Raw genomic sequence first — 57,671 nt, forward strand, 5'->3', positions numbered from 1 at the left:
TCGGATATGTTAATTATGTTTAGCTTAAACATTACCTGTGTTTTCTGAATCAAACTATCACTAATTTGATTCGTGCTGTTGTTTCCATTCTTTCAAAGAACTTTCGATTACTCTCTTGTAATCTTTGCTGATGTCTGAGATCCGATCTCCGTGGCCTTGCGCCGTACATCTTTATTTCAATTTACAACTGATCGCTTTCCGTTTTCGTTGTCCCGTTATCGTTGGGGTTGCAAAGGTAAGCAACTTTTCATTTCTACCAAATCTTTTTTAAAGATTTTTTCATTTTTATTTTTCAATCCGCAATCGCTGCAAACGCAATAGCAACAAGCGTTACCAAGAACTACGTTTCGAATAAAAAGTGGTAAAAATACAGTGGCGTGAAGAGCTTTTTGTTGTGTGCTTTCTATCAAAGCGGGATGCAAAGGTAAGCGGTTTTTTAACTCTACCAACTATTTTTTAAAAACATTTTCGGACAATCCGCTGAAACACTTTACTACAAAGTGTTTCAGCGGATAAACTTTTTTATCTACCAAAAGAAATCTGCTGTAATAACCCCTCCGGATATGCTACTTTCATCAGAAACAAGCCCTGCGGAGGTACTGCAAAATCAGCCTTTGTGCAATCCCTGCTCTCTATCGCCTCCCGGAAACCTGCCAGCGAAAGCTTACCGCGCCCCACTCTCAGCATCGTTCCTACCAGGCCCCGCACCATTCCCCGCAGGAAACGGTTGGCGGTAACGTTATAGACTATACGCTCTTCTTCCACTGTCCAGTAAGACTCGGCAACAGCACATATAAATGTCTTCACCTGCGTATTCCGTTTGGAAAACGTTGTAAAATCCGCATACTCCTTAATAATGCCCGCGGCTTCCTGCAGTGCTGCCATATCCATCTTATAAGGAAAGAAGTAACCACGGTCCTTCATAAACGGATCCTTATGTGTATATAATGTATACTCATAAGACCTGCTCAGTGCAGCAAAACGACTGTTGGCATCCTCCGGAACACGGTAGATACCCCGCAATACCACATCTTCCGGTAAAATAGCATTGATCTTATACAGGAACTGCGGATGCAGCGGCAAGGCCGTATCAAAATGCAGAAAGTTCTGCCTGGCATTCACGCCGGCATCCGTTCTGCTGGAACCGGTGCTAACAATCGTTTCCCGGAATAAGGTACTCAATGCATTATCCACTTCCGCCTGCACCGTATGTGCATTCTCCTGTACCTGGAAACCGCTGTAGGAGGCTCCTTTGTAAGCAACCTCAATAAAGTATCTGTTCATCGGGTGCGAAATTATTAGATAATTACGAATTACGAATTGCGAATTACGAATGAGGAGCGAAGATATAAGCGAAGAAGTAAATTCTTTATCCGCCTATATCTTCGCTCCTCATTCGTAATTCGCAATTCGTAATTCGTAATTACTTTATCATTTATGTAGCATTGCCTTAAACCTCCCTTTAAAATAACTATCTCCCAGCAGGCTTTCCAGGGAACCATACTTTTCGGTATCGTAGGTTTTGGAATATGCCTGGTCCAGGAGGCGGTAGCGGTTATCATCTGTGGTAAGCAGCTGGACCAGGGTTTTGATCTGGCTGGTTTCCAGGCAGTAGTTGCGGGTCTGCCTGCGGAACACGTCTATCATGCCGTCTTCACTTTTGGCGGCCACGAACTTACGCAGGACTTTCCGGAAGGTGGCATCGTCCATGATATTACCACAATCGGAATTGATCAGGCGGGTGTCGGGGCGCTTCTTTTCCACCGCTGCATCTGCCTCAACGGCGGGCGTGGCGGCAGGCATGGCTGTAGTGGCGGCTTCGTCGGCAGCCTCATTTCGTTTCTTTTTCCTTTTGCTGCCGGCAGGCGCAGCTGCTTCAGCAGCAGGCGCTATGCCGTAACCGCTGGAGTCGGTGATAATATTATTAGGATGTTCGGTATCATCGAACAGTTTACGTTTTTTCTTTTTTGAGCGGGCGGGGGCCTCTTCTGCTTCCGCTACCGGCAGGTCTGTTACCGGCGCGGGTGTTACGGCTGCCGGTACAGGCGCAGGCACACTGGTATTGGCGGGATGGGCACTGTCATCCTGGAATTCAATGAAATCAGGCGAGCCTTCCCTTTTCTTTTGTTTCTTCTGTCTTTTGGCTTCCCGCGCGGATTCTTTCACCTCTTCCGTAGCAGCTTCGCTGGCAGCGGTTCTGCTTTCTTCCGCCAGCACTTCATTCAGCAGCGCTTTCTCCTCTTCGGAGAGCGGCGCTTTTTCCACCCGTTGCTTTTTAGCAGGCAGCTGCTTGCCTTCTGTTGCAGCAACAGGCTGTGGCTCATCACGGTCATCGCCGGTAACTACTACTTTATCGAGTGCTGAGGAGAAACTGTTACTGTTTTTAGGGGTGGCAGCTTTGGCCGGACCGGTTACTGTGGCGGCGCTATTACCGGCAAAAGTGGTTTCCAGGTCTTTTTGCAGGTTGCCCATCATTTCCTTCCGGGCGGTATCTTCTGTATTAGCAGCAGGTACTTCCGGCTCCTGGGCGGCGGCCAGCGCAGTACCGTCGCCATTGTCCGCCTTTATTTCGCGGAATGACTGGAGATTGTAGAGTGTATTCTTCTTCAGCAGGAAGCCCTGGTCGCTGTTGGATATCCGGAGATAGAACTTCTGTTCGGGCCCCTCATTTCTGGCGAAGCCTATGGTAACAGGCACGGTACCGGCTTCCAGACGGGGTAATATAATATATCCCTTCTCGCTGGAGCTGAGCACCTGCCCATTGATCTTTACGTAAAAAGGCTGTCCTTTTTCGTTCTGGATATATACAAAGCGCTTGTCATCCTGTGCGAAGAGTCGCCCACAGCAAAGCAAGCATGCAAATAGATATAATACTGTCCTGTATTTAAGCATACTTATTATGGTATAAAAACTGTCCCTGTGCAAATATTATTCCAGCACGATCAATACCTCTCCTTTTTCTACGGCGGTACGTTCTGTTACTTTCACTTCCTTTACCACGGCATCGGCGGTGGCTTTAAATACGTTTTCCATTTTCATGGCTTCCAGTATGAGTACCGGATCTCCTTTACGGATGGCCTGTCCGGGCGTTACCAGCACTTTCAGTACCAGTCCCGGCATCGGCGCCTTGATATCATTGATTTTCTTGGTCAGTGCATCTTTGATGCCCATAGAGGCCAGCAGCTGATCTATCGGTTCTTCAATACTTATCTCGAACTGTTGCTGATTGATCTGCAGTACAACCGTTTTGGTGTCTTTATCTACTTTCAGCACCTGTGCCTGATAGCTGTGCCCATCCATGATGATGCTGTAATCGCCGGTTGGCAGCTGTGCTGAAGACCAGTCTACTTCCTGGTTATTGCAGATAAGCACCGGGTCCTGACTGATCGTATATGCGGACTTACCATTTACTGTTGCTTTGATCATAATCTTAGTTTATTGGCTGTAAGCATAACAAAAATAGCATTTTTAACCACTTACCTCATTATTGTCCCATTTGTTTAAATTTGGCGCTTTATAAAAGCGTAAGCTGTTACATTTGTTTAAACCGACATTTACATGAATCAACATTTGAAGCAAACCTTCATTGGCCTGCTATTGGGTGGTGCTGCAGTACTGGGCACCGCTCCGTCCCTGACGGCGCAGTCCCAGCAGGAGGATCCTGCCCTCAAAATTTACAGAGCCTCGGCCACCAAAGTGAACGACCTGGTGCATACCAAGCTGGACGTGCGTTTTGACTATGCCAAAAGGTATCTGTATGGCAAGGCATGGATCACCCTGAAACCGCATTTTTACAACACCGACTCCCTGGTACTCGATGCCAAAGGCATGGATATTAAAGAGGTGGCTGTAGTGAAGGGAGGCAAGAATGTTCCGCTGAAATATAGTTATACAGATGAGCTGCAGCTGCATATTGGCCTGGATAAAACTTACCGTCCGTCAGAATCATATATTATTTATATCAGCTATACGGCAAAACCCAATGAGCTGAAAGCCCAGGGCAGCGCCGCCATTTCAGATGCCAAAGGTTTATACTTTATTAATCCTGATGGTAAAGAACCCAATAAACCAACACAGATATGGACCCAGGGCGAAACAGAAAGCTCTTCCGCCTGGTTTCCTACCATCGATAAAACCAACCAGAAATGCACCCAGGAGCTTAGCATGACGGTGGAAAAGAAATATGTGACCCTCTCCAACGGCAAGCTGGTCAGCCAGAAAAGTAATGCTGACGGCACCCGTACAGATACCTGGAAGATGGACCTCCCCCATTCTCCCTATCTTTTTATGATGGCGATCGGCGACTATGCCGTTGTAAAAGACTCCTGGCGCGGAAAAGAAGTGAACTACTATCTTGAACGCCCCTACGAAAAATATGCTAAGGCTATCTTCGGCAATACGCCTGAAATGATGACCTTCTACTCCAGGATACTCGGCTACGACTACCCCTGGGTGAAATACTCACAGGTTACCGCCCGCGATTATGTTTCCGGCGCCATGGAAAATACTACAGCCACCCTGCACGGCGAATTCCTGCAGAAAACAGACCGGGAGCTGCTGGATAACAACAATTACAATGAATGCGTCATTGCCCATGAATTGTTCCATCACTGGTTCGGCGACCTCGCCACATCAGAGTCCTGGAGCAACCTCACCGTCAACGAGTCCTTCGCCGACTACAGCGAATACCTCTGGCTGGAATATAAATACGGTAAGGACGCTGCTGATGAGCACAGCTATGAGGCGCTGATGTCCTATCTTTCCATGGTGCAGTATTCGGGAGATAAAGACCTGGTACGCTTCCACTATCAGAGCCGGGAAGATATGTTTGACCAGATCACCTACCAGAAAGGCGGCCGCATTCTTCACATGCTCCGCAATGCTATAGGCGATTCTGCCTTCTTTAAATCGCTGAACGTATACCTGAAAAACAATGCCTTCAAATCTACAGAAGCACACCAGCTGCGCCTGGCTTTTGAAGAAGTTACCGGCCGTGATATGAACTGGTTCTTCAATCAGTGGTATTTCGGCAAGGGCTTCCCGGAGCTGGACATCAGCTATAAATACAACGATGCCGCCGGTAAAGTAACTGTTATCCTGCAGCAGATCCAGAAAGATCCTAAAGTATGGCAGCTGCCGATGGCTATTGACATTTACAGCGGAGGTAAAAAAGAAAGACACCAGGTGACGATGAACAACCGTGTGGACTCTTTCACGTTCGCTTACACTGCCAGACCTGATCTCGTAAATGTGGATGCGGACAAAGTAATTTTATCCAAGAAAGATGACCACCGCGATTTCTCTACTTATGCTTACCAGTATGCACATGCGCCTCAGTACATGGATCGCCGTATAGCCATAGAGGCTGCTGCAGAAGCACACACCAAAAATCCGGAAGCGCTCAAACTGCTGCAGCAGGCGCTGTCAGACAAATACCACGGTCTGCGTGTATTGGCTGCCAGCTCACTGAATATGAAAAACGCTGGCGTGCAATCCGCTACCATAGCGCAGTTAACAACTATGTCCAAACAGGATCCGAATGCGCTGGCAAGAGCAGCCGCCCTCAAACAGCTGGGTGAGCTGAAAAATGCACAATACAGCCCGCTGTTCGAATCCGCTACCAAAGACAAGTCTTACGGTGTGCAGGCTGCCGGTCTGGAAGCCCTCGCAGAACTGGATCCTGAAAAGGCATATACCATTGCCAGACAATTGCAGACTGATGCCCGCGGTAAGCTGGTAAGCGCCATCTCCAGCGTTTTTGCCCGCAAAGGCAATCCGGAAGATATCTCTTTTGTAGCTTCCAAATTCGATGAAATCAGCGGCCAGGATAAGCTCAACGCAGCCTTCGACTATCTCGGCTTCCTTGCCAAAATAAATAACACCGAAGCCATCAAACACGGCGTTGATCAGATAAAGGCCATGACCGCTCATTTCAATAACTCCCAGGTAAACACCTACATCAGCAACTGGCTGCAGGAAATATCCACCGCCAAAAACAGAGAAGCTACCGCCACCACCGGCGCCCAAAGGGAAGCTCTCCAGCAACAGGCTGACATCATGAAAAAAGCCTCCGGCGAAATCCGCGCCACCATCAAAGACTAGGGTTTATTTGGTTATGGGGAGATTTGGTTATTTGAGATTTAACCGAAGCGGAGACCGGAGTTATTTGATTATTTAATTATTTGAGATTTCATTTCAGCGGAGATATATGCGAAGACAATCGTGTATATCTCCGTTGTTTTTGGGGGATATTTCTTCCTGATCTGGTTTTCGGTTAGATAACAATCTGGAAGTGCAGCCTGTTATTCGCACAAATCTACGTACTGGTCAAATCTCAAATAACCAAATCTCAATTAACTAATTGCAAAGCATGTTATTCGCACAAACCTACGTGCTGGTCAAATCTCAATTAACCAAATCTCAATTAACTAAATGCAAAGCATGTTATTCGCACAAACCTACGTACTGGTCAAATCTCAAATAACCAAATCTCAAATAACTAAATGCAAAGCATGTTATTCGCACAAACCTACGTGCTGGTCAAATCTCAATTAACCAAATCTCAATTAACTAAATGCAAAGCATGTTATTCGCACAAATCTACGTACTGGTCAAATCTCAAATAACCAAATCTCAAATAACTAAATGCAAAGCATGTTATTCGCATAAATCTCCGCTTTAATTAAATCTCAAATAACCAAATAATCAAATAACTAAATGGAAGTGGTGCTTTGGGTGGCGGGGTTCCAGCGCCAGGGGCAGTTGGCGAGGCGGACGCCGCCCAGCCAGCGGTGCTGGAGGGGAGTGTAGACGAGGTAGTTTTCTTCGCCGGCGAGGATTTCGCGCCCCAGACTGGTGATACGCAGCATCTGGGCATCTTCTTCGATGACGCCGGCGGCGATCATACGTTGTTTGAGGATGTCCAGCTGGAAGTCGCCGAAGCCATAGATTTTCTGTTCATCCCAGAAGGAGATGTAGAGGTCGTACCAGCGGTAGTTGCCGAGTGCCAGCTTTTGCAGGAAGAACAGTTCAATAGTGCTGAGGCCGGAGTTGATATCGGGGAACCTGTGCAGGTGAGCCCTGATGGCTGCCGGCAGGTGTTTCAGATTACCGGGAGGCATTTGGGCGATGGTTTCCAGCGCCTGTGGCGTATGCAGGCAGTAGGCATCCCAGGCATCGTCTGCCAGCTGCAGATCGGCGTCTGTGAGCGCAACGCGCTGCTGCATCAGGGTGGGGAAACCGGCAATATCGGGATGATGGGGCAGGTCTGCCACACTGATAACGGGAAGAGGGGAAAGGTTATTTTTCAGGTAATGGATGATGAACAGCATATTGATCTGGCAGAAGAGGTCATATTCGAACCAGAGGATAATTTCATCATAAGAAGAGCCGGAGATTTTTATTTTCTCCAGCTCCTGTACTACATTGGTATAATAGGTTTGTTTATCTATGCCATAGTGATATTCCAGATGTTTGGCGCGGCTTTCAAAGAATACGGCTGCATCCTTCGTATATTTCACCTTGCCTTCGCTCATCATTTCCCTGCAAACCACCACTTCGCCTTCCAGCTTACTTTGCCGGAACAGGGTAAGCGTCGCATCTCCGTTCAACACATGCAAATATGACATAAGACAATTTTTCGATGTTATTACCAGCTACCGCTGGCGCCACCGCCGCCTCCGGAGCCGCCTCCGAAACCGCCGAAGCCGCCTCCGCCTCCACCACCAGACCAGCCGCCACCGCCGCCGCCTCCAAAGCCACTCATACCACCAATAACGGGCCATAACCAGCCGCCTCTTCGGTTGTAGGTAGTGCCGCCGCCACCACCGCCGCCACCGCGGCCAATAATGGAAACGAGGATAACGATAACGAGTATAATCAGGAAGATGCCTCCCGGACTGATGCCTGGCTTACTTTGCCGTGGGTCTGCCCGGTATTCGCCGGCTGCCGCTTTCTTTACAGCGTCCACAGCGCCGTCGAGCCCCTGATAGTAATGGCCTTCCCGGAATGCCGGCTTAATAATCCGGGAAATAATTTCATTGGCGATGGCGTCGGGCACTGCGCCCTCCATGCCATAGCCGGTTTCTATCCTGATCTTTCTGTCTTCTACAGCAACAAGAATCAGGAGTCCATTGTTTTTGCCTTTGGTGCCTATTCCCCAATCGCGCAGAATTTTCAATGCCACCTGGCTGATATCGTAGTCGCCTACAGATTTCAGTGTGACTACCGCAATCTGGGTGGAGGTACTGTCGTAGTACGCTACCAGTTTATGTTCCAGTGCATCGTCCTCATCTTTGAGGAGGATACCGGCAAAATCGTTTACTAAAGTCGGAGGATTGGGCCGTGGCGGTATCTGCTGCGCATTCGCGAGCAAACCTGCCAGCAGCAGTAATCCCGGTAAAAACCAGCGTAATATCCTCATCTTCATCTATGCTAAATTCGTTTTAAAACAGTGGTCTTAATTACCGAAAACAATATCGTCCGGCAATTCATTACTATCTCCTGCTTCGTGCGGGAAGTGTGTGCGGAGCGATTCCCCTATTTCGCGGATGCATTCCTCAATACCTTCGATGATGTGACTGTCCTGGAAATGTGTTCTTAACAGGGTGGCTTCTTTCTGCCAGAAATCGTCGCCTACTTTTTCGTGGATGCCCTGATCTCCGACAATGGCAAACTGCCTGTCCCTGATGGCCACATATACCAGTACGCCGTTCCGCTGTTTGGTTTTTTCCATGCCCAGGGAAAGAAAGGCTTCCCTTGCGCGGTCAATGGGATCCACGTAGGTGCAGTGGTTTTCCACGAACAATCTTATTTCACCGGAGGTGAGCCTTTCGGCCACACGGATAGCCTGCACCAGTCGGTTCTTTTCCGTTTCGGAAAAAATCTCTTTACGTTTAAAAGGGAAAAAGCGCATACTTAAATATTTAGTTATTTGAGATTTTTCCATTGGGTTATTTAGCATACAGCGAAGACCTGGAATTGATCTTCGCTGCATTTTAAATAATCAAATAAAAAAATGATAACATCTCAAATTAGAATTTCACTTCAGGGGCCTTATCAGATCCGGCCTGCGCTTCGAAGTAACCTTTCTGTTTGAAACCGGTGATGCCGGCGATAATATTATTCGGGAACGTGCGTACGTTGCTGTTGTAGCCGTTTACAGCATCATTGAAATCGTTGCGGGCAACGTTGATTCTGTTTTCGGTACCTTCCAGCTGTGCCTGCAGGTTCAGGAAGTTCTGATTGGCTTTCAGTTCAGGATAGTTTTCTGATACGGCGAGCAGGCGGCCGAGTGCCTGGCTCAGCTGACCCTGTGCAGCCTGGTACTGCTGTATTTTCTCAGGGCTGAGGTCACTGGCATCTACTTTGATCTGGGTGGCGCTTGCGCGGGCCTCCATTACTTTGGTCAGGGTTTCAGTTTCAAAATTGGCGGCACCTTTTACAGTACTAACCAGATTAGGGATCAGATCGGCCCTGCGTTGATAGCTGCTTTGTACAACACCCCATTTGTTCTTCACATTTTCGTCCTGTTTAACTAATCCATTGTACTTTCCGCAACCGAACATGCCGAGTAATACGACAACAATGATTACAATGATTCCTGTTTTCATCTGAATAAGAATTTAAGTTTAAAGTGCCGGTTAAGATGCAAAACCTATTCCCGTTTTGTTACTTACCGGTGTAAGCAGTTGTTTTCACGGTAAAAGCTACAAAAAAAGCGGTAAACGCCTGCTTTTCGTAACTACGCGAAAATATGGAAACTAACGGAGTAAACCGCTATTGATTAGGGAAACCATGAATTTAAAAAAAAGTTCATTCATCCTTGAAATATTCGAGCTAAAACACTATGTTTATATGTACCTTTGCCATAGTCTTCCCGGAAGATGTACGATAGTGAATAAACGTGAATGGGACAGGATAAATACCAAATCGTTAATACAAGGTTTCATTGTTTCTAACTCATTTATTATTACTAACTTGGAACTAAGTCTGCTTAAATGAGTGCTCAACACATCCATATACTCTATATTGATGATGAAATACATAACCTGAATGCCTTCAAAGCTTCTTTCAGGAGGCTTTACAATGTATCCACCGCCACCTCGGCAGAAGAAGCGGTTAAGTTACTGGAGGAACGGGAATTTCACATCATCATTTCCGATCAACGTATGCCCAAAATGACCGGAATAGAGTTTTTTGAGTCTATACTGGAAAAGTACCCCGAGCCTATACGTATGCTCCTTACCGGCTATGCCGATATTAATGCCGTGGTAGATGCCATCAACAAGGGACAGGTATATAAATATTTCTCCAAACCCTGGAATGAGGAGGAATTGAGGCATAATATTGAAAAGGCCTATGAAGTGTACGCTCTCCGCAGGGAAAATAAAGAACTGACCGCCAAACTCCTGGATGTCAACGAAAAGCTGGAATTCCTGGTACGCCAGAAGCTCATTTCCTAAACGCTGATTGTTCTTTTTCCTTTAACTTGCACCCCATTGTGAATTTAATTTCCTGAATCATGCAAGTTTGGAAAGATTACCAGGCACAACACCAAGACCGTTTCCTGGAAGAATTGCTGGCATTGTTACGCATACCTTCCGTAAGTGCCGACTCCCGCTTCAACGGCGATGTTCAAAAATGTGCTGAAGCTGTAAAAGCCCGCCTGCAGGAAGCCGGCGCGGATAATGTAGAAGTATGCCCTACCGCAGGACATCCCATCGTTTATGGAGAAAAGATCATAGATCCATCCTTACCTACCGTACTGGTATACGGCCACTATGACGTGCAACCCGCAGATCCGCTGGAACTGTGGCACAGCGGCCCGTTTGAACCGGTGATTAAAGACGGTAACATATATGCCCGTGGCAGCGCGGACGACAAAGGCCAGTTTTACATGCATGTAAAGGCTTTTGAAACCATGCATAAAACCAACACCATCCCCTGCAATATCAAATTCATGATTGAAGGGGAAGAAGAAGTAGGTTCAGCCAACCTGGGCATCTTCCTGAAAGAAAACAAGGAACGCCTGAAGGCAGACGTAGTACTGATTTCAGACACCTCCATGATCAGCCTCGACAACCCATCCATTGATACCGGCCTGCGTGGCCTGGCATACATGGAAGTAGAAGTGACAGGTCCTAACCGCGACCTGCACAGCGGCGTTTATGGCGGCGCCGTAGCCAATCCGGCTACCATCCTCGCCAAAATGATCGCTTCCCTGCACGATGAGAACAACCACATCACCATTCCGGGATTCTATGACAAAGTCCAGGAGCTGTCTGCCGAAGACAGAGCCGCACTCAACGCCGCTCCTTTCGACGAAGCGGAATACAAGCAGGACCTGGGCATCGACGATGTATGGGGAGAAAAAGGCTACAGCACCATCGAAAGAACCGGTATCCGTCCTACTGTAGAGGTAAACGGCATCTGGGGCGGCTACACCGGCGAAGGCTCCAAGACCGTACTGCCTTCCAAGGCATTTGCCAAAATATCCATGCGCCTGGTACCCGATCAGGACTGGCATGAAATATCCGACCTCTTCACCAAACACTTCGAAGCCATTGCGCCTAAGAGCGTGAAAGTGAAGGTGACCAAGCATCATGGCGGCAGCCCGTATGTTACGCCAACCGACTCGGTAGCGTTCCAGGCAGCTCATAAAGCCATCCATGCCACTTTCGGCAAAGACCCTATTCCGGTACGCGGCGGCGGCAGTATTCCGATCGTTGCGCTGTTTGAAAAGGAACTGGGCCTCAAAACCGTACTGATGGGCTTCGGACTGGACAGCGATAACCTGCACTCTCCCAACGAAAAATATGGCCTCGCCAACTACTATAAGGGTATTGAAACCATCCCTTATTTCCATAAATTCTTCGCTGAAATGCACAAATAGCCTATGGCTGTGGCTTTTAGCGGATCTTTACTATTAAAGTAGCCGTCAGCGGCCGGCCAACCGGCTGCTGACAGCTAAAAGCTTGTAACCATGACAACAGAAAAAGTTCGTGTAGATAAATATCTCTGGGCCATCCGGGTGTTCAAAACCCGTAGCCAGGCCTCCGATGCCTGCGATGGCGGTAAAGTAAAACTGAACGGCAACACCGCTAAAGCCGCTAAACCCGTTTCCCTGGGCGATAAATTTGAGATCAAAACAGAAGCCCGCAAATGGGTGATAGAAGTAACAGGCATCATTTCCAACCGCGTAGCCTACAGCGAAGCCATTAAATACTATGTAGATAACACACCGGAAGAAGATCAGACGGCCCCCAAACAAATGGCCGCCATATTCCATACCGGCAAACGCCAGAGCAAAATCGGCCGCCCGACCAAAAAAGACAGAAGAAGTATAGACGGATTTCTCGAAGGAGATGGCGACGGGGATGAATAACCGCTTTTTTCTATAATTTCTCAGTTTTGCGTAGTAATTTTGCCACCTCATACATAAATCAAGGAGTAATCAATGCCTAAACAAAGCGACGTACTTGCTGCAGATTTCCTCGTGAAAATAGCGGAAGAATTTGGTACCCCGGTATACATCTACCATGCAGAAAAAATTAAAACGCAATATGAAAAGCTCCAGAAGGCTTTTCAGAAGGCTAACACCCGCTTTTTCTACGCCTGTAAGGCATTGACCAATATCAATATCCTGAAGTACATCAACTCCATTGGTTGCGGACTGGATACGGTATCCATACAGGAAGTACAGCTCGGCCTCAAAGCAGGATTTGATCCTAAAAACATCATCTTTACCCCCAACTGCGTAGATCTGCAGGAAATTATTGCAGCCAAGGACCTGGGCGTTATCATCAACATAGATAACCTCTCTATCCTGGAACAGTTCGGGAATAAATTCGGCGACAGCTACCCTATCTGCATCCGTCTGAACCCACATATTATGGCCGGCGGTAACTTTAAAATTTCTACCGGACATATAGACAGCAAGTTTGGTATCTCCATTCACCAGATGCGCCACATCGAGCGGATCGTGAAATCCACCAAACTGAAAGTAACCGGCCTGCACATGCATACCGGCTCCGAAATCAAGGATGTAGACGTATTCCTGCGCGGCGTGGAAATCATGTTTGAAATGACACAGCATTTCCCCGACCTGGAATCCATTGACCTGGGCAGCGGCTTCAAAGTAGCCTACCAGCAAGGCGATCCTGAAACAGACATCGACCTCCTGGGCAAAAAACTCAGCGACGCGTTCAATAATTTCGCAAAAAACTATGAACGCCCCCTGCAACTCTGGTTTGAACCGGGAAAATATCTCGTCAGCCAGTGCGGCTACTTCGTCGTAAAAGCCAACGTCATCAAACAAACCACTGCCAATGTATTCGTAGGCGTGAACTCAGGATTCAACCACCTGATCAGACCTATGTTCTACGATGCCTTCCACCTGATACGCAATATCTCCAACCCGAAAGGCACGGAACGTATCTATACCGTAGTCGGCAATATCTGCGAAACAGATACCTTCGGATGGGACAGGAAAATAAACGAAGTAAGGGAAGGAGACTTCCTGGTATTCTATAACGCCGGCGCCTATGGCTTCGAAATGTCATCCAACTTCAACTCCCGCCTGAAACCTGCGGAAGTAATGGTGAAAGACGGTAAACCGTTCCTGATCCGTAAACGGGATACCATAGATGACCTGCTGAAAAACCAGATTGAAATTTAGGAATTTTGGAATTTATTTATTTTGAAATTTAAAATGCAGCGAAGATGAATCAGTTATGATTTTCCTCGCTGCATTTTTAAATTACGAAATCACAAAATTCCAAAATCACAAAATATTAGTCCTACCTTTACGTCTGCATATTATATCCCCTGGTTACTCCTGCACTGCTTTACTGTAATTGTAATAACACTTTTTTTTGATGTCACGCAACTAAAGACGAAGCCTTTGGTTATAATTATATACCCGATATGAAAGTTTTAACTGCACAACCTGGTGTATTTAACGATGATAAACTGATAGAGTCCAACATATCATTTGCACCCTTTCTTCGCTTTCTGAAAGAAAAGGCCGCCAATGATGCTGATCCGCGGTCGTCTTTCTATCGTATGATCATTGATAAATTCGAGAGCAATCCCGAAACGCTGCAACCTATCCCTGCCACAACCGATCTTGCCCCCTATAAAGAATACCTGGATCTGCTTACTGCTGCGATATTTCCCATCACCGCAGATACCAGCAGAGACATATACGGCATCGGCGTGCCCTTTAAATTTGCCATCTTCTATTATTCCGACCTGTTCAAACAGCTGTTCACCGGCGGTAAAATGGAACTGGCCGTAGTGCCGCACGGCATCTCCGTCAATAAAGTAAAAAAAGATAAGCTCACCTGGCTCTACAAGCTCATTATGGAGCGCGTATACAACTGGCCGGTGAACTACCAGACCGAAATCATCCACACCATTGACTGGCCCGACGGTACCAAACGCTATGTGAAAGTGAATATAGACCCGCGCTTCGTGGATGTGAAGGTAAAAGGAGATATACCTCCGCTGGATTACAACAACTACTGCTCGTACAAAATACAACCGGAAGCCCTGCAGGACATCCTGCCGCCGGAAAAGTTTTCCCTGGAAGGCTTTGTAGTATGGACCGTGGAAGATGTTACGCAATCAGAAATTGTGAATAACATCAAAGGCCTGGTGATGAACATGAAAGCCAACAACGAAGTGGAAAGCTACCGCACCCTGGAAAAGATGATCCCCAGCATCATGGGCGTTTCAGACGTGACCGCCCATATCGTGCCTTTCCCCAAAGTAAACGGCAAAAATGTTCTGGAAGACCAGTTCACCGGCACCGATCCTATACTGGGTATCGGCAATAAAAAACAACAGCAGCACTTCTTCCAGCTGCTGCTGGATCATGCTGCCGAACAACCCTCCCCACTGATTATTCCGGATGTCAACGAAGGCACTACCGCCGCATACGGCTTCCTGAAATATCTTCCTATAAAAAATATCAGGAGCTTCATCCTCTTCCCTATCACCCATAAAAATGAGATACTGGGTGTACTGGAGCTGGCATCATCCAGAAGTAATGCACTCGCTGCAGAACCGCTCTGGAAGCTGGAATCCACCTACCCGCTGGTGGTACTGATGCTGAACCGCAGCATGAGCATACTGGACGGACGTCTCAACGAAGTGCTGAAAGACCAGTTTACGGCCCTGCAACCCGCTGTGGAATGGAAATTCACCGAAGCGGCCTGGAACTACCTGCTCACACCACGCGAGGAAAGAAAAGATATTGAAAACATATCCTTCGAAGAAGTATATCCGCTCTACGGCGCCATCGATATCAGAAACTCTTCCGTACAACAAAGCAATGCCATCCGCGAAGACCTGCAGGAACAACTGGAACTGATCCGCGAAACCCTCCGGCGAATCAGCGAGGAAATACACCTCCCGCTGCTGGAAGAACTGCAGTTCAAAACCAATGATTTCCTCCAGAACCTCAGTCACAACCTGCTTGCAGGCGAAGACCTGAAAGTCAACGAATTCATGGATCAGGAAATACAACCGATACTGGAACACCTGTGCGATGGCAGCGAAACACTAAAACCTGTGCTGGAAAACTACTTCGCCCGCATAGACAAATCTGAGGGACATGTTTTCCATCACCGCAGGGAATACGAGGAAAGCCTGTCTACCGTCAATACCGCTATCAGCCAGTACCTGGAAAAGGAACGTGAATACATACAACAATCCTTCCCCTGCTACTTTGAAAAATACCGTACTGACGGTATCGAATATACGATTTACATAGGCCAGTCTATTGCACACGAGAAAAAGTTTGATCATCTCTACCTGCGTAACCTGCGCCTGTGGCAGCTTACATCAATGGCCAACATCGCGAAGCTCACTCACAAGATGTCGTCCCAGCTGAAAGTACCGCTGCAGACCACCCAGATGATTCTCATGCACAGCGCTCCTATCACCATCAGTTTCCGCAGCGATGAACGCCGCTTTGATGTGGAAGGCGCCTATAATATCCGCTACGAGATCATCAAAAAACGTATCGACAAGGTACACGTAAAAGATACCGGCGAAAGACTCACCCAACCGGGCACCATCTCCATGGTGTACTCCTACGTCCGCGAAATGGAGGAACTCCGCAAATACATCACCTTCCTTCAAAGCAAAAATATCCTGCTCCCTGATGTGGAAATGCTCGACCTGGAAGAATTACAGGGTGTGAGCGGATTGAAGGCGATTAGAGTTAAAGTTAATCTGGATTAAGAATTACGAATTACGAATTATGAATTGCGAATGTCAGCGAAGATGTAAGAGAAGATATAAGAAAAGATGTAAGCGAAGATATTAGCGAATATAAAAGCGAAGAACCCGTCTGGTTAGATCCGGACGGGTTCTTCGTTTTTATATTCGCTAATATCTTCGCTTACATTCGCAATTCATAATTCGTAATTCGTAATTGGATTTAAAACTTAAATCCCAACGTAACATACGGAATCGTTTCTTCTCTCGAATGCGCTACCACTGCGGTGACGATTAACGCATTAACCGGGGCCAGGTAAAGGCCTCCGCCATAGCCGTCGTGCCATACATGGGAGGTTTCGTTGTCCTGCCATACGCGGCCGACATCATTGAAAACGAGGAGGCCTACCTGTGCAGGCAGGACGTAGGTTTTCAGATCGAAGAGTTTGGCGCGTATTTCAGTGTTGTTGTAAACGCCTGCGCCGCCGGCGAAACGGTAGTTGCGGTAACCGCGCAGATTCTGCACACCGCCTACGGTTACTGCCTGGAAGTATTCATAATCGCCCCAGATTTTGCTGCCGCCAAAACGCGTTACGATCACGATGTTGGCTGGTACGCGGAAGCTCATATACATGCTCAGGTCCGAAGACAACTGGCTGTAATTACGGCTGCTGCCTTCCAGTCCTCTGTTGGCGGTGAAGGAGGTCGTCCACAGGATACCTCTGGTAGGAATAAGTTTATTATTACGGGTATCTATCTGTGCAACAACTTTAGCGCCGGCATACCATTTATTGGTGAAGATGCTGGCAGAGTCCAGCTTATTCTGGCCGAAGCTGGTGATAAAGCGGTTATTGTTTTCATCCTTGTCGAAGGAGTAATGGTTGACAGCAGCGCCGTAGGCCAGGCTGAGATGATTGCTCAGATTGGTTTTCAGCAGTCCTTCTGCGGTATACAGGTTGAAGCGTGCGCGGTAGTAACTGATGGTTTTATTATTACTCTTATCGAAAACGGTTTCGTTGCCATAACCGAAAAAGTTGATGGTATTATTGGGCGCTTTCGCTCTGGCCAGCAGCAGCAGGTCCGTCTTACCAATAACATCTGTGTACTCGCCTTCATACCGGAAATTCCAGGCTTTGGTAGCAAGGGCGTGGGTGGCGGTGAAGACGTGTTTGGCAGAGAAAGGCTCCTTACGGAAGGCGTGCCGGGTAATGGTAAGTCCCAGTCCCAGCAGCACACCATCGTCGCGGTTATAACCGCCGGCCAGCATGGGGAATGTTTTATTGTACTGGAAAGCGCTTCTGTTATAGCTGATATTGGCGGGGTCATTGGACAGGCGCCGTTGTTCGTTGCCGGTTAAAGCAAAGGAGTCTTTGGTACTGCGCTGGTCGTATATACGTATACGTTTGCCCGCACGTGCCGTGGTGCTGTCTATGTAAGTATCCCTTTCTGCGCCGCCAATGAGACGGATACGTATCGGCGAGCCATGATCGCCTTTAATCACGAACCGGTCTTTTCCACCGAGGCCATATACATTCACCTCTCTGGTTTCTTTCGGATCGAAGGTGCGGGAGTAGATGTTCTGCTCTACTTCTCCTTTTTTGCTGATCTTGAATATATCGAGTGCTACGGCTCCTCCTTCTTTTCTGTTTACAACAAACAGCTCATTCTTTTTGGTGCCGGGAACATCCACGCCTTTGGCGAGGAAGCGGTAGTATTTAAGCATATTATCTTTCAGAATGCTGCGGCGCACGGACAGGCGGTGGAGCATCACAGGGCCTACCTGTGTACGGATCGTATCCGGGAAGGCGTTGACAGCAGCGGTGATAACACTGTCTGTCATCTTTGCCAGCAGCTTATCTGTTTGTTTCTCCCAGTCCTTTTTCTCCAGTTCATTCATGAAGGAGCGGTCAAAATAGCGGGCGCTGAACTGGAAACCATTGACATCCGGAATTTTATCCCGGAAGCCCTGAATGCCCGGGAGCAGCCATGGCCGCGACATCATCCGGGGGAGCAATCCTTCGTTTATAAAGAAAGCCTGATCGCGGTCGCGGGGAATGGGCAGATAGTACTCCTGACCTTTATGTTTTTCCTTGTACCACCGCCACTGGTCATCGTGGCGGTCGAAGTCCATGATGTAGGTATCGAAGATGCGTGCGCGCAGCACTGCTTTCTGATCCACATGCACGTCATTGTCTCCCCATATTTTATCCAGTACTTTAGGTGTGCTGTAGGTTTTATCATTTTTCCCTGTCACTGGTTCCCGCTCTTCGAAGAGATAAACTTCTCCGCCGAAGTCATTGGCATACACGCCCAGGGCGGTATCTGCGGGAAGATATACGAAGGTGGGATGAGTATGTGGTACGCCGGCAGCTGCTGCCAGCACGCTTACAGCCAGGGGCGCGTAGGGATTGGCGGCGGAGATCTGGTCCTGTACCACTTCGCGGGCAATTGTTTCACGGAGCATTTCCGGGATGGCTGCCAGCGGGAATTTTTTGAGGGAGCGCATGGCATACTCCGTACCGGAGCTGTCTGCCAGGCGGAGGGAATGTGTTTGTTTACCACCGCCGCGCTGCAGAATTTTCAGTCCGCCTTTGGCAGTGCCTATATCCAGTACGGGAAATTTCAGTTTGGTGTTCCATACTTCGCGGTAGTTGCTACCCAGGAGAAATTTGTGAAAGCGGTTTACGCCAGCGTACTGTGTATCGGCGGCCATGGTGATATAGGGAGGCAGGGTTGCCGGGGCGCTGTAACTGCGTGCTTGTTTTACAAGATCTTCCATATGCAGCAGCGTATCGCTGAAAGCAGGTCCTGACAGGTCATCCGCAAGATAATACTGCACGCGTACAGTATTGTCTGCCAGCAGTTCGAGTACGCTGAAGCCGTTGTCGCAGGTAGCATACAGGGATTTGCGTCCTTTTTTCACGCGGTTGTTTTTGGCGCCGCTACCGCTCACCACATAGGCGTTCTGCTGATCTTTGATGAGCTGCAGCGTATGATCGTGACCGGATACGAAGATCACCGGGCCATGTGGTTTGAAGGCAGCTTCCACCCCTTTTACCATTTCCTGGTATTTGGGATTGGGAAGATCTTCCGGCGTACCCAGCACGCCACGGGCAAAAGGATATATAGAGCCTATTACCGGCAATGGCACATACAGCCAGGGTTTCAGGTCGGTAAGCGGGAAGATGTGCTGTTTGATAGTATAATAGCCGCCGTGAATACCATAGCTCCTGAAAGGATGGTGTGTGGCAAATATGAGCAGTTTGTTACGGTTCAGCGCTACAATTTCTGACAGGCGGGTGAGCACTTCATCCTTATCCTTGCAATCGCAGTCGGACTCCACACCGGGCTTGGAGTAAGGGAATACCCACCATTCGCTGTCCATCACCACAAGGGTAATACTATCGGATATCTTCACTTCTACGGGGCCGGGGCATCCGTCTTTCGGCAGGAAGGTGACATTATCCAGGAGCTGGGAATCTACGTATTGCTGCTGGTTACGGATCGTCTGCCAGCCATCAGGTTTACTTTTGGCCCAGTCGTGATTACCGGGAATGATGATACCGCGGGTGTTGGTACCTCTGACAAGGTTAATCTGATAGTCCAGTATCTCTTTTGCGTCAGGGTAGGCCGGTGTTGTTGAGTCGGGTAACCCTTTCGGATATACGTTATCGCCGAGAAAGAGGATGGTATTTTTATCTTCCTGCAGGTCATACAGTTTGCGGACGGCATCTACCACGGGATTCCGGTGGTTGTTGTGCAGTTCGCCGGCATCACCGATCAGGATGATACGTTTAATTACAGCCGGACGCTGTGCCGGCAGCAGATGGCTTATCAGCAGTAACAGGAAGGCTGTAATGATGGCTCTCTTTATCATTGGTGCTTGTAGGTAAATTTAAGAATATTGGCGACGCCGTCGTAGCCGCCTTCGTTAGAGATATACATATCGCCGCCTGGTGCAAAGGCCAGTCCTTCCGGTTGCAGGAACAGCCGGTGTTTCAGGTTATAGGCTTCCTGTATGTGCCCCTGCAGATCGCTGATTACCAGCAGGCCGTTTACGGAGGCGATGATGTACAGTCTTTTTTCCACCGGATGTATGGCGGCGGCGGAAGGTTTAAAGAAGCGCATGTCATTGCCCGCCAGTTTAGCTATTTCACGGCTGTCGAAATGATAGATGGCAGTGGAATCGAAAGTACGCGTGGCGAGGTTGAACCTGAAAGCACTGGATTGTCCGGTCTTTTTATCTTCCGCCGAATTTTTCGACAGCAGGATGACAGCATTCTGGTTCCGGTCATAATAAGTGGCTTCAAATTCACGTTTACCATCTTTCGGGAATTTGTAATGCGTGCTGGAGGCGCTGTCTGTAAACAGGCCATGCACTTCAAACAGGGAGCCGTTGCTTTTCAGTACGAACCAGCCGCTGTCTGTTTTACAAATGTCTTCATAGTCGCCGTTTTTGGCAAATTTCCAGGAAGGATAAGGTTGTGTGGTGGTGACATCTATCTCAAAAACTTTCCCTTCCTCATCGTTCACTGCCATAATACGGTGTTCATCAGGAAACAGCTCTATACCGGAAATTTCCTGCATAGATTCACGGACCCTGAAACGTACCGGCTCTTTCAGATTATATCCGGAGGGAGAAGAATATACTTTTTGTTCCCGGTCGCCAAAAGTATTGCAGGCGTGTAACAATATTGATATGATCAGCAGGGTTCTAATGTACATACAGCGACTTTATAGCATAAATTTAACTCAAAAATGCAGTAACTTCAGGGATATTTGAGATTTGGATATCTGAGATGCTATCATTTGAAATGCAGCTGCGTGCGATGCGCAGATGAATACACCTATCTTTGGTGTTTTAAATGATGACAGCTTACATAACAAGTCCCGGTATCCAGGAGATTGATCATCTGAAAACAGGGAAGAAGCAGGCGATATGCTCCGCCTGTCTTTGAAAATCAACGGCGCAAATGTCTGATAAAAAAAGATATTTCCGCTTCCGGCACATCTCAAATGATCGGTTCTCAGACAAAAAAAATTCATATGCAGTATAGCACACTCATTGATGCCGCCAGAGACTATGTGATGAACATGTATCAGCAGCATCCCCGCCCGGATCTTGTTTATCACAATATGGAACACACGAAGCAGGTAGTACAGGCAGCTTCGCAGATAGCGGCGCATTACCGCCTGCAGGAAGAAGAACTGGCCGCCGTTTATATTGCTGCATGGTTCCATGATACCGGCTACCTGCTGGGCGAAGGCAAAGAGCATGAAAGCAACGGAGCGGCAGAAGCCGGTCGTTTCCTGGACGGACAACAGGCGCCTGAAAATATTAAAACAATGGTACAGGGCTCCATCCTGGCAACCAAAATGCCGCAATCCCCGAAGACGCTGGTGGAAATGATTGTCTGCGATGCAGACCTCTTCCATCTCGGCTCCAAAGATTTCGCCGACAGGAACAAACTGCTCCGACAGGAAATTGAGCAGGTTTACAACAAGGATATTCCGGCTACCGCCTGGATCGCCAATAATATCACCTTTCTCACCAGCCATCATTACTGGACTGATTACGTACAGACATTAAGCAAACAACAGAAAGAAGAAAACATAGACAAGCTGCATAAAAAGCTGGAAAAAAAATCGGCAGAAAGCCCTGCAGCAGCCATCACAACCAATATACCCGTGAAAGAAGAAAAGGATAATAAAGAGAAAAAAGACAAGAAAGTCAAGAAGCCGGAACGCGGTATAGAAACCATGTTCAGGATCACTTCCACCAACCATATCCGGCTCAGCTCCATGGCCGATACCAAAGCCCATATCATGATTTCGGTAAATTCCATCGTGATATCATTTATGCTCACCGTACTGGTGCGCCGCCTGGAAGACTATCCCAATATGATTATCCCGGCTATCATCTTCCTGACTACTTCAGTGATCACCATCATATTTTCAGTACTCGCCACCCGCCCGAATATTACCAGCGGGGTATTTACGAAAGACGATATCGCGAATAAAAAGACCAACCTGCTGTTCTTCGGCAATTTTTACAGGATGAAGCTGGAAGAATACCAATGGGGAATGCAGCAGATGATGGAAGACGCAGACTTCCTCTATGGCAGTATGACCAAAGACGTATACAGCCTGGGCGTTGTGCTGGGCCACAAATACAAGCTGCTGCGTATATCCTATAACGTATTTATGTACGGCCTGATCGCATCTGTGCTGGCATTTATGACAGCTGCTATTTTCTTTCCGGTAAAAGCCTAACAATTCATGGACGTTCCTTTATATAACCGCGATCTGAGCTGGTTGTCATTTAATTACCGGGTATTGCAGATGGCGGCTGGCCAACAGGTGCCGCTTTACGAACGCATTAAGTTTCTCTCCATCTTCTCCTCCAACCTGGACGAGTTCTTCAAAGTACGCATGCCGGCGGTGCTGGCCATCAACAAAGTACTGGAGAAAGATCCGGCAGCCGGCAACGATGAAGCACTGACCTCCGATACTCTCCGGGAAGTGCTGCAGGAAATCAACCGCCAGCAGGAAGAATACGGGAAGATATTCACCGGCAGCATACTCCCTGCATTAGCACAGAAAGGCGTAACGCTGCTGTATAAAACACCGCCGGATGCCGCCTTCACCGCTGCCACCAGAGAATATTTCCTGACCAATATCCTCGCTTATCTGCAGCCGGTATGGCTGAACGGTTCACAGGATGACTTCTTCCCGGAAAACAATGCGCTGTATCATGCCGTTACCTTAATACCGGATAATGATCCGCAGGCGCTGCGCTATGTGCTGGTCAACATTCCCGCTGCGCTGAAACGCTTTATCACCCTGCCCTCCGGAGATGGCGTATTTAACATCGCTTTCCTGGACGATGCTATCCGCGCGCATCTTTCCTATCTGTTTCCGGGATATACCATACAGGGCTGCCACAGCTTCAAACTCACCCGCAATGCGGAAATGGATATGGACGAAGTGAAAGGCGATATCCTGGAAGAAGTGGAAACGTTGATCCGTAAACGTGAGCTGGGGGTGCCTACCCGCTTCCTCTATGATGCGGAGATGCCCGTCCAGCTGCTGCAGTTCCTGGCTGCCCGCTTCGGCGTAGCCGATAATGAAAAGGTTCCCGGAGGCCGCTACCATAACCTCAGGGACCTGGCAGACCTTCCCATGCCCGCCGGCTGGAACGACGCCCTGTATCCACGCGTTACTCCGGCCGACAATCCCGCTGCGGCAGGAACAGACTACCTGCTGAACCTTATCCAGCAGCAGGATATACTCATTCATCTTCCCTATCAGCAATACAATCATATTCTCCGCTTCTTTAACGAAGCTGCTACAGACAGAGACGTACAGGAGATTTATGTCACGCTTTACCGCATCGCCTCCGGCTCGCAGATAGCCCAGGCCCTGATCAGCGCTGCCCGCAACGGCAAACAGGTAACGGTATTTGTGGAACTGAAAGCCCGCTTCGACGAAGCCAATAACATCCGCTGGTCTAAACGGATGAAAGAAGCCGGCGTAAAAATCATTTACAGCATTCCTGGCATGAAAGTACATGCCAAAACAGCGCTGGTAAAGCGCCGCCGTGGATACGAATGGGATTACTCCGGCCTCATTGCCACAGGTAACTTCAATGAAAGCACCGCCCGTTTTTATACAGACCATGTGCTGTTTACTTCCCATGCAGGTATCACCCGCGAAATGGAATTACTGTTTCTTTACCTGCAGAGCCGCGAGCAGCCCGATGGTTACCGGTTTCTGAAATTTGAACACCTGCTGGTAGCTCAGTTTAATATGATCAGCAGATTCACCGCCCTGATAGACCGTGAAATAGCCCATGCCCGCGAAGGCAGGCCCGCAAGGATGATTATCAAAATAAACAACCTCCAGGAAAAAGGAATGATCGCCAAACTGTATGAGGCCAGCCTGGCCGGCGTACAGGTAGAACTGATTGTCCGCAGCATCAACTGCCTGGTGCCCGGTATTCCGGAAAGCGCAAATATCCGCATCACGCGGATTGTAGACCGTTACCTGGAACATGCCCGCGTATTTGTATTCCATAATAATGGCGGAGAAGAAACCTATATCGGCTCTGCCGACTGGATGAACCGCAATCTGCACCGCCGCATAGAAGTATGTGTACAGGTATATGATACCGCCCTGCAACAGCAGCTGAAAGATATACTGCGCCTGCAACTGGAAGATCCTCAACATGCGCAGCAGGCGATTCAGTCCTATGTGCAAAATATAATGTAAATTAGATAGTACGATTTAAAAGTTTTTTTATGAAGAAGATAGTATGGACATTGCTGCTAAGCCTCGCTGTAGCCATTCCTGCCACACAGGCACAGGTAACGGCTACGACGCCCGCTACTGCAGCACATGACCTGGAGCACATTTACAATCCTGCTGCCAACGCCAAAGCTGATATTGCTGCCGCCGTGAAAAAGGCCGCCGCCGAAAAGAAACATGTATTACTGCAGATCGGTGGTAACTGGTGCATCTGGTGCAAGCGCCTGTATAAATTCGTGGCAGATGACGCGGATCTGAAAGCTGCTGCAGATAAGAATTATGTAGTATATCATCTCAACTACAGCAAAGAAAATAAAAATCTTCCTATCCTGAAGGAGCTGGGATATCCGCAGCGCTTCGGTTTCCCGGTACTGGTAATACTGGATGCACAGGGCAACCGCCTGCATACGCAGAATTCAGGCCTGCTGGAATCAGCGGACTCCTATGATAAAAAGAAACTGATGGAATTCTTCAAACAGTGGTCACCTGCAGCATTGCTGCCGGCGAATTATATCAATGAATAACATCTCGCCATGAATAACGGCATTACTACATTTAAAACGGATGCTGTGCAATCTTTCATAAAGTTTGCACAGCATCCGTTTAAGTTTTCAGCCTACCTGTTCTGGAAGATTCCGTCAGCATGGCTTTCCGGGGTAAGGGTACAATCGCTCAGCGAAACCGGATGTGTAACCGCTGTTCCTTACCGCTGGCTTTCACAGAATCCTTTCCGTTCCACCTATTTCGCCTGCCTGGCCATGGCCGGGGAGCTAAGTACCGGTCTGCCGGCATCCATGTATGTTCAGAGTGCATCACGACGTATATCCATGCTAGTTACCAAAATGGAAGCCTCCTTTGTGAAAAAGGCTTCCGGCATCACCCTGTTTACCTGCGCAGAGGTGCCCTTGCTGAAAGCAGCCATAGAAAAGGCGATGAACGGACCAACGGCAGTAGAAATAACTGTCCGCAGTGAAGGCCGTGATAAAGCAGGCACACTAATTGCCTCCTTCGACATCACCTGGTCTTTTAAAGGTAAATCGTAAATGGTGAGCAATATCACCCTTAAAATAAGGATATGAAAATAGCATTTCATGGCGCCGCCCGTACTGTTACGGGCTCCAAACACCTCATCACCCTGAAAAACGGGAAAAAGATATTATTGGATTGTGGTATGTTCCAGGGTATGGGCAAGGAAACCGATGACCTGAACAGAGACTTTGGATTTGATCCGCAGGAAGTCACGTACATGGTACTTTCCCATGCGCATATCGATCACTCCGGCCTTATCCCCCGGCTCGTGAAGATGGGCTATGCAGGCAGCATCTACTGCACTGCCCCCACCCGCGACATGACCGAAATACTCCTGCTCGACTCCGCAGAAATACAGGAAGACGATGTAAAATTCACCAACAAAAAAAGAGCAAAGGAAGGACAACCCTACATACTTCCCCTCTATACAGTTGATGATGCCAAAAGAGCCATACACTCGCTGAAACCGACAGGATACAACACCTGGATTAAAATAGATGAAGATATTCAGCTCATGTTCACCGACGCCGGCCACATTGTTGGCGCCGCTTCCGTGCACCTGCGCATTACCGAAAACGGCAAAACGGAACAGATCACCTTCAGCGGCGATATCGGACGGTACAATGATGCCATCCTGAAATCGCCGGCCACCTATCCACAGGCAGACTATATCCTCATTGAATCTACCTACGGCAGCACCCTGCACGCCGATGCCGCCCCAGCCGATGATGAGCTGCTGCGTTACATAGAGAAAACATGCATCCAGAAAAGAGGGAAACTCATCATCCCCGCTTTCAGCGTTGGCCGCACCCAGGAACTGCTTTACGCCCTTAACAAAGCGCAACTCAACGGCAAACTCCCCAGGGTGGATATATTTGTGGACAGCCCGCTCTCTACCGAAGCCACGGCCGTTACCAAAGCACATCCCGAAGTTTTCAACCGCGACGTATCAGACCTGCTCAAAAGAGATGATGACCCGTTCGATTTCCCCGGCCTCCGCTACGTTAAATCCGTAGACGAGTCTAAAATGCTCAACTTCCGGAAAGAGCCCTGCGTCATCATTTCCGCCTCCGGCATGGCCGAAGCAGGACGCGTAAAACATCATATCGCCAATAACATCGATGAAGAACGCAACACTATTCTCATCGTCGGCTATTGCGAACCACAATCCCTCGGCGGCCGCCTCATGCGCGGCGCAAAAGAAGTATCCATCTATGGCGACCGCTACGAAGTAAAAGCTGAAGTAGGCGTAATCCGATCTATGAGCGCCCATGGCGACTACGAAGACCTCAGCCAGTGGCTCTCCTGCCAGGACCCCAGGGAAATAAAAAAACTTTTCCTCGTACACGGAGAATACGATGTACAGCTCATCTTCAAAAACTGGCTCTTCAAAAAAGGATTCCTGGATATAGAAATCCCGGAGAGACACTATGAGATAGGATTGAGATAATTTGGTTATTTGATTATTTGATTATTTGAGATTTATCTCCAATCATGATGGCTCTTGTTCTTCAGAAGGCAGTTCCTGATGAAATACAAATCTCAAATAATCAAATAACCAAATAACCACATATTCTACTCTTCTACCAGCGGGAACCACAAATTAACCCTTGTTCCGGTGGGCCTTCCCCAACTATCGGTCAGGTCTTCTATATCGAAGCTGGCATCTACATTGAAACGGCTGTTGTATAATTGTAACCGGTCGCGGGTAATCTGTAATCCGCGGGAATGGTGTTGTTCCCTGTTGTTTTTCATGGCGGCAGATTGAGCCCTGCCAATACCGTTATCTTCGATGGTGCATAATACCATGCGATGCAGGATGGAGAAGGTGATGGTCAGTTTCCCCTTTGATTTGATGTGCAGGAGCCCATGCCAGATGGCGTTCTCCACGAAAGGCTGCATAATCATGGTCGGAATCTCCACCAGGTCTGCATCCAGGTTATCGTCAATAACAACGTGGTATTCGAACTGATCGGTGAAGCGCAGTTTTTCCAGCTCCATATAATTCACGAGCATATCCACTTCCCGCGAGACGGGAATATTATTGAGCTGCGAGTTATCCAGCACGTTGCGTATGAGCCGTGCAAAGCGGCTCAGATAGGACAATGCCTGTTCTGTTTCGCTTTTCATCATGAAAGTCTGGATGGAGTTGAGCGCATTGAAGATAAAGTGCGGATTCATCTGTGCGCGTAGCGCCTTCATTTCCAGCTGCGCCATCTGCTGCTGTATTTCTTCCCGCTGCTGCGCTTCCTTTTTAACGGTGGCGATGCGTAATCTGAAGTACAGGTAGATGAGAGCTGCCACCAGCAGCAGGCATAAGAGGCGGAACCAGGGCGTTTGCCAGAAAGCAGGCCTGATGAAGATTTCCAGCTCACTGATATTATTGGAAAAGGTGCCGGCGGTATTCACGGCCTGCACGCGGAAAGTGTAATTTCCCGGAGCCAGGTTGGTATACTTCGCTACCAGCATATCTTCTGCACGTACCCAGTCTTCATCAACGCCTTCCAGTTTATAGAGATAGCGGATTTTTTCGTGGTGGTACTGCAGACTTTTAAACTCTATGCTGATGAAGTTCTGGCGGTGTGTCAGCATTACCGGCGCCTGGTCCCGGATGGCCGCACCGATGAGGATGTTGCTGTCCAGCGCTTTCATATTTACGATAGTGACATCCGGTGGAGGCGGTGATACCTGTAATATGTTGGGATCAAACACCACGAAGTGATCCGGTGCGCCTACCAGCAGCCGGCCGTCCTGTAACTTTACTATCTGCCGGCGTACCTTTCTGTTATTGCCGATGATTTCTTCTCCCTGTACAAAGCTCTCCAGGCGCTCCTTCGGGAGTTTCAGCCGGTAAAAGCCATAGGGAGTGGTAAACCATATTCTGCCGGGCGTATCTTCCTTCATGCTGAGGACCCATTCATCAAAGAGCTGCCTGTTTATCTGCAGCGGATGATAGGTGCTGTTGTTCACATTTACTATCCACAACCCGTGGTCAGTACCCGCCAGCAGGATACTGTCATTGTATCTGAACAACCCGGTTACATTGCTGTAGTTATGCGTGCCCCATTTAAAGGTTTGCCTGCCGGTTATTTTACGGGTACGTGTGTTAAACTGAATAAGTCCGCTGGTAGTGGTTGCCAGCAGTAAGATGGAATCATTCCGCGGAATGATATGCATAACAGATACCGGGCGCTTCAGGGAATCCGTAATTTCATGATAGTAGTTAAAGCTGTTCTGCTGCGGGTTCCAGCTGGATAGTCCCTGTTTATACAATCCGATCCACACTACGGTATCGTGTTGCGGCAGTAGGTACAGCAATGTTTGTTCATTCAGCGCCGGTGAGCTGAGGTGCCGGGTGAAGGTACCAGTGGCGGGGTTGAACAGGGAGAGGTAACCGTTTTCCTGTCCTACCAGTACCGTACCGTTTTTTAGTTCTGCGAAACTCCATACCAGGGAACGTTCTTCGGGGATGCCAGCCTGTTCGTGATGGCTGTGCATATAGCCTGACAGCAGCTGCAGCTGCGCTGAAAGCCGGCTGAATCCTTTACCCCAGTATCCTACATATACGTCACCGTTGGTAGCCTGGTAAATGCCTGTAACTTCGGCGGCGGGCAACTTTTCGCGGGTATGTTCAAAAGTGGTGCGGTGGTCCAGCATGCGGAAGGTGCTGTTATGCATGCTGAGTATGTTCACTCCGTGATCGGTACCTATCCAGAGGTGCCCTTCGCGGTCGCTCAGGAAGCAGTTGGCTTCATAGTCATAATGAAAACTGCGGTCATCAGAATTATCTCCGGTGATATTTACATCGAAAGTATCCCTGGCGGCATTGAACCGGTAAATCCCGCCCTGTTCTGTAGCTACCCATAGCTGGTTTTCTCCGTCAGTAGCGATATCAAAGATGGCGTCGTAGAGATGCGGTTCTTTGGTGGCGGGGAAGAAAAATTTCTTATGGCGGCGGGTGGCGGGTTCATAGCAGTAAAGCTCTCCGCGGCGCCCTGCCAGCCAGATACGGTGACGGATATCCGTAAATATTTTTTTAAAGCTGTTATCTATTTCCAGTACAGGCAGGTGGCGCGGGTTATTGCGGGCGCTGTGGAGGTGTTTCCTTTGCCTGTCCAGTATATACAGGCCATGAAGTCCGCTGATCCAGAGGTTTCCGTCTTTATCTTCCATAATACCGTCCTGCATCTGCCGGCGGTCGGCCTCCGGAATGAAGGTGGCGCGCCGGAAGACCTGTTCCTTTTCATCGAAGCGGAGAAGGCCGTCGAGCGTGGTGACCCATATAACGCCGGCATGATCCTGCAGGATATTGGTACATTTCAGTCCTTCGGGCAGATCCGGTCTGTCAGCTACCTTCACTGTTTTCAGGCGGCCTGTAACGGGATCATATACACGAATATTTTCCGGGGTTCCCATCCAGATACGGCCATCTTTATCTTCACACAAACATATATCATCATAATAGATAGAACCCGGTACCCGGTCGAAGTTGGCAATAGTGACCAGGTTGGTACCGTCATAGCGCTGCAGGGCAGTACTGGCGATCCAGATAAACCCTTTGCGGTCCTGCAGTATGGCAGATACATGATTGCTGGCCAGGCCGGTACTGATATCCAGATGGGAAAAATGCCAGGAGGCCTGCTGTGCCCGCGTTACCTGTACACATAACAACCATGACAACAGGAATATTAAAAACCTGGTGGCATCACACTGTTTAGGGGCATTCACATATATGCGCTTTTGGGTCATCGCGGTCTGAAAAAGTAGCTGTGGGAATAAAAATACTAAATGTAGCGGTGAATCCGGCAGAAAGCCTGCCCCCTTCCCTGTTCATCTTGTTAAGATACTATTCTATTTGGAGAATATCATACGCTTACCCAATGGAAATTTAAAATAGCTTTAATCGTAACCAGTATTAAAAATCACGGCAGTGAACAATTTATCACCTGAAATGGATGTATTATGGGAACGTATCCGTCATGATGACGCAGGCGCCGTTGTAATACTGTATGAGAAACACTATACCGACCTGCTTACCTATGGCATTCAGCTGAGCAAAGACCTTGACTATTCCAAAGACCTGATTAACGATATATTTCTGCATTTATGGGAGAAACGCCGTCAGCTGAAACCTGTAGCCAATACGCGGGCCTATCTTTTCGCCTGCCTGCGCAGAAAATTCTATCAGCAGACTGGCAACAAAACACAGGTACAATACCTGGAAGACGAGCTGCTGCAAAGCATTTCAGCACAGAGCATTCCATCGCAGGAAGAGATGCTGATTGCTATTCAGCATACTACTGAGATACGCCAGCGGGTACAGCAGGCGCTGTCTAAATTAACAGGCCGTCAGCAGCAGCTGATACGCATGCGCTATTACGATCAGCTGAACTATGAACAGATGGAAGCCGCCACCGGCATTGCTGTTAAAACTATCTACAATACTATTTACAACGCCATGAAAGTATTGTCTGCCGAATTGAAAGGGGTACCGGTGATTACCCTGCTGTTATTTTATTTTGAAAAAAGATAAAATTCTTTTGGGAAAAATTCACTGTTCTTCTCTTCTTACTAATATATGCCCATGGAATATCAAGATCCGGAAGATTTTATCAGGGATGATTCCTTTCTGCTGTACTGCAGTGGAAAGGCGCCTGAAGCCACCGCCCGCTGGGAACAATGGCTGGCAGACAATCCCGGCCGCAGGCAGGATGTTATGCAGGCCAGAGAGCTGGTGTTGTACATACAGGCTGAACTGACCGATGTAGCAGCTGCTTCGGCCACATTCCGCCAGCGCCTGTCTCCTGTCAGCGATCTTCCGGCGCCTGTTTTTCCGCTGTGGAAAAAAATGCTGGGAGTGGCTGCAGGGCTGCTGCTGCTGGCAGGCAGCTTCGGCATCTGGCGTTATATCAGCACGCCGGACTGGCTGGAAGTATCCACGCCGCTGGGGGCAGTAAAAAAAGTAGCGTTACCGGATGGCACACAGATGTGGCTGAACGGAGGTACAACGGTAAAGTATATACGAAAATTCCGACAATCCAGACAGGTAGTGCTGGAAGAAGGAGAAGTATTTTTCAATGTAGTGCATCGTGCGGATGTACCTTTTGAAGTAAGGCTCCCCGGCGGATTACAGGTACAGGACATCGGCACGGCGTTCTCTGTAAAAAGCAGGCAGCAGATCAGCGATGAATTGCTGCTGGTACAGGAAGGGAAAGTATTACTGAAGAAAAATGAACAACATATACAAACGCTGGAAAAAAATGAGGGTATCAGCATAGAGAAAGGAACCATGAAAACGACAGCGGTAAAAGCCAGTCCGGTCAGCACTTCCGGGTGGCTCACCGGCACCGTGGCACTGGACAACCGCAGCTTCAGCGAACTGGGTATAGCATTGGAAAACACCTTTCAGAAAAGGGTTATCATCAACGGGGAACAACTGAAAAATCGTAGTATCACCATCACCTTCAGCAGGCAGGATAACCTGCAGCAGCTGCTGGAAACCTTGAAGTTAGTTTATCAGATCACGTATGAAATTTCCGGAGAACAGGTCATTATCAAATAAGTAATCATTATCATCAACCAAATCGACAACCACTAATGTAAAACATCTCCTGTAAAAACAAAGCTGCTCCGTGCAGGGAGCAGCCCGTCATTCTATTCAACAAAGTTTTCCATTTGGCCGTGGGTACTTTGCTGAAGCGGGTTTCGCATGCCTTTTAATCACACAAAAACCAATTCAAATGTATGAAAATTAAGCTACCAAAAATCCTGATCAGATTTATGAGAGTTTCTGTACTGGTGCTGCTGACTGTAATGCTGAGCACCTCGCTGTTAACAGCTATTCCGTTGCACGGACAACAGCTGACAAATACCAGGGTAACTATCAGCGTAGAAAAAATACCGCTGGGCGAAGCGCTGCTGCAGCTGCGGACAAGCGCCGGCATTTCCTTCGTTTTCAATCCTGCCGAACTGAAACCATTTACTGTTGTCAACAAAAAATTTAATAGGGAAACAGTCGGAAATATTCTGCAGCATCTGCTGCTGAACACAGGCCTTTCATTCAGGGAGTCGGCCAATCATATTGCCGTATTCAAGCCAGTACCCCAGGAAACAACTGATAACGCCGCTCCTGCTGCATACCAGCAGGGTGGCGAATTTCAGCTGAAGGGCCGCGTAGTGAATGATCGCGACAATACCGCTATTCCTTTTGTTAACATCAAAATAGAAAACTCCACCCGCGGCGTTATCGGCGATGGCGACGGTAATTTCCAGCTGAAGGTAAAAGCCGGCGATATACTGATCATCAGCTCCATGGGGTTTCTCACACAGAAAATAAAAGCCGGCGGCGAATCGCAACTGACTATTCGTTTAGCCGAAGACGTTAAGGGTATGGACGAAGTCGTGGTAGTAGCTTACGGAGAACAGAAGAAGGTAAGTGTAACAGGCGCTATTGCCACCGTGCGTACCCGTGAGCTGAAACAGAGTCCTGTAGCCAATTTGAACAACGCCCTCGCCGGAAGGCTCCCCGGCCTGATTACCGTGCAGCGCAGCGGCAAGCCAGGGGCAGATCAGTCACAGCTATACATCCGCGGCGTATCCACCCTTTCCGCCGGCAATGCCGCTCCCCTCATCGTAGTAGATGGCGTGGAAGGCAGGGCCTTCTCCGACATAGAACCTGGTGATGTAGATGCTGTCACCATTCTTAAAGACGCTACCGCTACTGCTATCTACGGTATCAGGGGCGCCAACGGCGTAGTGCTTGTAACTACCCGCCGCGGCTCCGCCACCAGGGCTCCTTCTATTTCCTTCACCGCACAACGCGCCATTCAGAAACCTACCCGCCTCTTTGAGGTAGTTAACTCCTACGAATATGCAACCCTGTACAATGAAGCCCTGCGTAATGAAGGGCTGGCGGAAAAGTACAGTCCTGCTGACCTCGACGGTTATAAAAACCATACCGATCCCTATAAATATCCGGATAACAATTTCGCAGATCTGCTGCTGCGCTCCTCTTCCGCCATGGACAGGTACAACCTGACTATCAGCGGCGGTTCACCGTTTGCGCGCTTCTTCATCTCCGGAACTTACCTCGGCCAGGACGGGATCTATAAAAATTTCCCTAACGCCTATAACTACAAAACCAATACACGGTACAACCGCGCTAACTTCCGCGCCAATGTGGATATCGATGTAACCAAATCTACCGTGGTACGCCTGGATCTCTCCGGCAGCTTCGGGCAGCGCAATGAAGCCCCCTATGATAATGACCCCTTCTTCTCTATTGTCCGCTTTACCCCTAACCTGGCTCCTATTTATAATCCTGATGGCTCCTGGGGCGCATCTTCCCTGCTGACCAACAACCCGGTGGCAGAGCTGGCAGACAAAGGCTATGCTATCTATTACAACGGGTATGCACAGGGGTTCTTCAGCATTACACAGAAACTGGATCATTTTCTGAAAGGGTTGTCTGCTTCCGCCAATATCAGCTACGACGCCAACTACAGCCAGACGCAGACGCGCTCTAAAAATTATTTCGCCTATGCGCTCAATCCCGATGGTACTGTAAACAAACAGCCCGTGCGCCAGGGAGGGAAACTTAATCCGGTGGCCGCTTCCTATGGGCTTGACCGTTTTACCACCTTCCAGGGCCGCCTGAACTATGCGCGTAAGTTTGGGGAAGATCACAACGTTACCGGGCTGTTGTTATACACGCAGACCAAACGTTTCTCCGGCGGTGCGCTCCCTTTTGCGCTGCAGGGCATTTCCGGCAGGGGCACCTACGATTTCCGCAGCAAATATTTTGCTGAATTCACCTTTGGTTATAATGGTTCCGAGAATTTCATCAAAGGACGGCGCTTTGGTTTCTTTCCGGCATTCTCTGCAGGGTGGCTGGTTTCAGAAGAACATTTTATGAAAGGCGCTACCTCCTTCCTCGATTATCTGAAAATCCGCGGCTCCTACGGCGTGGTGGGCAACGATCAGCTGGGAGGTTCCCGCTTCCTCTTCCAGAGCTATTATGCTGACGGCGGCGGCGGCAGCTTCGGCAATCCGCCCAACGGAACTTCCGGCATCAATGAAGGTTATCTGGGTAATGAAATGATTACATGGGAAAAAGGTTATAAATCCAACATCGGTATAGAAACAAAATTCCTGCATAACAAACTGCGCGTCAATGTGGACCTCTTCCACGAAAACCGGCGCGACATTCTCATCAACGCCAATACCCTCCCGGATTTCACCGGGTTCCCCAACAATCCGCCGCTGAACAAGGGCCGGGTAATTAACAAAGGTTTTGAGGCAGAAGCCAGCTATTCCAGCAACATCGGTAAAAACTTCACCTGGATGATACGCGGTAATATGCAATACAACCGTAACCGGATAGAAGAGATGGATGAGCCTACGCCTAAATATCCCTACCTCGCGCAGACCGGTCAGCGTGTAGGTCAGAACTTCGGACTGATAGCCGAAGGCTTCTTCAGAAACCAGGAAGAAATAGATAAAAGCCCGAAGCAGACCTTCGTTTCCGTAGTAAGGCCCGGAGATATTAAATACAAGGATGTGAATAACGATGGCGTAGTAGATGTTTTTGACCAGGTGCCGATCGGTTATGCAGCTATTCCTGAAATACAGTATGGCATTACGCTGAGCTGCAACTACAAGAATTTTGATTTCAGCATGCTCATACAGGGAGCGGCAAACAGCAGCGTTTACCTGAGCGGATGGGGCATCTTCGAATTCTATCAGCTGGGCACCGCCATGAAATACCACCTGGACAGATGGACGCCGGAAACCGCCGGAACTGCTACCTGGCCAAGGTTGTCCACTTCCTTCAATGCCAACAACCACCGTATCTCTACCATGATGCTTAAATCAGGTGATTATGTGCGTCTGAAAAACCTGGAAATAGGTTACTCGCTGCCGCAACAGGTGCTGAAAAGAGTGGGACTGTCCAATCTGCGTGTATTTGCCAACGGACAAAACCTGCTTACCTGGGATAAGCTGAAGGTTACCGATCCGGAGTATGCATCAGGCGGTATCCGCAGCACCTATCCGCAACAACTGGTTTACAACTTTGGTTTCACGCTCGACTTCTAATGCAATTCACTATGAAACATACGTACTTATTATACCTGGTGATGGGCTCCGGCATTTTTTTCAGCTCCTGCAAAAAAGGATTCCTGGATATCGCCACCAACGAAAACATCAGTAAAGAACAGGTTTTCAGCAGCCTGGACTTCACCGAAAAATTTGTAAACAACATCTACACCGGCATTCCCAACGGATTTGACCGCGTAGGTGAATTTGTGAGCCTGAATGCTTTATCAGACGAAGGCGAGCCAACCTTCAAACAACAGGCGAAAGAATTTAATGGTGGTGGTTACAATGCGTCCTATTTCCCGGTGAGTTCTCCTTCCTGGGCAAATACGTATAAGAATATACGAAAAACGAACCTGTTGCTGGCAAACATCGGCGGAGTACCGGCTAATGGCGAGGCAGACGAACAGCTGAAGCAGCGCCTCCGCGGCGAAGCACTCTTTCTCCGCTCCTTCTTTTACTTTGACCTGCTGAAGTTTTTCGGTCCCTTCATTATTTCAGACCGGCCGCTGGATGTCAATGAAAACCTGCAGCTGCCGCGTAACAGCTATGATGAATGTGTAGCTTTTCTGGAGAAATCACTGGATGAAGCTATTAAGCTGCTGCCGGTAACCTTTGATGCCGGTACTGGTTATGGCAGGGCTACGAAGGGCATGTGCATGGCGCTGAAATCCAGGCTGCTGCTGTATGCTGCCAGCCCGCTCAACAGCGCCGATAATGCCGCCAGGTGGCAAAAGGCCGCGGCGGCAGCGAAAGCGGTGATAGATCTTAACGCTTACGCTTTGTATACGAAGAATACTGACAAGGTGATAAACTACCAGCAGATATTCCAGGACTACGGCAACCCGGAACTGATTATGTCCCTGAACTTCGGCGCCGGCAAATCACTGGAACAGGCATTCTTCCCGCCGGGTAATTCCGGCTGGGGCAATACCGTGCCTACCCAGGAAATGGCGGATGCCTATGAAACCAGCGACGGCCTCCTGATTACTGACACCGGTTCTGTTTACAATGCTGCCAGACCATATGAAAACCGCGATCCCCGCTTCTACGCATCCGTACTTTATCACGGACAGCCATTTAAAGGCCGTAAACTGGACTGCAGCACCACCGGCATAGATGGGATCCGCACCTCCAATAATGCGACCACTACGGGCTATTATTTGCGCAAATACATCAATGAAAATATCAACCTGAATACCGGCGCCGGCAGAACGATGTATTGGGTATGGTTCCGGCTGGCCGAGATGTACCTCAACTATGCAGAAGCGGCGAATGAAGTCACTGCGAACCCATCGCAGGACCCGTTGATTTATACCTACATCAACCTGATCCGGGCACGTTCAGGTATGCCTGCCCTGCCGGCCGGACTGGATAAGGCTGCCATGCGCAAACGTATCCGCCATGAAAGGCAAATAGAGCTGGCATTCGAAGAACACCGCTTCTTTGATATCCGGCGCTGGAAAACCGGGGAGACTCACCTCAACGGCTATACGCACGGTATTGAATGGACACCGGATGGCAGCAGCTATAAAATTGTGGAAGTATTCAGCAGGATATTTCAGCAGAAGATGTATTACATGCCTATCCCCCAGTCGGAAGTAGATAAGGATAAGCAGCTGCAGCAAAACAACGGATGGTAAAACCCTTCATAAAGGTCGCTTTCAGGCTGGCTGCCGGGCAACCGGTGGCCGGATCGGAAAGCGTATACTGGCTACAAACGAAAAAGGACTTCTTTTCAGAAGTCCTTTACTTTTTTTGTACCACGTACGGGAATCGAACCCGTGATTCCTCCGTGAAAGGGAGGCGTCTTAACCCCTTGACCAACGCGGCGTTTTCGATTGGGATTGCAAAGATAGGTAATTGTTTTTCTTTGCAAAATTTTTCTTCAACTTTTTTTAAAAATCTTTTGAAGGCGCTGTTTCCTGCATCGTAACCACCGGTTTTACAGGTGGTTGCATATGCGCGGACGATGGCTTTAATCCTGCAATCAGATTGATCGTCAGCGCTACTACAAAGGTATTGAGAATAAATGACAATAATCCATGCACCAGCGCCGTACGGCGGATGGTCCGCGCATCTATCTGTACGTCAGACACCTGGAAAGTCATCCCTATCACAAAGGAGAAATAGGCGAAGTCCAGGTAATCCGGTTTCTTTTCATCAGGAAATTCCAGTCCGCCGGCATGTTTCGTATTATCCAGTTTATCGTCATCGTAATACAGGTTTGCATAATGAAAAGTAAAAGTAGTATGCACCATAAACCAGGAGGCCAGCATCCCTGTAACGGATACCGGCAGGTACATGCCTCCGTCTTCCCCGTGCGACAGCATGAGCAGCAGGATGGTCACCATACTGGAGAAGGAAGCAATGAGTACAATAACCGTCACAAACAACCGGCTGCCGTCATCCACACGCGCCCATTCGCGGATGCCCGTCACCGGGCGTTTGAAAAATACGATCCATCCCGTAGCGATATAGGAAAGCGCAAATACATCCCACAGCAACATATAATACACCAGCGGATTACGGATGGAATGAGGAAAAAGCAGTAATACCAGCAACATGAGCAGCGTTGTTCCCAGACTGACCATCACACGTTCCAGCGGATGGAGGTTCAGCAGTATGCTGACAGCTTTCTTCCTTTTAACCATAGGATGATATTTACGCTACTAAAAATAAGCTATTAGCAGCATGCGGCATACATACTATCAGCTAAAACTTCACATCGGCTGAATTACTTATCTTTGGTTAACTCCAAACAACCAGATCACTGATGGAAAATACGCCTCAAAAACCTCCTGTACAAACAGGTCACAGCTGGCCTGACCTTATTATCAAACATTTCCCGATTGTCAGGGTGCTGATTATTGTCTTGCTTATAACTGGATTGATAGCGGGTATATATGTTTATACTACGAATGGCAAGGTTTCCTTGATGGGTTTTTCCTTTGAAAAATCCCACACACAGGTAAAGGATTCGCTGCTAAAGAAACAGACTGATACTGTTTATATAAACAATACTCCTCCGGCTCCGAAAGCTGCGCCGGCTAAAGAAAAGCCAGTTGTACCGGTACAGAAAAACCAGTCGGGTAAAAATGAAGCAAACGTGAATACCGGTACTAACAATGGCATTATCGGCGGTGAAAACAATAAGGCGGACAATAGCAATCATATTGTTCAGGGAAATAACAACGGCATCAACGGGGATGTAACGGTAATTGCAGAAAAAACCTTTGCATCCGGAGAGGAAAACGAACTTTTAAAACTGATAGATAAACTGGAAAAAGAAAATAATATTGCTTTCAGCTGTTTCAATATATACGTCTTAAATACAAGTAATGGACAGAAGGTAGCTCAGCAGATGACAGATTTTCTTGTCAGCAAAGGTTATACGTTGCAGCGTTCAGGGATAAGGTTCGCAGCCGGCGGCAAAGGCGGCAAGGGTATCAATGTGATATATGACAATCAATCCGGCTGCCTGGATATAACGGTAGGTACGCTATAAAAATCATTTCCGGGAAATAAAAAAAGGACTTCTTTGCAGAAGTCCTTTTTTCTTGTACCACGTACGGGAATCGAACCCGTGATTCCTCCGTGAAAGGGAGGCGTCTTAACCCCTTGACCAACGCGGCGGATCGTTTTGGGATTGCAAATGTATAACCTTTTCTGATATTTCCAAAAAAAAATTTCATAACTTAAAAATACCTTGATTAATAAGGGTATTGATTGTAAATTCGCTCTCGATTTTTTCATACTCAAATCACGATGTAAAATGGGAACTACTCTCAAAATTGGTATTAATGGTTTCGGTCGTATTGGCCGTTTGGTATACCGCCAGATTTACAAAATGCCCGGCATTGATGTGGTAGCTATCAATGACCTGACCAGCCCGGCCGTGCTGGCGCATTTGCTGAAATATGATTCCGCACAGGGTAGGTTTGATGCAGAAGTTAAACATTCTGAAAATGCAATTAATGTGAACGGTGAAGATGTGAAGATATATGCACAAAAAGATCCGTCTCAGATTCCATGGAAAGAACACGACATCGATGTAGTTATCGAGTGTACCGGTTTCTTTGCTGATAAAGACAAAGCATCTGCTCACCTGACTGCCGGCGCTAAAAGAGTAGTGATCTCCGCTCCTGCTACCGGAGATCTGAAAACCATCGTGTTCAACGTAAACCATGAGCTGCTGGATGGTAGCGAAACCGTTATCTCCTGCGCTTCCTGCACCACCAACTGTCTCGCTCCCATGGCGAAAGTACTGCAGGATACCTTTGGTATCGCTTCCGGTTTAATGACCACCGTTCACGCTTACACCAACGACCAGAACACCCTGGATGCTCCGCATCCGAAAGGTGACCTGCGCCGTGCCCGCGCTGCCGCTGCGAACATCGTTCCCAACAGCACCGGCGCTGCTAAAGCGATCGGCCTGGTACTGCCTGAACTGAAAGGTAAACTCGATGGCAGCGCCCAGCGTGTTCCAACCATCACCGGCTCCCTGACAGAACTCACTACCATCCTGAATAAGAAAGTAACTGCTGAAGAAGTAAACGCAGCTATGAAAGCAGCCGCCAACGAATCTTTCGGTTACACTGAAGATGAAATCGTAAGCTCCGATGTAATCGGTATCCACTACGGTTCCCTGTTCGATGCTACTCAGACAAGAGTACTGACTGTAGGCGATCACCAGATGGTTAAAACCGTATCCTGGTACGATAACGAAATGAGCTATGTATCTCAGCTGGTACGTACTGTAAAGTACTTCGCCGGTCAGATCAGCAAATAACTACTACCATCCCGGTAGCAATACCGGGATACTTTTTTTAATTCCGCGGAACAACTACACCATAGCATACTCGGTTGAACACTTGCTTTGTGCTGTTGGTCCGCGGTTTTTTTATTGATTAAACCCTCCATCTTAAATCGCTTTTTATGAGCAAATTCTCCGACTACAACTTCAACGGACGCAAAGCCCTTGTACGCGTGGATTTCAACGTGCCGCTGAACGATAAACTGGAAATCACGGACGATACCCGCATGCGCGCAGCCGTTCCTACCATCAAAAAAATTCTCCAGGATGGCGGCGCTGTCATTCTCATGTCCCATCTGGGCCGCCCGAAAGATGGTCCTGCTGACAAATACTCTTTAAAACATCTCGTATATCACCTCATCTCCCTGCTGAACGGTGCTACCGTGAAGTTTGCAGAAGACTGCGTTGGCCCCGTTGCCGAAAAAGCAGCAGCAGACCTTCAAATGGGCGAAGTACTGCTCCTGGAAAACCTCCGCTTCCACAAAGCAGAAGAGAAAGGCGATACCGCTTTCGCAGAACAGCTTTCCACACTGGGTAACGTTTACGTAAACGACGCCTTCGGTACCGCACACCGCGCACACGCTTCCACAGCAGTTATCGCTCAGTTCTTTGCGCCGGAAAACCGTATGTTCGGCTACCTCATGGAAGCAGAAGTAAACAACGCTGAAAAAGTACTCAACAACGCAGAACGCCCTTTCACCGCCATTCTCGGCGGCGCAAAAGTGAGCGATAAAATACTGATTATCGAAACACTGATGGACCGCGCCAACAACATCATCATCGGCGGCGGTATGGCTTACACCTTCCTCAAAGCCCAGGGCAATGAAATCGGTAACTCCCTCTGCGAAAATGATAAACTCGACCTCGCTAATGACCTGCTCCAGAAAGCAAGACAGAAAGGCGTTCAACTGATATTACCGGTAGATTCCGTTGCTGCTGATAAATTTGCTGCGGACGCCAACACACAGGTAGTTACCAACGACAATATCCCCGCAGGATGGATGGGCCTCGACATAGGACCCGCTTCTGTAGAGCTTTTCAGCCAAACCATCAGCGAATCTAAAACCATTCTGTGGAACGGTCCTATGGGCGTTTTTGAAATGGAAGCCTTCCAGAAAGGTACTAAAGGCGTAGCCGATGCCATCGTAGCAGCTACTGCCGGAGGCGCATTTTCCCTGGTAGGCGGCGGCGACTCCGTTGCTGCCGTTAACCAGTTCGGCCTGGCAGAAAAAGTAAGCTATGTATCCACCGGCGGTGGCGCCATGCTCGAATTCTTCGAAGGCAAAGAATTACCAGGCATCGCGGCCATTTAGTTATTTTCTCATTTGAGATTTGGTTATTTAAAATGCAGCGAAGATCTAAGCATATTTCATTGTTTGCTTAGATCTTCGCTGCATTTTAAATAACCAAATCTCAAATGAGAAAATAATAAAATAAAAATTTATTTTCTGTTATGAAAAAGAAACTGTTGCTCTATCCGCTCATCATGGGTGTTTTTGCCGTGCTGATATGGATTATTCTCCGGCAGGGCCAGTCGCTTCCCGTGAAGCAGGCTGCCAGTGCAACTCAACCTGCTGTTACTGTTACGCATGCAGCTGCAAACTCAGATAACTCCTGGTGGCAATACCTGGATAACCTCAGACATCCGCTCAGCCTTTTGTTATTACAGATTATAGTAATTATGCTGGTAGCCCGGCTGTTTGGTATATTGGCCAATAAAGTGAGGCAGCCTGCAGTAGTCGGCGAAATCATTGCCGGCGTGCTGTTAGGCCCCTCCCTCCTGGGCTGGCTGACACCGTCCGTCTCCGCTTTCCTCTTCCCCCCGGACTCACTCAAAACCCTGCAGTTCCTCAGCCAGATCGGCCTGGCCTTCTTCATGTTTATTGTAGGCATGGAACTGGACCTCAGCAAAATCAGGAATAAAGCCCATGATGCCGTTATGATCAGTCATGCCAGTATTATTATTCCCTTCTTTTTAGGCGTATGGCTGGCATATTATCTTTATACGGACTTCGCTCCTGCGCAGGTCAGTTTCCTGGCATTTGCGCTGTTTATGGGCATTGCGATGAGCATTACCGCCTTCCCGGTGCTGGCACGTATTGTTCAGGAAAGAAAACTGACCGGCACGCCGCTGGGAACAATGGCCATTACCTGTGCAGCTGCAGATGACATTACCGCCTGGTGCATACTCGCTGTAGTGGTCGCCATAGTTAAGTCCGGCGGACTGGTAACAGCTGTGATTACCATTACACTCGCGCTGGTATTTGTTGTCTTCATGCTCCTGATGATTCGCCCGTGGCTGAAAAGAAGACTGGCCATACAAACCGGCAGGGGTAAACAGAAAGCAGCTATCTCCACCGTGTTTTTCACGCTGCTGCTCTCCGCACTGGTGGCAGAAGTAATCGGTATCCATGCCTTGTTCGGCGCTTTCCTCGCAGGTGTAATCATGCCCGCAGATGTCAGCCTCCGTCAGTTACTGACAGATAAAGTGGAAGATATCAGCGTTATATTGTTACTCCCTATATTCTTTGTATTCACCGGCCTGCGAACACAGATCGGATTGCTGACCCAAGGCCATCTCTGGGCGGTTTGCGGAATGATTATGCTGGTGGCTGTGGCCGGAAAATTCGGCGGCAGCACTATAACCGCCAGGTTGATGGGGCAGTCATGGAGACAAGCCACCGCTATCGGCGCACTCATGAATACCCGCGGCCTCATGGAACTGGTAGTACTTAATATCGGCTACGACCTCGGCATTCTTTCCCCTGAAATATTCGCCATGCTGGTACTGATGGCGCTGGCCACCACTTTCATGACAGGCCCTCTGCTGGATCTGGTAGAACTTAGTGAAAGAAGAAAAACGCTTTCTGTTATTTAATTATTTGATTATTTGAGATTTGAGATTTGAGATTTGTATAAATAATTGAAGCCCTCCGGACAGTCCGGAGGGCTTCAATTATTTATACAAATCTCAAATCTCAAATGATTAAATGGATCTCTTATTTTTTGCGGGTAGCTTTTTTCTTCTTGCTTGTTTTCTTTACAGTAGCAGTATGACGCTTTTTGCTGTAAGTATGTTTTTTGGCAGAAGAGGAAGATGGTGCTTTTTTGGCTACGGTGCTCTTCTCAGGCACTTTCACCGGCGGCGGGAATTTGGATTTGTCTACGCCTACAGCTTTATCATCCAATGTCAGCTGTACCGATTCTTTCAGCATTTCGTCTTTCTCTGCCATGAACTGCTTCATCTTATCTTTCGGGATGCGCAGGTCATAGTTATTTTCAGGACTGGCCATGGCTCTGGCGAAACCGGGATTGAAGCGGTCCAGTTCAGCCACCTGCATATCCAGTTTCTTCGCAATGGCTTCCAGTCTGTATTTACCGGTAACATTGATTTCTACCGTGTTGTAAATTTCGTCTTCTGTCAGTGGTCCTCTGGCAACCGGCGCTGCGGTTGACATGGCAGCAGGAGCTTCAGCAGAAGCCACCAGGCCGGGTTCATCACTTACACCGAAGAAGTTGTTGAACCTGTCGAGGATATAACCGGTAGCGATGAATTTGTAAACATGGTTGCGGGATTCTGCCGGCAGGAAATACTGCATACCCCAGAAGTCTTCGCGGCCGCTGGCTTTCATCGCACGCTGCACGCCGCCTGCGCCGCAGTTATAGGCTGCCACTACCAGTAACCAGTCGCCGAACTGATCATACAGCTGGTTCAGGTATTGTGCGGCTGCCAGGGTAGATTTATAGAAGTCTTTTCTTTCATCTACTTTCTTTCCTACGTTCAGTCCGAAGATACGGGCAGTACCGGCCATAAACTGCCATGCGCCCACGGCTCCTACTCTGGAACGGGCGTTGGTGTTAAAGCTGGATTCGATAACGGCCAGGTATTTCATTTCCTCGGGTATACCGTGTTCGCGGAATATTTTCTCCACCATCACGAAATAAGGCTGTGCCCTTTCGATCATAATCTGCAGATGCTGACTATATCTGGTAGCGTAATTATTCACATAACCGGCAACGAGGTTATTGTTGATCTGTTCATAGACCTTTGCGCTGCGGATGGTGTTAGGCAGGCTTTGCGCTGCTTTTTTCACGGCAACGGTAGTAGGTGAAGGCATAGTAGAGTCCTTCGGTAAATGTACCTTACGGGTCACTCTCACAACGGAGGTGTCCGGCGCTCCGGTAAGAAACGCACTCTCTTTAGGTACGCTGTTGCTACCCATTACTTCCACACTCCCTAAACATACAGCTGGCAACAGCAATAGTAAAAAGATTTTTCTCATACAATTTATTTTAAACAATCGTAGCCTTCCTGGTTGTCATCAGCTGATGAGCAATCTGCAGTAGGGCTGCTTCGTCAAACTTCTTTGTGATGATCTGCACACCGAATGGCATTCCGTTCGAATGCCGGCTTAAAGGAACTGATATGGCTGGAACTCCTGCCAGATTAGCCAGTACTGTGTAAATATCAGCTAGGTACATGGCAATCGGGTCATCTGTCTTTTCCCCTAATTTAAATGCGGTCGACGGCACCGTTGGCATTAAAATGGCGTCGAATTCTTCTAATATCTCGTTAAGTTTCTCGGTAACTATTCTTCTAACCTGTTGTGCCTTAGTATAATATGCGTCGTAATATCCAGCGCTGAGCACAAATGTCCCCAGTAATATACGACGTTTTACCTCTTTTCCAAACCCTTCTGACCTGCTTTTTTTATAAAAGTCTGTCAGTTCCAGGTTCCTTTCCAGTGTCCGGTGTCCAAATTTTACCCCATCATAGCGGGAAAGATTGGACGATGCCTCTGCCGTAGTCAGTACATAATAGGCCGGTACAATATAATCGATGTACTCGAATCCTCTGCCTGTAACGGCGTGGCCTGTAGACACCAGGTTTTCAAAGAGATCAATGTACGCATCCTTCATCTCCGCATCAAGCCCCTCATGGTACAATGCATCCCTTAAATACGCAAATTTAAAGGTTTTATTGTGTCCCAGATGTTGCTGATAGTCAGGAATTTCCTTTTGGGCCGCTGTACTATCGAACTCATCCGGTCCTGCGATCACCTGTAGAACTGCCGCCACATCTGCAATTTCCTTGCCAAATATGCCTATCTGATCAAAGGAAGAAGCATACGCAATAAGGCCATGGCGGGAGATTCTGCCGTATGTAGGCTTCAGTCCGACGATGCCACAGAAATCTGCCGGCTGGCGGACTGAACCACCGGTATCGCTGCCGAGGCTGACATGACATAAATCGGCCTGTACCGCTACTGCCGACCCACCGGATGAGCCGCCGGGTACCCTGGTGGTATCCAGGGCGTTGAGCACCGGTCCGTACGCCGAATTTTCATTGGTAGACCCCATCGCGAATTCGTCGCAGTTGAGATTACCGATGATAATAGCGTCTGCCGCCAGCAGCCTTTCTACTGCAGTGGCGGAAAACAGGGAAGTAAACCCTTCCAGTATGTTGGAAGCAGCACTTACATTATGGCCTTTATAGCAGATGACATCTTTAATACCTACCACCACTCCTGCCAGGGGACCTACCGGCTGACCGCTTCTGATACGGGTATCCAGGTCGCGCGCTCTGGCCAGGGCCTCCTCCTCGAATACTTCCAGGAAGGCATTTAAATGTTTTAGCTGGGCTATACGACTGAGGTAATAACGCACCCTCTCCGTACAGCTTGTACTGCCGGCGTATAATGCTTCATGAAACGAGATTATACTGCTGATTTCAGTCAAAGCTAAACCAGTTAAATTTTTTAATAATAATCAGGATAAAATCTCCGGTAAAGGGATATTTCAGCCAGGTTATGCGTTGTGTTTTACGTCTGTTGCGGCAGATGTATCTGTTGTAGACGGCTGAACAGGTTTTTCTCTCATACCTTCTTCAATTTCCTGGCGCACGTTATTCTTGGCGTCATTGAACTCACGGATACCTTTACCCAGACCACGCATTAATTCAGGGATTTTCTTTCCGCCGAACAGCAGTAATACCACAACGGCAATTAACAGCAGTTCAGACATACCAATATCCTGGAGAATTAAAAACGATGATTTTGCAACAAAAGCTGTCATCTTCTCAAAAGTTTATTAATAAGTGATAAGCAAGCAAAGATAGCTTATAAAATCCGCTTTTTCACCCCCTGAGCCGGTTTAGTACAGAGATTTAATACCTTTTTAAGAACACGAAAAAAGCGGAACCTGTAAGGCCCCGCTTAACACTAATTTCCCTGTATTTATACTAAACCCTTTTTTCTTTGATACGGGCTTTCTTACCAGCGCGTTCACGCAGGTAGTAAAGTTTCGCTCTTCTTACTTTACCCACCTTGTTTAACACGATACCATCGATGTTAGGAGAGTAAAGCGGGAACAGTCTTTCCACACCAATACCATCAGAAATTTTTCTAACAGTGAAAGACGCAGTAAACCCTGTACCCTGGATTTTCACCACATCACCTTTAAAGGACTGAATCCTTTCTTTATTACCTTCCACGATTTTATAATTGACAGTGACGTTGTCGCCTGCTTTAAACTTCGGGTACTGTTTGTTAGCTGTCAGTTGTTCGTGAACAAACGAAATTGCGTTCATCTTTCAAATATTTATGGGAGTGCAAAAGTAAGTCAAGAAATGGCATTTACCAAATTAATCGGTAATAATTCTTCAGATAATCTGACATAGCCAATAATGACATTTCTAAGTAATTAATTTACAACAGATCAGGACGACGTGCCTGGGTTCTTTCTACCGCCTGCTGGTGACGCCAGTCCTCGATTTTCTTGTGATCACCGCTCAACAGAATGTCCGGTACCTTCCAGCCCCGGAAATCAACCGGCCTGGTATATACCGGTGGCGCCAGCAGGTTATCCTGGAAAGAATCAAACAGGGCGCTGGTTTCATCGTTCAGCACCCCCGGCAGCAGCCGCCCTATGGCGTCTACCAGTACGGCTGCCCCCAGTTCCCCGCCGGACAATACATAATCTCCGATAGAGATCTCCTTTGTGATGAAGTGATCGCGGATACGCTGATCAATTCCTTTATAGTGACCGCACAGCAGCAGGAGATTGCCTTTCATGGACAGCGAATTGGCCATCTTCTGGTTCAGCGTTTCCCCATCCGGCGTAAGGTAAATGATTTCATCGTATTGTACCTGAGCCTGCAAAGACTCAATACAGTTCACAATAGGCTCCAGCATCATGACCATGCCGGCGCCGCCTCCGAACTGGTAGTCATCTACCTGCCCGTGTTTCAGGGTGGAATAGGACCGGAGGGGATGCAGATGCACCTCCAGCAATCCTTTTGCCTGCGCCCGCTTCATAATGGAATGGGAAAGCGGACTTTCCAGCAGTTCCGGTAATACTGAAATGATATCTATACGCATTCAAAATAGCTTTTGGCACTAGATGCCGGTATATAATTCCACCAGACCTTCCGGCAGATCCAGGTGCACCACCTGGTTTTTCTTGTCCACCTTCACCAGCGACTGCTCATTTACCGGCAACAGGGCTTCTTTTCCGCTGATCTGTACTTTCACCAGTACCTGCATAGGCATTTCAATCACTTCTTCAATGACCCCCAGGGGGCCATGGTGAGCATCTTCCACGGAAAAGCCCAGCAGGGCCAGCGGCGCAGAAGAGGCTGCCTGCTGTTTGAAATCTTCCTCCTGCAGGTAAACCTGTCCCGGCATCAGCTTTTGTGCTGCTTCCTTGGTATGAATACCTTCCAGGCGGATATATACCTGTTCCGCGTCCTTTACCGTTACCTGTTCCAGGAAATAGGGTATAAAGCTGTTTTTACGTTCTTCCAGGAAGATGGCGGTTACCCCTTTCAGGGCAGACCGTTTCCCCAGGCTGTGCCTTAGAAGCAGTTCTCCCTGCAGTCCGTGGGCGGACACCAGTTTTCCTATGCTGAAATAATTGGACAAGCTGATTTTTCTACTGTTTCGTTAAAAATTAAAAAAGGAAATATTTGCGACTGCAAACATTTCCTTTTTCAGGTATTGTTAAAACGTTGCCGTTTTATGCTTCTGTACCTTCGTTGTCAGCAGCCGGAGCAGCTGGAGTATCTTCTACCTTTCTAACGATCGGAGCAGCAATTCTTGCTTTTCTGTGACCATCGCGGCGGGCAGATACTTTCTGTTCGTGTTCAGCTTGCCATTGTGCGAACTTCTGGTAAGCAGTAGGCTCGTCGAACAGGTTCAGGGTAACACCTCTTAACAGGTGTTTCAAATACAATACACCTTTGAAGGAGAGAATTCTTCTTACAGTATCGGTAGGCTGAGCACCTTTCTGCAACCAACGCAATGCTTTTTCAGTATCGATGTTGATGGAAGCAGGTACTGTCAGCGGATTGTAAGTACCGATTTTCTGGATGAATTTACCATCTCTTGGGGCGCGTGCGTCGGCAACTACGATAAAATAGAAAGGCCTTTTTTTCGCGCCATGTCTCTGCAGTCTGATTTTTACTGGCATAAATAAGTCGAGTTATTTTTTGCGAGTTAGGAAATATTGTTTAATTAGGGATGCAAATGTAACCCGTAAATTGATATTTGCAAAAAAAATTTACGGACTGATTTGATTTATTTCAATTAGCTGATAACCAATTATCTCATCATACCTTTCAGGCCTTTGCCACCGGCTCCGAACTTGTTCATCATCTTCATCATCTGGCGCATCTGCTCAAACTGTTTCATGAACTGGTTCACGTCCTGGATGTCTTTACCGCTTCCTTTTGCGATACGTTTGCGGCGGCTGCCGTCGATCACATCCGGATTACCGCGCTCTGCCGGCGTCATGGAATTGATCATGGCTTCAATACCCTTGAAGGCGTCATCGCTGATGTCCAGGTCCTTTACGGCCTTTCCTACGCCGGGGATCATGCCCATCAGATCTTTCAGGTTACCCATTTTTTTGATCTGCTGCAGCTGTTCCTTGAAGTCGTCGAAGTCAAACTGGTTCTGACGGATCTTTTTCTCCAGTTTTTTCGCCTGTTCTTCGTTGAACTGTGCCTGTGCCCGCTCAACGAGGGTGGTGATATCACCCATGCCGAGGATACGCTGTGCCATACGCTCCGGATAGAATACGTCGAGCGTATCCATCTTTTCGCCCATGCTCACGAACTTGATCGGCTTTTCCACGGTATAGCGGATAGTCAGGGCCGCACCACCGCGGGTATCACCGTCCAGTTTGGTGAGCACCACGCCGGTAAAATCCAGGCGGTCGTTGAACGCCTTGGCAGTATTCACCGCATCCTGACCGGTCATGGAATCTACCACGAACAGTACTTCCTGAGGCTTTACCGCTGCTTTCACATTGGCTACTTCGGTCATCATGACCTCATCTACGGCCAGACGGCCGGCAGTATCGATGATGATGATGTTATTGCCATTGGCTTTCGCGTGTCTGATGGCATTTTCAGCAATCTGAACAGCGTTTTTGTTTTCCGGTTCGTTGTATACCTCTACCCCGATCTGCTCTCCCAGCACTTTCAGCTGGTCGATCGCCGCCGGGCGGTAGATATCAGCTGCCACCAGCAGGGGTTTCTTGCCTTTCTTCGTTTTCAGGAAGCTGGCCAGTTTACCGGAGAAGGTGGTTTTACCGGAACCCTGCAAACCTGCGATCAGTATCACAGACGGGTTGGTTTTAATATCGATCTCAGCCTCTGTGCCTCCCATCAGATCGGCCAGCTCGTCCTTCACGATCTTCACCATGAGCTGTCCGGGCGAGATGGAGGTCAGCACCTTCTCTCCCATCGCCTTTTCCTTTACCCTGTCGGTAAATTCCTTGGCGATTTTATAGTTCACGTCGGCATCCACCAGTGCACGGCGGATTTCCTTTACGGTACTGGCAATATTTATTTCCGAGATACGACCTTCCCCTTTAAGCTGCTTAAACGCGGAATCCAGCCTCTCTGATAATGATTCAAACATTGTTGGTATTTTAAACGGACAGCAAAAGTAAATATTTTAGCGCAATTACGAATTACGAATTGCGAATTACGAATGAGGAGCGAAGATTTAAGCGAAGAAGTTAATTCTTTATCCGCTTAAATCTTCGCTCCTCATTCGTAATTCGCAATTCGCAATTCGTAATTTTATCCCAGGTAGTTTCTGAGCAACTTACTCCTGGACGTAGTTCTTAATTTCGTGATGGCTTTGTCTTTGATCTGGCGTACGCGTTCGCGGGTGAGGCCAAATTTCTCGCCGATATCTTCGAGGGACATGGGATGTTCCACGGCGATGCCGAAGTAGAGCATGATTACGTCTTTCTGGCGGTCGGTGAGTGTAGACAGGGAGCGTTCAATTTCCCTGCGGAGGGAGTCGTGGTGATCCAGCTCTTCGTCGGCGCTGACAGCATTCGGATTTTCGAGCACGTCCAGCAGGGAATTATCTTCGCCGTCGATGAAGGGGGCATCCATGGATACGTGACGGGCCGCTACGCCGAGGGTAGCTTCTACTTCGTCGGTATTGATTTCCAGGATGGTAGCCAGCTCGTCCGGAGATGGTTCTCTTTCAAACTCCTGTTCCAGCTGGGAATAAGCCTTGCTGATCTTATTGCTGAGGCCCACCTTGTTGAGCGGGAGGCGAACAATCCTGGACTGTTCGGCCAGTGCCTGCAGAATAGACTGGCGGATCCACCATACGGCGTAGGAGATGAATTTAAAACCGCGCGTTTCATCAAAACGTTGAGCAGCTTTAATTAACCCGAGGTTTCCCTCGTTAATCAGGTCGCTGAGTGACAGCCCCTGATTCTGATACTGTTTGGCAACGGATACCACAAAGCGGAGATTAGCTTTTGTCAGCTTTTCCAACGCTCTCTGATCGCCCTGCTTAATGCGGATAGCGAGATTTACCTCTTCTTCCGGCGTAATTAAATCCACTTTCCCAATCTCCTGTAAGTACTTCTCCAGGGACTGTGATTCCCTGTTGGTAATGGATTTAGTGATTTTGAGTTGGCGCATTGACATAGAGTCGGAACAGTTACAGGTTAATAAAAAGTTAAGATTTGATGAATGCCTGACAAAAATAACTTTTTTTAGATGCCGGCCAAAAAAATTCTGGGGTTTTTAAAGCATTTCAAAATAAAATCGATTGATCTTTAATCCTTTTATTTTTCTGCTGAAAATAGCCACTGATACGTTACCGGCAAATTATTTGCTATATACAAATAATTTGCATTATTTATTTTTTTAATATTTATGAAATAGTTAAGGTGTGCAAACATTTATCAGAATAATTAAAAAAAAACCGTAAATTATTTTGACAGAATAAAATATTTTCTATAATTGCAACTGGATGATATTGATTTACTAATTATTTGAGAGATGTCTAAGAAAGTGCTTTATGAGTTGGAGTTCCCGGTTAGGTGCTCACCCGGTATACTGTATGAGTTCCTGTCTACCCCTGCCGGATTGCAGGAATGGTTTGCTGACCGGGTAGATTTCAGGGATAATGTATTCTCCTTTTCCTGGAATGGTACTGCAGAAGAAGCAGAGGTACTGGAACAGGAAGAAGATGAGTTCATCAGGTTCCATTGGAAGCATGCTCCGAAAGAGGAATATTTTGAATTCCGTATTCAGATTTCAGAAGTAACCAACATGACCATTCTGGTTGTCAAAGATTTTGCTGACAAGAAAGAAATCAAAGATCAGAGTCAGCTCTGGGAATACCAGGTGAAAGACCTTTTCCATCGCATCGGAAACTAAACCTGATCTTCATCGTTCAGTATATTGAGAAGCGTTGTATACGCCTCTGCTATTCCAGTGATTATTTCTCCCCAGTGCTCCAGTCCAAACGGTTTTGCCAGTTTAATAAAACCATTCCGGCCAACCATCAGTTTCCAGTCTTCAAAACGCATATCGCCTATGAACTGATAGTTTCCATCTTCGAAATCATGCTCCCAGGGATCTTCTGCCAGGTACGCCTGAAATCCGGCCGCTGCCAGCTTTTCATAGCCTTTACATAAATGTCCGGCGAATCTTTCCTTGACATTACCCGCCAGGTGCAGGGTACAGATAAAGTAATGCCCCCACCAGAACATGCTCCGGAAGGCAAATACATCCGTTTTGCCGAAATACCGCGGATAATCCAGTATCACCCAGGGAAGCCCCTTGTACTGTTCCCCTCTGGAAATTTTAGGCCCTTGCTGCAGCCATACCGGCTCAAAAGGGAAATGGCTGCCGGCTGCTGCCAGCGTTTCCTGCAAACGTCCCATCAGTTGCATCACCTTCGCTATAGCGCTGTTTTTCAGGGCAATAACCCCTGGTGAATACACGATGGCCGCTTCTTCCGGTGTCAGATCAAAATTTTCCATATAATTTAACGGTATTTTCAGCCTTGCTTTAACACTCCTTTGTGAATTCGTACTAACTTTACGGCAATTTCCGGAAATCCCGGGAACAAAAATCCAGCATTATCAGTGAAAAAACTCGACAAACTAATTATAAAAACTTTTCTGGGTCCGTTCGTTGCCACTTTTTTTGTTACGCTTTTCGTACTGGTAATGCAGTTTCTGTGGAAGTATGTGGACGACCTGGTAGGTAAAGGGCTGGATACGATTGTAATCGTGCAGCTGATAGCCTACACCAGCGCCACACTGGTTACCCTGGCATTACCGCTGGCCGTGCTGCTTTCTTCCATCATGACCTTTGGTAACCTCGGGGAAAGTTTTGAGCTGGTAGCCCTGAAATCGTCCGGTATATCGCTGCTGCGGTTTATCCGGCCGCTCCTGGCGGTATGCAGTATCATCGGTGTACTGGCCTTCCTGTTTGCGAACTATGTGATTCCTGTAGCCAATCTGCAGGCAAAATCACTGCTCTATGATATTACAAACTCAAAACCTGCGTTTAATATAAAAGCAGGGGTATTTTATAAAGATATTCCAGGCTACACGATCAAAGTAGCGCAGAAAGACAAGGATAACCAGACCATCCACCAGGTGATGATTTTTGATCATCAGTCCGGCGGCGGTGAAAAAATTATCCTGGCGGAAAAAGGACAGATGGTACTGACCGCCAACAAACGTTTTCTGTACTTTATTCTGGACAACGGATGGAGATACGAGGAAAGAGGCAACCGCGGCTACAGCGCTCCGGCAGATATGGTGCGGCTGGGTTTTAAAAAGTACAGCAAGGCATTTGACCTCAGTTCCTTTGCCTTTAACAGGCTGAACATGGACCTCTTTGCCTCTAACCAGCAGATGCTGAATATCAGGCAGCTGGATGTGGCGATAGACTCCCTTCAGAAAGTGGAAAATCAGTTCAGTAAAACGGTGCATGCCTACGTTACCACCCGTTTCCCCTTCTACAAATGGAAGGATACCGGCTGGGTAGCCACTGCGCCACCGCTGAAAGTAAAGAATATAGAAGAAATGGTTCCGGAAAACCGGCTGCGTTCTGTACTCGAAAGAGCCGAACAAAGCACCCGTGAAACGGTGAGCGCCCTGGAACAACCGACCCGTGAATTCACGGATAAGCATGGTCTTATCCTGATGCATAAAGTGGAATGGCAGCGTAAATTTACACTGGCTGCAGCCTGTGTGGTCATGTTCCTGATCGGCGCCCCGCTGGGCTCCATTATCAGGAAAGGAGGCCTGGGAACACCGCTGGTGTTTGCCGTGATCTTCTTCGTAATATTCAATATCTTTTTCATGATCGGGGAAAAGATGGCGAGAAGCGGGGTGATGTTTACCTGGTCAGGTATGTGGCTTTCAAATATCGTACTGTTGCCTATTGCAGCGTTTTTGATTTACAAAGCCATGAATGATTCCAACTTATTCAATAAAGAATTTTATTTTCGTGTATATCAAAAGATAAAAAAGTTCTTACAAAGATTTAAAAAACAACCTACAATTTAAAACCTACAGAATTGAAAACGCTGTTTACACTGTTCAGAAAGAATGCTTATTTCTTTCTGCCGTTTCTACTATGGATAATAGTAGGCGGAGTAATGCTGGCAACCTATAGTCAGAGGGAGTTATTCCTTGGTATCAACGGACAACACTCTGCTGTAGGAGACGTATTGATCACAGGTGTCACTTACCTGGGAGATGGAATTATGTTTGGAGCAATCCTGCTGCTGATGCTTATCATGCAGAAATTCAGGATTTTCTTCATCGGGCTGGCTGCCTTTCTGATGACAGCCATTATTGTGCAGATAGGTAAACACTACTTTAATGCACCCCGTCCTATCAGTTTTTTCGGAGACGAAGCCGCTACCCTGGTACATACCGTTAAATGGGTTACTGTTCACAGCAGCTGCAGCTTTCCTTCCGGGCATTCCGCCGTTGCATTCGGCATGTTCAGCTTTCTGAGCCTGATCGTACGCAATAAAAAACTGGGTGCGCTGTTTGTATTCATAGCGCTGACAGCGGCTTACTCACGTATATACCTGGCTCAGCACTTCTTTGCTGATGTGTATGTAGGCAGTATTGTGGGCACGCTGTGCACTATTATCGTATTTGGATTTTTCAAATTCCGCGATTCCACCGAATCACCGGAACTGTGTGCAGAAGCAATGCTGAAAGCCAACGCACCGGCATAAAATAATTACGAATTACAAATTGCGAATTACGAATGTAGAAGCGAAGATTACAACGAAGATGAAAGGGGATAAGTATTAAGTACCACCTTTCATCTTCGTTGTAATCTTCGCTTCTACATTCGTAATTCGCAATTTGTAATTCGTAATTAAAAAAATTATAATTTTTTTTGATGAAGTACCTGTTGATTGCTCTAATTGCTGCCCTGTTATTTATACCGTTCCTGGGGGCAGTACATCTGTTTGACTGGGATGAGATAAATTTTGCTGAAGCCGCCCGGGAAATGATTGTCAGCCATAACTATAGTCAGGTACAGATTGATTTCCGGCCTTTCTGGGAAAAACCGCCGTTGTTTATCTGGATGCAGGCGGGATCCATGTTGTTATTCGGGGTGAATGATTTTGCGGCGCGTTTTCCGAATGCTGTTATAGGAATTGCCACGCTGGTCAGCCTGTTTGCCATTGGTAAAAAACTGACTGATGATAAATTCGGCTTATGGTGGGTCCTTATCTATGCAGGTTCCTGGTTGCCTCATTTTTATTTCAAATCAGGGATTATTGATCCGACCTTTAACTTATTCATTTTCCTGGCTATTTATTTTGCTTATCGTGTGACTTACAGCGCCAGGGCGCTGAATATGGCGATACTGAGCGGTGTATTTCTGGGGCTGGCAGTACTCACCAAAGGTCCGGTAGCGATACTCGTAGCAATGCTGACTCTGCTGGTTTACTGGGTCTGGAATAAAGGCAGGATACATCTTAAATTCTCCCACCTGGGCCTTATTGCCTTGTTTGCCTGTCTGACTACCCTGCTATGGTTCGGATATGAAATATTATCTCATGGCTGGTGGTTTGTCAATGAATTTGTACAATACCAGATCAGGCTGCTGACCACAGAAGATGCCGGCCATGGCGGTCCGTTCTTCTATCACTGGATAGTGTTGCTGTTAGGCTGCTTTCCTGCCAGTGCCTTTCTGTTCACCTATTTCCAGGGAAAGAAAAAATCTATCTACAACAATACTCCTGCTGTTGCTGAAATGAAGGATTTCAAAGTGTGGATGTGGGTATTATTCTGGGTAGTGCTGATTCTCTTCTCTATTGTAAAAACCAAGATTGTACATTATTCTTCCCTGTGTTACTTCCCGCTCACGTTCCTGGCGGCGGTACAGGTATATAAATTGTCGGAAGGCAAAATCAGGATGCGCGGATGGAATATTGCGCTGTTGCTGGTAATCGGTATAGTGCTGGGTATTGCCATTGCGGCCCTGCCGCTGGCAGGCCTGTATAAAGATAAGCTCATCCCCTATATCGGTGATAAATTTGCTGTCGCCAATCTGCAGGCACAGGTGCAGTGGTCCGCCGCAGAAGCCTGCTATGGCCTGGGGTATGTATTGCTGGTGATTATCAGCGCCATACTACTAATACGCCATAAAACCACCAACGGGCTCATCTGCCTTTTCATCAGCACCATACTGGTTATCCAGGTAACTGTTGTACATTTTGTGCCTAAAGTGGAACGCTATTCCCAGGGTGCTGCCATCGACTTTTTCAAATCCCTCCAGGGTAAAGACGTATATGTAAAAGCGTTGGGGTATCACAGTTATGCCCAGCATTACTACAGCCGGGAGATGCCGCACAGCAATCCGGACTACTATAATACCGGCTGGCTGCTCAACGGCAAAATAGACAAGCCCGCATATTTTATCTGCCGTATCACTGATGCCGAAGAATTTATTCATCATCCCAACCTGGAAGTGATCGGAGAGAAGAACGGGTTTGTGTTTTTGAAAAGAAAATAGAAAAATAAATTACGAATTGCGAATTACGAATTGCGAATGTAAGCGAATATAAAAGCGAAGAACCCGTCTGGTTAGATCCAGACGGGTTCTTCGCTTTTATATTCGCTTACATTCGCAATTCGTAATTCGCAATTCGTAATTTATTTTAAAGCATTATGGTATCGTTTATCTACTTCTTCCCAGTTTACTACGTTCCAGAAGGCGCTGATATAATCGGGACGTTTGTTCTGGTATTTCAGGTAGTAGGCGTGTTCCCATACGTCCAGTGCGAGGATGGGAGTTCCCAGATCTTTCACGATGTTGCGCATGAGCGGGTTATCCTGGTTAGGCGTATTGATGACTGCCAGTTTTTTATCGGGCGTCACGATGAGCCATGCCCAGCCGGAGCCGAATTGGGTTTTGGCAGCATCGCTGAATTTGGCCTGGAATTGTTCGAAGGAACCGAAATGCTTGTTGATGGCACTTTTCAGCTTATCAGACGGATTTGTCTTTTTAGGAGACAGTAAGGTCCAGAACAGGGAGTGGTTATAGTGACCGCCGCCGTTGTTACGGATGGCTTTGTCTTTATCAGTTACTTTCGCCAGTATTTCTTCGAGGGTGAGGGTAGCGAAGGGTGTACCGTTCACTGCTTCGTTCAGGTTTTTCACGTAGGCGCCATGATGCTTATCATGATGAATTTCCATGGTAAGTTTGTCGATGTATGGCTCCAGGGCATCGTAGGCATACGTAAGTGCGGGTACTGTAAAAGGCGCTTTAGGATCGTTACCTGAGGGTTTTCCTGCGGAAGGGGCTACAGCAGCAAGGCTGCTGAGCGGGCCGCTGAGGGCAGCCACACCAGCCAGGCTGGTCAGCTTTATGAATTCT

Annotated in this window: 45 protein-coding genes and 2 tRNA genes (1 of these 47 running past the window's edge); 23 read left to right on the forward strand and 24 right to left on the reverse strand. The window is 47.9% G+C overall.

What is annotated here, in order from left to right; all coding sequences use genetic code 11:
- Positions 1-522: 522 nt before the first annotated feature.
- The 3 genes from truA to GWG06_RS13405 form a co-directional block, all read right to left on the reverse strand.
- Positions 523-1,284, reverse strand: coding sequence for a tRNA pseudouridine(38-40) synthase TruA (truA, locus tag GWG06_RS13395; protein ID WP_160713822.1), 762 nt, complete (start codon positions 1,282-1,284; stop codon positions 523-525).
- Between the two features lie 147 nt (positions 1,285-1,431).
- Entirely contained in the window at positions 1,432-2,853 is a 1,422-nt protein-coding gene (locus GWG06_RS13400) for a DUF4476 domain-containing protein (RefSeq protein ID WP_160713824.1), read from the reverse strand.
- A 75-nt stretch (positions 2,854-2,928) separates the two neighbouring features.
- A complete protein-coding gene (locus GWG06_RS13405) occupies positions 2,929-3,426 on the reverse strand; it encodes a biotin/lipoyl-containing protein (RefSeq protein ID WP_160713826.1) in 498 nt (165 codons plus the stop codon).
- Positions 3,427-3,558: 132 nt separating this feature from the next.
- On the opposite strand from GWG06_RS13405, the gene GWG06_RS13410 reads away from it, so the two are divergent.
- Positions 3,559-6,102, forward strand: coding sequence for a M1 family metallopeptidase (locus GWG06_RS13410; RefSeq protein ID WP_160713828.1), 2,544 nt, complete (start codon positions 3,559-3,561; stop codon positions 6,100-6,102).
- 611 nt (positions 6,103-6,713) lie between these two features.
- On the opposite strand, the gene GWG06_RS13415 is transcribed toward GWG06_RS13410, so the two are convergent.
- The 4 genes from GWG06_RS13415 to GWG06_RS13430 all read right to left on the reverse strand — a co-directional run bounded on the left by GWG06_RS13415 (position 6,714) and on the right by GWG06_RS13430 (position 9,611).
- Complete coding sequence (locus tag GWG06_RS13415; RefSeq protein ID WP_160713830.1) at positions 6,714-7,628, reverse strand: DUF1835 domain-containing protein; 915 nt, start codon at positions 7,626-7,628, stop codon at positions 6,714-6,716.
- Between the two features lie 20 nt (positions 7,629-7,648).
- Positions 7,649-8,428, reverse strand: a complete 780-nt coding sequence (locus GWG06_RS30695; protein ID WP_127043687.1) for a TPM domain-containing protein — start codon at positions 8,426-8,428, stop codon at positions 7,649-7,651.
- Between the two features lie 30 nt (positions 8,429-8,458).
- On the reverse strand, positions 8,459-8,914 hold the full coding sequence (locus tag GWG06_RS13425; RefSeq protein WP_127043686.1) for a TPM domain-containing protein: 456 nt from the start codon (positions 8,912-8,914) through the stop codon (positions 8,459-8,461).
- 118 nt (positions 8,915-9,032) lie between these two features.
- Positions 9,033-9,611: a LemA family protein gene (locus tag GWG06_RS13430; protein WP_127043685.1), complete on the reverse strand. Its 579-nt coding sequence runs from the start codon at positions 9,609-9,611 to the stop codon at positions 9,033-9,035.
- 387 nt (positions 9,612-9,998) lie between these two features.
- Between GWG06_RS13430 and GWG06_RS13435 the strand changes: the two genes are divergently transcribed.
- The 5 genes from GWG06_RS13435 to GWG06_RS13455 all read left to right on the forward strand — a co-directional run bounded on the left by GWG06_RS13435 (position 9,999) and on the right by GWG06_RS13455 (position 16,251).
- Positions 9,999-10,463, forward strand: coding sequence for a response regulator (locus tag GWG06_RS13435; protein WP_127043684.1), 465 nt, complete (start codon positions 9,999-10,001; stop codon positions 10,461-10,463).
- A 59-nt stretch (positions 10,464-10,522) separates the two neighbouring features.
- On the forward strand, positions 10,523-11,893 hold the full coding sequence (locus GWG06_RS13440; protein ID WP_127043683.1) for a dipeptidase: 1,371 nt from the start codon (positions 10,523-10,525) through the stop codon (positions 11,891-11,893).
- 90 nt (positions 11,894-11,983) lie between these two features.
- Entirely contained in the window at positions 11,984-12,385 is a 402-nt protein-coding gene (locus GWG06_RS13445; protein ID WP_127043682.1) for an RNA-binding S4 domain-containing protein, read from the forward strand.
- A gap of 72 nt (positions 12,386-12,457) precedes the next feature.
- Positions 12,458-13,678 carry a diaminopimelate decarboxylase gene (lysA, locus tag GWG06_RS13450; RefSeq protein ID WP_160713832.1) on the forward strand — a complete coding sequence of 407 codons (1,221 nt, stop codon included), beginning with the start codon at positions 12,458-12,460 and terminating at the stop codon, positions 13,676-13,678.
- Between the two features lie 248 nt (positions 13,679-13,926).
- Positions 13,927-16,251 carry a GAF domain-containing protein gene (locus GWG06_RS13455; RefSeq protein WP_127038677.1) on the forward strand — a complete coding sequence of 775 codons (2,325 nt, stop codon included), beginning with the start codon at positions 13,927-13,929 and terminating at the stop codon, positions 16,249-16,251.
- Between the two features lie 199 nt (positions 16,252-16,450).
- Here GWG06_RS13455 and GWG06_RS13460 read toward each other — a convergent pair whose 3' ends face one another.
- The gene (locus tag GWG06_RS13460) at positions 16,451-20,104 is read right to left on the reverse strand and encodes a BamA/TamA family outer membrane protein (RefSeq protein ID WP_160713834.1); all 3,654 of its coding nucleotides are present in this window, start codon (positions 20,102-20,104) and stop codon (positions 16,451-16,453) included.
- Complete coding sequence (locus GWG06_RS13465) at positions 20,101-20,952, reverse strand: hypothetical protein (protein WP_160713836.1); 852 nt, start codon at positions 20,950-20,952, stop codon at positions 20,101-20,103. Before GWG06_RS13465 ends, GWG06_RS13460 begins: the two co-directional genes overlap by 4 nt.
- Before the next feature lie 321 nt (positions 20,953-21,273).
- Between GWG06_RS13465 and GWG06_RS13470 the strand changes: the two genes are divergently transcribed.
- From GWG06_RS13470 to GWG06_RS13490, 5 genes are read left to right on the forward strand one after another with little or no spacing between them, the layout of a single operon-like run.
- Complete coding sequence (locus GWG06_RS13470) at positions 21,274-22,500, forward strand: Pycsar system effector family protein (RefSeq protein ID WP_160713838.1); 1,227 nt, start codon at positions 21,274-21,276, stop codon at positions 22,498-22,500.
- 6 nt (positions 22,501-22,506) lie between these two features.
- Positions 22,507-24,498, forward strand: a complete 1,992-nt coding sequence (gene ppk1, locus GWG06_RS13475; RefSeq protein ID WP_160713840.1) for a polyphosphate kinase 1 — start codon at positions 22,507-22,509, stop codon at positions 24,496-24,498.
- Positions 24,499-24,527: 29 nt separating this feature from the next.
- Positions 24,528-25,058 carry a thioredoxin family protein gene (locus GWG06_RS13480; RefSeq protein ID WP_160713842.1) on the forward strand — a complete coding sequence of 177 codons (531 nt, stop codon included), beginning with the start codon at positions 24,528-24,530 and terminating at the stop codon, positions 25,056-25,058.
- Positions 25,059-25,103: 45 nt separating this feature from the next.
- Positions 25,104-25,577 (forward strand): DUF4442 domain-containing protein, encoded by a 474-nt coding sequence (locus GWG06_RS13485; RefSeq protein ID WP_160713844.1) that lies wholly within the window; start codon positions 25,104-25,106, stop codon positions 25,575-25,577.
- A gap of 32 nt (positions 25,578-25,609) precedes the next feature.
- Positions 25,610-27,013: an MBL fold metallo-hydrolase RNA specificity domain-containing protein gene (locus GWG06_RS13490; RefSeq protein WP_160713846.1), complete on the forward strand. Its 1,404-nt coding sequence runs from the start codon at positions 25,610-25,612 to the stop codon at positions 27,011-27,013.
- Positions 27,014-27,138: 125 nt separating this feature from the next.
- Here GWG06_RS13490 and GWG06_RS13495 read toward each other — a convergent pair whose 3' ends face one another.
- Positions 27,139-30,291, reverse strand: coding sequence for a sensor histidine kinase (locus tag GWG06_RS13495; protein WP_160713848.1), 3,153 nt, complete (start codon positions 30,289-30,291; stop codon positions 27,139-27,141).
- 202 nt (positions 30,292-30,493) lie between these two features.
- Between GWG06_RS13495 and GWG06_RS13500 the strand changes: the two genes are divergently transcribed.
- The 4 genes from GWG06_RS13500 to GWG06_RS13515 all read left to right on the forward strand — a co-directional run bounded on the left by GWG06_RS13500 (position 30,494) and on the right by GWG06_RS13515 (position 37,301).
- Positions 30,494-31,096 carry an RNA polymerase sigma factor gene (locus GWG06_RS13500; RefSeq protein ID WP_160713850.1) on the forward strand — a complete coding sequence of 201 codons (603 nt, stop codon included), beginning with the start codon at positions 30,494-30,496 and terminating at the stop codon, positions 31,094-31,096.
- A 51-nt stretch (positions 31,097-31,147) separates the two neighbouring features.
- A complete protein-coding gene (locus GWG06_RS13505) occupies positions 31,148-32,125 on the forward strand; it encodes a FecR family protein (protein WP_160713851.1) in 978 nt (325 codons plus the stop codon).
- A gap of 218 nt (positions 32,126-32,343) precedes the next feature.
- Positions 32,344-35,658, forward strand: a complete 3,315-nt coding sequence (locus GWG06_RS13510) for a TonB-dependent receptor (protein ID WP_160713852.1) — start codon at positions 32,344-32,346, stop codon at positions 35,656-35,658.
- Positions 35,659-35,669: 11 nt separating this feature from the next.
- Positions 35,670-37,301, forward strand: a complete 1,632-nt coding sequence (locus GWG06_RS13515) for a RagB/SusD family nutrient uptake outer membrane protein (protein ID WP_160713853.1) — start codon at positions 35,670-35,672, stop codon at positions 37,299-37,301.
- Between the two features lie 118 nt (positions 37,302-37,419).
- On the opposite strand, the gene GWG06_RS13520 is transcribed toward GWG06_RS13515, so the two are convergent.
- Positions 37,420-37,491: transfer RNA gene (locus tag GWG06_RS13520), tRNA-Glu, on the reverse strand.
- Positions 37,492-37,556: 65 nt separating this feature from the next.
- Positions 37,557-38,312, reverse strand: coding sequence for a DUF1345 domain-containing protein (locus GWG06_RS13525; protein ID WP_202183021.1), 756 nt, complete (start codon positions 38,310-38,312; stop codon positions 37,557-37,559).
- Positions 38,313-38,434: 122 nt separating this feature from the next.
- On the opposite strand from GWG06_RS13525, the gene GWG06_RS13530 reads away from it, so the two are divergent.
- A complete protein-coding gene (locus tag GWG06_RS13530) occupies positions 38,435-39,166 on the forward strand; it encodes a hypothetical protein (RefSeq protein WP_160713854.1) in 732 nt (243 codons plus the stop codon).
- A gap of 55 nt (positions 39,167-39,221) precedes the next feature.
- Here the strand turns inward: GWG06_RS13530 and GWG06_RS13535 are convergent.
- Positions 39,222-39,293, reverse strand: a tRNA-Glu gene (locus tag GWG06_RS13535).
- Positions 39,294-39,433: 140 nt separating this feature from the next.
- Between GWG06_RS13535 and gap the strand changes: the two genes are divergently transcribed.
- From gap to GWG06_RS13550, 3 genes are all read left to right on the forward strand, one after another.
- The gene (gap, locus tag GWG06_RS13540; protein WP_127038640.1) at positions 39,434-40,450 is read left to right on the forward strand and encodes a type I glyceraldehyde-3-phosphate dehydrogenase; all 1,017 of its coding nucleotides are present in this window, start codon (positions 39,434-39,436) and stop codon (positions 40,448-40,450) included.
- 146 nt (positions 40,451-40,596) lie between these two features.
- Positions 40,597-41,787: a phosphoglycerate kinase gene (locus GWG06_RS13545; protein ID WP_160713855.1), complete on the forward strand. Its 1,191-nt coding sequence runs from the start codon at positions 40,597-40,599 to the stop codon at positions 41,785-41,787.
- A gap of 140 nt (positions 41,788-41,927) precedes the next feature.
- Entirely contained in the window at positions 41,928-43,352 is a 1,425-nt protein-coding gene (locus tag GWG06_RS13550) for a cation:proton antiporter (RefSeq protein WP_160713856.1), read from the forward strand.
- Positions 43,353-43,473: 121 nt separating this feature from the next.
- Here the strand turns inward: GWG06_RS13550 and GWG06_RS13555 are convergent, their stop codons facing one another.
- From GWG06_RS13555 to GWG06_RS13595, 9 genes are all read right to left on the reverse strand, one after another.
- A complete protein-coding gene (locus tag GWG06_RS13555) occupies positions 43,474-44,757 on the reverse strand; it encodes a lytic transglycosylase domain-containing protein (RefSeq protein WP_127044099.1) in 1,284 nt (427 codons plus the stop codon).
- A 10-nt stretch (positions 44,758-44,767) separates the two neighbouring features.
- Complete coding sequence (gene gatA / locus GWG06_RS13560; RefSeq protein ID WP_127044100.1) at positions 44,768-46,213, reverse strand: Asp-tRNA(Asn)/Glu-tRNA(Gln) amidotransferase subunit GatA; 1,446 nt, start codon at positions 46,211-46,213, stop codon at positions 44,768-44,770.
- A gap of 69 nt (positions 46,214-46,282) precedes the next feature.
- On the reverse strand, positions 46,283-46,549 hold the full coding sequence (locus GWG06_RS13565) for a Sec-independent protein translocase subunit TatA/TatB (RefSeq protein ID WP_127044101.1): 267 nt from the start codon (positions 46,547-46,549) through the stop codon (positions 46,283-46,285).
- A 166-nt stretch (positions 46,550-46,715) separates the two neighbouring features.
- Positions 46,716-47,063, reverse strand: a complete 348-nt coding sequence (gene rplS / locus GWG06_RS13570) for a 50S ribosomal protein L19 (protein ID WP_127044102.1) — start codon at positions 47,061-47,063, stop codon at positions 46,716-46,718.
- Between the two features lie 118 nt (positions 47,064-47,181).
- A complete protein-coding gene (gene trmD, locus GWG06_RS13575) occupies positions 47,182-47,853 on the reverse strand; it encodes a tRNA (guanosine(37)-N1)-methyltransferase TrmD (RefSeq protein WP_127044103.1) in 672 nt (223 codons plus the stop codon).
- Between the two features lie 18 nt (positions 47,854-47,871).
- A complete protein-coding gene (gene rimM / locus GWG06_RS13580; RefSeq protein WP_160713857.1) occupies positions 47,872-48,396 on the reverse strand; it encodes a ribosome maturation factor RimM in 525 nt (174 codons plus the stop codon).
- 94 nt (positions 48,397-48,490) lie between these two features.
- Positions 48,491-48,943, reverse strand: a complete 453-nt coding sequence (rpsP, locus tag GWG06_RS30925; protein ID WP_127044105.1) for a 30S ribosomal protein S16 — start codon at positions 48,941-48,943, stop codon at positions 48,491-48,493.
- 131 nt (positions 48,944-49,074) lie between these two features.
- Positions 49,075-50,400, reverse strand: coding sequence for a signal recognition particle protein (gene ffh / locus GWG06_RS13590; RefSeq protein WP_160713858.1), 1,326 nt, complete (start codon positions 50,398-50,400; stop codon positions 49,075-49,077).
- A gap of 164 nt (positions 50,401-50,564) precedes the next feature.
- A complete protein-coding gene (locus tag GWG06_RS13595; RefSeq protein WP_211092591.1) occupies positions 50,565-51,437 on the reverse strand; it encodes a sigma-70 family RNA polymerase sigma factor in 873 nt (290 codons plus the stop codon).
- Between the two features lie 357 nt (positions 51,438-51,794).
- On the opposite strand from GWG06_RS13595, the gene GWG06_RS13600 reads away from it, so the two are divergent.
- Positions 51,795-52,175 carry an START-like domain-containing protein gene (locus GWG06_RS13600; RefSeq protein ID WP_127044509.1) on the forward strand — a complete coding sequence of 127 codons (381 nt, stop codon included), beginning with the start codon at positions 51,795-51,797 and terminating at the stop codon, positions 52,173-52,175.
- On the opposite strand, the gene GWG06_RS13605 is transcribed toward GWG06_RS13600, so the two are convergent.
- Entirely contained in the window at positions 52,172-52,783 is a 612-nt protein-coding gene (locus GWG06_RS13605; protein WP_127044508.1) for a hypothetical protein, read from the reverse strand. The genes GWG06_RS13600 and GWG06_RS13605 overlap by 4 nt on opposite strands.
- A 105-nt stretch (positions 52,784-52,888) precedes the next feature.
- Here GWG06_RS13605 and GWG06_RS13610 point away from each other — a divergent pair, with 105 nt between their 5' ends.
- The 3 genes from GWG06_RS13610 (at position 52,889) to GWG06_RS13620 (ending at position 56,807) form a co-directional block, all read left to right on the forward strand.
- A complete protein-coding gene (locus tag GWG06_RS13610) occupies positions 52,889-54,325 on the forward strand; it encodes an LptF/LptG family permease (protein ID WP_127044507.1) in 1,437 nt (478 codons plus the stop codon).
- Positions 54,326-54,336: 11 nt separating this feature from the next.
- On the forward strand, positions 54,337-55,011 hold the full coding sequence (locus GWG06_RS13615) for a phosphatase PAP2 family protein (RefSeq protein WP_127044506.1): 675 nt from the start codon (positions 54,337-54,339) through the stop codon (positions 55,009-55,011).
- Between the two features lie 170 nt (positions 55,012-55,181).
- Positions 55,182-56,807 carry an ArnT family glycosyltransferase gene (locus tag GWG06_RS13620; RefSeq protein ID WP_160713859.1) on the forward strand — a complete coding sequence of 542 codons (1,626 nt, stop codon included), beginning with the start codon at positions 55,182-55,184 and terminating at the stop codon, positions 56,805-56,807.
- Positions 56,808-56,947: 140 nt separating this feature from the next.
- Here GWG06_RS13620 and GWG06_RS13625 read toward each other — a convergent pair whose 3' ends face one another.
- Positions 56,948-57,671 carry the 3' portion of a superoxide dismutase gene (locus GWG06_RS13625; protein ID WP_160713860.1) on the reverse strand. Its footprint extends 11 nt past the window's final position, so 724 of the gene's 735 nt are visible here — the last part of the coding sequence; its start codon lies off the right edge, out of view — the gene reads right to left on this strand; it ends in the stop codon at positions 56,948-56,950.

The sequence above is a fragment of the Chitinophaga solisilvae genome, assembly GCF_009928525.1.
Classification (GTDB): domain Bacteria; phylum Bacteroidota; class Bacteroidia; order Chitinophagales; family Chitinophagaceae; genus Chitinophaga; species Chitinophaga solisilvae.

Coding starts and splice junctions, on each gene's coding strand:
- truA (WP_160713822.1), bottom strand. CDS start 1,284: ATGAACAGATACTTTATTGAGGTTGCTTACAAAGGAGCCTCCTACAGC.
- GWG06_RS13405 (WP_160713826.1), bottom strand. CDS start 3,426: ATGATCAAAGCAACAGTAAATGGTAAGTCCGCATATACGATCAGTCAG.
- GWG06_RS13410 (WP_160713828.1), top strand. CDS start 3,559: ATGAATCAACATTTGAAGCAAACCTTCATTGGCCTGCTATTGGGTGGT.
- GWG06_RS13415 (WP_160713830.1), bottom strand. CDS start 7,628: ATGTCATATTTGCATGTGTTGAACGGAGATGCGACGCTTACCCTGTTC.
- GWG06_RS30695 (WP_127043687.1), bottom strand. CDS start 8,428: ATGAAGATGAGGATATTACGCTGGTTTTTACCGGGATTACTGCTGCTG.
- GWG06_RS13425 (WP_127043686.1), bottom strand. CDS start 8,914: ATGCGCTTTTTCCCTTTTAAACGTAAAGAGATTTTTTCCGAAACGGAA.
- GWG06_RS13430 (WP_127043685.1), bottom strand. CDS start 9,611: ATGAAAACAGGAATCATTGTAATCATTGTTGTCGTATTACTCGGCATG.
- GWG06_RS13435 (WP_127043684.1), top strand. CDS start 9,999: ATGAGTGCTCAACACATCCATATACTCTATATTGATGATGAAATACAT.
- GWG06_RS13440 (WP_127043683.1), top strand. CDS start 10,523: ATGCAAGTTTGGAAAGATTACCAGGCACAACACCAAGACCGTTTCCTG.
- GWG06_RS13445 (WP_127043682.1), top strand. CDS start 11,984: ATGACAACAGAAAAAGTTCGTGTAGATAAATATCTCTGGGCCATCCGG.
- lysA (WP_160713832.1), top strand. CDS start 12,458: ATGCCTAAACAAAGCGACGTACTTGCTGCAGATTTCCTCGTGAAAATA.
- GWG06_RS13455 (WP_127038677.1), top strand. CDS start 13,927: ATGAAAGTTTTAACTGCACAACCTGGTGTATTTAACGATGATAAACTG.
- GWG06_RS13460 (WP_160713834.1), bottom strand. CDS start 20,104: ATGATAAAGAGAGCCATCATTACAGCCTTCCTGTTACTGCTGATAAGC.
- GWG06_RS13465 (WP_160713836.1), bottom strand. CDS start 20,952: ATGTACATTAGAACCCTGCTGATCATATCAATATTGTTACACGCCTGC.
- GWG06_RS13470 (WP_160713838.1), top strand. CDS start 21,274: ATGCAGTATAGCACACTCATTGATGCCGCCAGAGACTATGTGATGAAC.
- ppk1 (WP_160713840.1), top strand. CDS start 22,507: ATGGACGTTCCTTTATATAACCGCGATCTGAGCTGGTTGTCATTTAAT.
- GWG06_RS13480 (WP_160713842.1), top strand. CDS start 24,528: ATGAAGAAGATAGTATGGACATTGCTGCTAAGCCTCGCTGTAGCCATT.
- GWG06_RS13490 (WP_160713846.1), top strand. CDS start 25,610: ATGAAAATAGCATTTCATGGCGCCGCCCGTACTGTTACGGGCTCCAAA.
- GWG06_RS13505 (WP_160713851.1), top strand. CDS start 31,148: ATGGAATATCAAGATCCGGAAGATTTTATCAGGGATGATTCCTTTCTG.
- GWG06_RS13510 (WP_160713852.1), top strand. CDS start 32,344: ATGAGAGTTTCTGTACTGGTGCTGCTGACTGTAATGCTGAGCACCTCG.
- GWG06_RS13515 (WP_160713853.1), top strand. CDS start 35,670: ATGAAACATACGTACTTATTATACCTGGTGATGGGCTCCGGCATTTTT.
- GWG06_RS13525 (WP_202183021.1), bottom strand. CDS start 38,312: ATGGTTAAAAGGAAGAAAGCTGTCAGCATACTGCTGAACCTCCATCCG.
- GWG06_RS13530 (WP_160713854.1), top strand. CDS start 38,435: ATGGAAAATACGCCTCAAAAACCTCCTGTACAAACAGGTCACAGCTGG.
- gap (WP_127038640.1), top strand. CDS start 39,434: ATGGGAACTACTCTCAAAATTGGTATTAATGGTTTCGGTCGTATTGGC.
- GWG06_RS13545 (WP_160713855.1), top strand. CDS start 40,597: ATGAGCAAATTCTCCGACTACAACTTCAACGGACGCAAAGCCCTTGTA.
- GWG06_RS13550 (WP_160713856.1), top strand. CDS start 41,928: ATGAAAAAGAAACTGTTGCTCTATCCGCTCATCATGGGTGTTTTTGCC.
- GWG06_RS13555 (WP_127044099.1), bottom strand. CDS start 44,757: ATGAGAAAAATCTTTTTACTATTGCTGTTGCCAGCTGTATGTTTAGGG.
- GWG06_RS13565 (WP_127044101.1), bottom strand. CDS start 46,549: ATGACAGCTTTTGTTGCAAAATCATCGTTTTTAATTCTCCAGGATATT.
- rplS (WP_127044102.1), bottom strand. CDS start 47,063: ATGAACGCAATTTCGTTTGTTCACGAACAACTGACAGCTAACAAACAG.
- trmD (WP_127044103.1), bottom strand. CDS start 47,853: ATGCGTATAGATATCATTTCAGTATTACCGGAACTGCTGGAAAGTCCG.
- rpsP (WP_127044105.1), bottom strand. CDS start 48,943: ATGCCAGTAAAAATCAGACTGCAGAGACATGGCGCGAAAAAAAGGCCT.
- ffh (WP_160713858.1), bottom strand. CDS start 50,400: ATGTTTGAATCATTATCAGAGAGGCTGGATTCCGCGTTTAAGCAGCTT.
- GWG06_RS13595 (WP_211092591.1), bottom strand. CDS start 51,437: ATGTCAATGCGCCAACTCAAAATCACTAAATCCATTACCAACAGGGAA.
- GWG06_RS13600 (WP_127044509.1), top strand. CDS start 51,795: ATGTCTAAGAAAGTGCTTTATGAGTTGGAGTTCCCGGTTAGGTGCTCA.
- GWG06_RS13605 (WP_127044508.1), bottom strand. CDS start 52,783: ATGGAAAATTTTGATCTGACACCGGAAGAAGCGGCCATCGTGTATTCA.
- GWG06_RS13620 (WP_160713859.1), top strand. CDS start 55,182: ATGAAGTACCTGTTGATTGCTCTAATTGCTGCCCTGTTATTTATACCG.